The 57,671-nt window shown below is 72.6% G+C and carries 41 protein-coding genes and 1 pseudogene (2 of these 42 cut by a window edge); 23 read left to right on the forward strand and 19 right to left on the reverse strand.

Features of this window, described 5'->3' with window-relative positions; all coding sequences use genetic code 11:
- Positions 1 to 361, reverse strand: the 5' portion of a protein-coding gene (locus tag ACFYZ4_RS35485; protein ID WP_390785886.1) for an SDR family NAD(P)-dependent oxidoreductase. Its footprint begins 530 nt before the window's first position; the window shows 361 of its 891 coding nt (coding positions 1–361); it begins with the start codon at positions 359 to 361; its stop codon lies off the left edge, out of view.
- A 58-nt stretch (positions 362 to 419) separates the two neighbouring features.
- Here ACFYZ4_RS35485 and ACFYZ4_RS35490 point away from each other — a divergent pair, with 58 nt between their 5' ends.
- Both ACFYZ4_RS35490 and ACFYZ4_RS35495 read left to right on the forward strand, forming a co-directional pair.
- Positions 420 to 1,100 (forward strand): TetR family transcriptional regulator, encoded by a 681-nt coding sequence (locus tag ACFYZ4_RS35490; protein WP_390785887.1) that lies wholly within the window; start codon positions 420 to 422, stop codon positions 1,098 to 1,100.
- A gap of 85 nt (positions 1,101 to 1,185) precedes the next feature.
- Positions 1,186 to 1,308 (forward strand): annotated as a pseudogene (locus ACFYZ4_RS35495) (zinc-binding dehydrogenase); the annotation flags it as partial.
- Positions 1,309 to 1,381: 73 nt separating this feature from the next.
- Here the strand turns inward: ACFYZ4_RS35495 and ACFYZ4_RS35500 are convergent.
- Positions 1,382 to 1,909 carry a winged helix-turn-helix transcriptional regulator gene (locus ACFYZ4_RS35500; protein ID WP_390785888.1) on the reverse strand — a complete coding sequence of 176 codons (528 nt, stop codon included), beginning with the start codon at positions 1,907 to 1,909 and terminating at the stop codon, positions 1,382 to 1,384.
- Between the two features lie 95 nt (positions 1,910 to 2,004).
- Here ACFYZ4_RS35500 and ACFYZ4_RS35505 point away from each other — a divergent pair, with 95 nt between their 5' ends.
- The 5 genes from ACFYZ4_RS35505 (at position 2,005) to ACFYZ4_RS35525 (ending at position 7,177) form a co-directional block, all read left to right on the forward strand.
- Positions 2,005 to 2,790 (forward strand): SDR family oxidoreductase, encoded by a 786-nt coding sequence (locus tag ACFYZ4_RS35505; RefSeq protein ID WP_351289040.1) that lies wholly within the window; start codon positions 2,005 to 2,007, stop codon positions 2,788 to 2,790.
- 25 nt (positions 2,791 to 2,815) lie between these two features.
- Positions 2,816 to 3,175 carry a nuclear transport factor 2 family protein gene (locus ACFYZ4_RS35510; protein WP_390785889.1) on the forward strand — a complete coding sequence of 120 codons (360 nt, stop codon included), beginning with the start codon at positions 2,816 to 2,818 and terminating at the stop codon, positions 3,173 to 3,175.
- Positions 3,176 to 3,472: 297 nt separating this feature from the next.
- Positions 3,473 to 4,048: a (2Fe-2S)-binding protein gene (locus ACFYZ4_RS35515; protein ID WP_351289044.1), complete on the forward strand. Its 576-nt coding sequence runs from the start codon at positions 3,473 to 3,475 to the stop codon at positions 4,046 to 4,048.
- Between the two features lie 7 nt (positions 4,049 to 4,055).
- Complete coding sequence (locus tag ACFYZ4_RS35520) at positions 4,056 to 5,030, forward strand: FAD binding domain-containing protein (RefSeq protein WP_390785890.1); 975 nt, start codon at positions 4,056 to 4,058, stop codon at positions 5,028 to 5,030.
- Complete coding sequence (locus ACFYZ4_RS35525; RefSeq protein ID WP_351289048.1) at positions 5,030 to 7,177, forward strand: xanthine dehydrogenase family protein molybdopterin-binding subunit; 2,148 nt, start codon at positions 5,030 to 5,032, stop codon at positions 7,175 to 7,177. The genes ACFYZ4_RS35520 and ACFYZ4_RS35525 overlap by 1 nt, the downstream gene beginning before the upstream one ends.
- A gap of 115 nt (positions 7,178 to 7,292) precedes the next feature.
- On the opposite strand, the gene ACFYZ4_RS35530 is transcribed toward ACFYZ4_RS35525, so the two are convergent.
- From ACFYZ4_RS35530 to ACFYZ4_RS35570, 9 genes are all read right to left on the reverse strand, one after another.
- Positions 7,293 to 7,559 (reverse strand): hypothetical protein, encoded by a 267-nt coding sequence (locus ACFYZ4_RS35530; protein WP_390785891.1) that lies wholly within the window; start codon positions 7,557 to 7,559, stop codon positions 7,293 to 7,295.
- Positions 7,543 to 8,739 (reverse strand): cytochrome P450, encoded by a 1,197-nt coding sequence (locus tag ACFYZ4_RS35535; protein WP_390785892.1) that lies wholly within the window; start codon positions 8,737 to 8,739, stop codon positions 7,543 to 7,545. The genes ACFYZ4_RS35530 and ACFYZ4_RS35535 overlap by 17 nt, the downstream gene beginning before the upstream one ends.
- Positions 8,736 to 9,884 carry a glycosyltransferase gene (locus ACFYZ4_RS35540; protein WP_351289054.1) on the reverse strand — a complete coding sequence of 383 codons (1,149 nt, stop codon included), beginning with the start codon at positions 9,882 to 9,884 and terminating at the stop codon, positions 8,736 to 8,738. Before ACFYZ4_RS35540 ends, ACFYZ4_RS35535 begins: the two co-directional genes overlap by 4 nt.
- A complete protein-coding gene (locus ACFYZ4_RS35545; protein WP_384341673.1) occupies positions 9,881 to 10,231 on the reverse strand; it encodes a hypothetical protein in 351 nt (116 codons plus the stop codon). Before ACFYZ4_RS35545 ends, ACFYZ4_RS35540 begins: the two co-directional genes overlap by 4 nt.
- Positions 10,228 to 10,971: a class I SAM-dependent methyltransferase gene (locus tag ACFYZ4_RS35550; protein ID WP_390785893.1), complete on the reverse strand. Its 744-nt coding sequence runs from the start codon at positions 10,969 to 10,971 to the stop codon at positions 10,228 to 10,230. The genes ACFYZ4_RS35545 and ACFYZ4_RS35550 overlap by 4 nt, the downstream gene beginning before the upstream one ends.
- A 15-nt stretch (positions 10,972 to 10,986) precedes the next feature.
- Positions 10,987 to 12,483, reverse strand: coding sequence for an FAD-binding protein (locus tag ACFYZ4_RS35555; protein ID WP_390785894.1), 1,497 nt, complete (start codon positions 12,481 to 12,483; stop codon positions 10,987 to 10,989).
- Positions 12,480 to 13,166 carry an antibiotic biosynthesis monooxygenase gene (locus tag ACFYZ4_RS35560; RefSeq protein WP_384341677.1) on the reverse strand — a complete coding sequence of 229 codons (687 nt, stop codon included), beginning with the start codon at positions 13,164 to 13,166 and terminating at the stop codon, positions 12,480 to 12,482. Before ACFYZ4_RS35560 ends, ACFYZ4_RS35555 begins: the two co-directional genes overlap by 4 nt.
- An 8-nt stretch (positions 13,167 to 13,174) precedes the next feature.
- Positions 13,175 to 14,242 carry a methyltransferase gene (locus ACFYZ4_RS35565; protein ID WP_390785895.1) on the reverse strand — a complete coding sequence of 356 codons (1,068 nt, stop codon included), beginning with the start codon at positions 14,240 to 14,242 and terminating at the stop codon, positions 13,175 to 13,177.
- A 199-nt stretch (positions 14,243 to 14,441) separates the two neighbouring features.
- Positions 14,442 to 16,043 carry an MFS transporter gene (locus ACFYZ4_RS35570; RefSeq protein ID WP_390785896.1) on the reverse strand — a complete coding sequence of 534 codons (1,602 nt, stop codon included), beginning with the start codon at positions 16,041 to 16,043 and terminating at the stop codon, positions 14,442 to 14,444.
- A 220-nt stretch (positions 16,044 to 16,263) separates the two neighbouring features.
- On the opposite strand from ACFYZ4_RS35570, the gene ACFYZ4_RS35575 reads away from it, so the two are divergent.
- From ACFYZ4_RS35575 to ACFYZ4_RS35650, 16 genes are all read left to right on the forward strand, one after another.
- Complete coding sequence (locus ACFYZ4_RS35575) at positions 16,264 to 17,271, forward strand: helix-turn-helix transcriptional regulator (RefSeq protein ID WP_390785897.1); 1,008 nt, start codon at positions 16,264 to 16,266, stop codon at positions 17,269 to 17,271.
- A gap of 190 nt (positions 17,272 to 17,461) precedes the next feature.
- Positions 17,462 to 19,738: an ATP-binding cassette domain-containing protein gene (locus tag ACFYZ4_RS35580; RefSeq protein WP_390785940.1), complete on the forward strand. Its 2,277-nt coding sequence runs from the start codon at positions 17,462 to 17,464 to the stop codon at positions 19,736 to 19,738.
- A 73-nt stretch (positions 19,739 to 19,811) separates the two neighbouring features.
- Positions 19,812 to 20,462 (forward strand): NADPH-dependent FMN reductase, encoded by a 651-nt coding sequence (locus ACFYZ4_RS35585; protein WP_390785898.1) that lies wholly within the window; start codon positions 19,812 to 19,814, stop codon positions 20,460 to 20,462.
- 244 nt (positions 20,463 to 20,706) lie between these two features.
- Positions 20,707 to 22,257, forward strand: coding sequence for an FAD-dependent monooxygenase (locus ACFYZ4_RS35590; protein WP_390785899.1), 1,551 nt, complete (start codon positions 20,707 to 20,709; stop codon positions 22,255 to 22,257).
- A 17-nt stretch (positions 22,258 to 22,274) separates the two neighbouring features.
- Positions 22,275 to 22,601 (forward strand): TcmI family type II polyketide cyclase, encoded by a 327-nt coding sequence (locus ACFYZ4_RS35595; RefSeq protein ID WP_351289074.1) that lies wholly within the window; start codon positions 22,275 to 22,277, stop codon positions 22,599 to 22,601.
- Positions 22,598 to 23,857 (forward strand): beta-ketoacyl-[acyl-carrier-protein] synthase family protein, encoded by a 1,260-nt coding sequence (locus ACFYZ4_RS35600; RefSeq protein ID WP_390785900.1) that lies wholly within the window; start codon positions 22,598 to 22,600, stop codon positions 23,855 to 23,857. The genes ACFYZ4_RS35595 and ACFYZ4_RS35600 overlap by 4 nt, the downstream gene beginning before the upstream one ends.
- On the forward strand, positions 23,854 to 25,029 hold the full coding sequence (locus ACFYZ4_RS35605) for a ketosynthase chain-length factor (RefSeq protein ID WP_384341690.1): 1,176 nt from the start codon (positions 23,854 to 23,856) through the stop codon (positions 25,027 to 25,029). Before ACFYZ4_RS35600 ends, ACFYZ4_RS35605 begins: the two co-directional genes overlap by 4 nt.
- Before the next feature lie 17 nt (positions 25,030 to 25,046).
- Positions 25,047 to 25,319: an acyl carrier protein gene (locus ACFYZ4_RS35610; protein WP_390785901.1), complete on the forward strand. Its 273-nt coding sequence runs from the start codon at positions 25,047 to 25,049 to the stop codon at positions 25,317 to 25,319.
- Positions 25,316 to 26,095, forward strand: a complete 780-nt coding sequence (locus ACFYZ4_RS35615; RefSeq protein WP_351289082.1) for an SDR family NAD(P)-dependent oxidoreductase — start codon at positions 25,316 to 25,318, stop codon at positions 26,093 to 26,095. Before ACFYZ4_RS35610 ends, ACFYZ4_RS35615 begins: the two co-directional genes overlap by 4 nt.
- 12 nt (positions 26,096 to 26,107) lie before the next feature.
- Entirely contained in the window at positions 26,108 to 27,070 is a 963-nt protein-coding gene (locus ACFYZ4_RS35620) for an SRPBCC family protein (RefSeq protein ID WP_390785902.1), read from the forward strand.
- On the forward strand, positions 27,067 to 28,422 hold the full coding sequence (locus ACFYZ4_RS35625; RefSeq protein ID WP_390785903.1) for an FAD-dependent monooxygenase: 1,356 nt from the start codon (positions 27,067 to 27,069) through the stop codon (positions 28,420 to 28,422). The genes ACFYZ4_RS35620 and ACFYZ4_RS35625 overlap by 4 nt, the downstream gene beginning before the upstream one ends.
- Complete coding sequence (gene fabD / locus ACFYZ4_RS35630; protein WP_351289088.1) at positions 28,419 to 29,351, forward strand: ACP S-malonyltransferase; 933 nt, start codon at positions 28,419 to 28,421, stop codon at positions 29,349 to 29,351. Before ACFYZ4_RS35625 ends, fabD begins: the two co-directional genes overlap by 4 nt.
- Positions 29,352 to 29,445: 94 nt before the next feature.
- Positions 29,446 to 30,399: an acyltransferase domain-containing protein gene (locus tag ACFYZ4_RS35635; protein ID WP_390785904.1), complete on the forward strand. Its 954-nt coding sequence runs from the start codon at positions 29,446 to 29,448 to the stop codon at positions 30,397 to 30,399.
- 524 nt (positions 30,400 to 30,923) lie between these two features.
- The gene (locus tag ACFYZ4_RS35640) at positions 30,924 to 32,777 is read left to right on the forward strand and encodes an NB-ARC domain-containing protein (protein ID WP_351289092.1); all 1,854 of its coding nucleotides are present in this window, start codon (positions 30,924 to 30,926) and stop codon (positions 32,775 to 32,777) included.
- 83 nt (positions 32,778 to 32,860) lie between these two features.
- A complete protein-coding gene (locus ACFYZ4_RS35645; RefSeq protein WP_384341706.1) occupies positions 32,861 to 33,883 on the forward strand; it encodes an NAD-dependent epimerase/dehydratase family protein in 1,023 nt (340 codons plus the stop codon).
- Positions 33,884 to 33,885: 2 nt separating this feature from the next.
- On the forward strand, positions 33,886 to 34,587 hold the full coding sequence (locus ACFYZ4_RS35650) for a 4'-phosphopantetheinyl transferase (protein WP_390785905.1): 702 nt from the start codon (positions 33,886 to 33,888) through the stop codon (positions 34,585 to 34,587).
- A 31-nt stretch (positions 34,588 to 34,618) separates the two neighbouring features.
- Here ACFYZ4_RS35650 and ACFYZ4_RS35655 read toward each other — a convergent pair whose 3' ends face one another.
- From ACFYZ4_RS35655 to hppD, 8 genes are all read right to left on the reverse strand, one after another.
- Complete coding sequence (locus ACFYZ4_RS35655; RefSeq protein WP_390785906.1) at positions 34,619 to 35,899, reverse strand: MFS transporter; 1,281 nt, start codon at positions 35,897 to 35,899, stop codon at positions 34,619 to 34,621.
- Complete coding sequence (locus tag ACFYZ4_RS35660; RefSeq protein ID WP_390785907.1) at positions 35,896 to 43,089, reverse strand: amino acid adenylation domain-containing protein; 7,194 nt, start codon at positions 43,087 to 43,089, stop codon at positions 35,896 to 35,898. The genes ACFYZ4_RS35655 and ACFYZ4_RS35660 overlap by 4 nt, the downstream gene beginning before the upstream one ends.
- A gap of 46 nt (positions 43,090 to 43,135) precedes the next feature.
- The gene (locus ACFYZ4_RS35665; RefSeq protein WP_390785908.1) at positions 43,136 to 51,004 is read right to left on the reverse strand and encodes an amino acid adenylation domain-containing protein; all 7,869 of its coding nucleotides are present in this window, start codon (positions 51,002 to 51,004) and stop codon (positions 43,136 to 43,138) included.
- 69 nt (positions 51,005 to 51,073) lie between these two features.
- Positions 51,074 to 52,801, reverse strand: a complete 1,728-nt coding sequence (locus tag ACFYZ4_RS35670; RefSeq protein WP_390785909.1) for a condensation domain-containing protein — start codon at positions 52,799 to 52,801, stop codon at positions 51,074 to 51,076.
- A 63-nt stretch (positions 52,802 to 52,864) separates the two neighbouring features.
- Entirely contained in the window at positions 52,865 to 54,391 is a 1,527-nt protein-coding gene (locus ACFYZ4_RS35675; protein WP_390785910.1) for an AMP-binding protein, read from the reverse strand.
- A gap of 65 nt (positions 54,392 to 54,456) precedes the next feature.
- Entirely contained in the window at positions 54,457 to 55,761 is a 1,305-nt protein-coding gene (locus ACFYZ4_RS35680) for a PLP-dependent aminotransferase family protein (protein ID WP_390785911.1), read from the reverse strand.
- The gene (locus tag ACFYZ4_RS35685) at positions 55,758 to 56,843 is read right to left on the reverse strand and encodes an alpha-hydroxy acid oxidase (RefSeq protein WP_390785941.1); all 1,086 of its coding nucleotides are present in this window, start codon (positions 56,841 to 56,843) and stop codon (positions 55,758 to 55,760) included. The genes ACFYZ4_RS35680 and ACFYZ4_RS35685 overlap by 4 nt, the downstream gene beginning before the upstream one ends.
- Positions 56,844 to 56,860: 17 nt before the next feature.
- Positions 56,861 to 57,671, reverse strand: the 3' portion of a protein-coding gene (hppD, locus tag ACFYZ4_RS35690; protein WP_351289110.1) for a 4-hydroxyphenylpyruvate dioxygenase. Its footprint extends 272 nt past the window's final position; only the last 811 of its 1,083 coding nucleotides appear in the window; its start codon lies off the right edge, out of view; its stop codon occupies positions 56,861 to 56,863.

A 57,671-nucleotide genomic window follows, 5' to 3' on the forward strand; every position in this document is an offset into this window, starting at 1 on the left:
CGTTGTAGACGCCCCAGAAGTTCGTCTCGAACTGGGCGCGGAAGTCATCGTCGCCGGTGGTCTCGATCGGGGAGACGTTGGCGTATCCGGCGTTGTTGACCAGCACGTCGATCCGTCCGAAGTGCTTCCTGGCCTCGTCCAGTGCCGCCTTCGCGGCGGCGGGGTCGGTCACGTCGAGCGCGATCGGGGCGATCCGGTCGCCGAATTCGGCGGCCAGGTCGTCGAGCTGCTCGGGTCGGCGGGCGGTCGCCGCCACGGTGTCGCCTGCCTCCAGGGCGGCTCGGACCAGGGCGCGGCCGAAGCCGCGGGAGGAGCCGGTGACGAACCAGGTCTGCGTGTTCTCGTTCGCGTTCTCGGTCATGCATTTAGTGAAACATCGTTTTGTTAATAGTGCAACGTGGTTGCGTTAGGGTGGGTCCGTGGACACCACCGACTTCCAGCGCGCCCGGTCCCCGCAGGCCAAGCAGCAGCGGGAGGCCGCCATCCTGGATGCCGCGCGGGCCCTGGCCGCCGAGCACGGCATACGGCAGGTCACGCTGACCGACATCTCCAAGGCCGTGGGCATGCACAAGTCCGCGCTGCTGCGGTACTTCGAGACGCGGGAGGAGATCTTCCTGCGCCTGACCGCCGCCGGCTGGCAGGAGTGGGCACCGGTCCTGTGCTCCGAGATCGGCCGGGTCGCCGACGGTGACGCGGCGGGCGTGGCCGCAGCCTTCGCCCGCACCCTCGCGGCCCGCGGAATGTTCTGCGACCTGCTCGCGCAGGCGCCGATGAACCTCGAACGCAACGTCTCGGTCGCGGCGGTGCGCGAGTTCAAGCTGACGACCCTGGCTGCGGTCGCCTCGGCCGTCACCGCGGTCCGCGAGCGGCTGCCTGAGCTGACCGAGGCCGACGGCGTGGACCTGATCGCCGCTGCCACGTCGATGGCCGGCACGTTCTGGAACATCGCCACGCCGGGACCCGAGGTCGCGGCGCTGTACCGTAGCGATCCGCGGCTCGCGCACGCGATCGTGGACGTGGAGCCGCGGCTGGCGCGGATCCTGAGCGCGATGCTGGAAGGGATCACCGCGCGGCGCCGAGGCGAGGCACCGCAGCGCTAACCCCGCGGAGGATCGCGACGGGCCGCCTGCGCAGGGTCGGCGGGGTCTTCGAGGGCGCTCCGTCGCGGCCGGGCCGGGCGTCAAGGTGCTCGCCGAGCTTGCCGGCCTGATCGGCGACGGACACCTCGAGGTGTCGATCGCGAGCTTCTACCCCCTGGCGCAAGTCCGCGAGGCCTGCGCCGAGCTCGAACGCCGCCACACCCACGGCGAGATCGTCCTCAGGCCCTGGCAGCCGTGCGATGGCCCGGGGTGCGCGCGACAGGCCCTTCGCGGTGGCCTGCCTACGTACCCGCCGTTGGGGTCACTGGCAGGGGTCGCCTGTGGGCGTAGCGGCTGCGCATGGCGTCGCTGGCCGCAGGGCCCGCCGCGAAGACGTAGGCACGGCTGTCGTCGAGCCGGCGGCCGGTCCCGGCGTCGACGACTACGGGCTGGACCTCCATGCCGCTTTCCGCGTCGACGAGGATCATGCTGCGTTCGTGCGGATCCAGCCGGGAATTTCCCCACGCGGCCAGGGCGACGATCACCGGGCGCAGGGAGCGCCCGAGATCGGTCAGTACGTACTCGTGGCGGACCGGGTTGGTCTGGTAGGGCCGACGCTCCAGCAACCCGTCCGTCACGAGGGTCTTCAGGCGGGCCGTGAGCATGCTCGAGGAGATGCCCAGATTCTCCTGGAACTGATCGAAGCGGGTGTAGCCGTCGAAGGCGTCGTGGAGGATCAGCAGCGTCCACCATTCACCGACGTGTTCCACCGTCGTGGACAGCGGGCACTCCCGGTCCTCCAGTCTGATGCGGCTCGCCACGGTGGCCATCCCCTCGGTTACTGCTAAAGTCGAAGTTACTAGCTTCTATTTTAGCAGTAGCCGAGTGTCGCGCCGTCCGCGCGCACCGGGGATCGGAAGGCGCCATGACCAGCCCCGTCAACGAATCACTCGAAGGCCGCCGTGCCCTGGTCACCGGCGGCACCAAGGGCACCGGAGCCGCCATCGCCCGACGGCTCGCCGAGGCCGGCGCCGACGTGCTCGTCACCGGCCGCAGCCGCCCTGCGGAGGTCGAGGAAAAGGCCTTCATTGCCGCCGACCTCTCGACCGCTGATGGCACCGACCGGGCGATCGCCGAAGTGGAGGCGCGTCTGGGAGGTGTCGACGTCATGGTCCACACCCTCGGCGGCTCCGAGGCCCCGGCCGGTGGATTCGCGGCGCTCGGCGAGGAGGCCTGGGCCAAGGAGCTCAACGTGAACCTGCTGGCCGCGGTCCGCCTGGACCGAGGCCTTCTGCCCGGCATGATCACGAGCGGCAGGGGCGTGATCGTGCACGTCACCTCGATCCAGCGCCGCATGCCCCTGTGGAACGGCACCCTGGCCTACGCGGCGGCCAAAGCAGCGCTGACCACCTACAGCAAGGGCCTGGCCAACGAGGTCGCCCCGCACGGTGTCCGCGTCAACACGGTCTCACCGGGCTTCATCCAGACCACCGCCGCAGACAACCTGGTAGCCAGGATCGCCCAGGAGGCCGGCGTCACCCGGGAAGCCGCCCTGGACCGGCTCATGGACTCGCTCGGCGGCATTCCCCTCGGCCGCCCCAACCGGCCGGAGGAAGTCGCTGAACTCGTAGCCTTCCTCGTCTCCGACCGGGCCTCGGCCATCGTCGGCGCCGAACACGTCATCGACGGCGGCACCACCCCCACCGTCTGAGCCCCCACCGGTCAGGAGGACCGTCATGCCGAGCCATCAGCCCCACACCATCGCCCCGAGCGACTTGCCCAAGACGATCACCCGCTACCTGCGGGCCCACCGCGACCACGACACCGCGACCGCAGTCACCGCCTTCACCGGCGACGCCACCGTGACCGATGACGGCAAGACGTACCAGGGCGCCGCTGCCATAGAACGGTGGCTGGACCACGCCGCCACCGAATTCACCTACACCATCGAGCTCACCGATGCGCAGCGGATCGATCCGGCCCACTACGTCGCCACACATCACCTCGAAGGCAACTTCCCCGGAGGCGGTGTCGACCTGCGCTATCGGTTCAGTCTCCGCGACGACCTGATCGAGCGCCTGGTCATCGAGCCCTGATCCGCCTGGGCGTGCTCCTTTCCGGCCCCTCCGGCCCTGGGCTCCGGCCCTGGGCGGTCGCGGCAGCATCCCGCCCGAACTCATCACGCCGGACGCGTGATTCGCGTGATCGTCTGGGAGGGCACTCAGACCTCCGCTGCTACAGTCAGTAGCGATCTCTTCTCTCTGAGTGCCCACATGGTGATCGAGTACGTTCTCCCGTGCCCTGGTCGAGGTGCGCGGTCGTCGGCGCGGCCCCGTGGGTCCCGTAGGCGGAAGGCGCGATTCATGTCAGGTGGGTGCGGGGGAGCGGCCGTCATGGGCCGACGGCGTTTCCTGGTGGTGTCGACGGCAGCCGTGGGGCTGCCCCTGTCGGCTTCCGGGTCCGCCTCCGGCAGTTCCCCGGGCCTGGCCCCGGCGGGCACCGGCACGACGTCGACGGTCGGGCTGACCGTGAACGGGGAGCGGCGGTCCGCGGAGGTGGACAACAGAACCTCGCTCCTCGACCTCCTGCGGGAACACCTGGGGCTGCCCGGTACGAAGAAGGGCTGTGACCAGGGAGCCTGCGGGGCGTGCACGGTCCTGGTGGACGACCGCAGGGTGAACTCCTGCCTCACCTTCGCCGTCATGCACGACGGCGCGCGCGTCACCACGATCGAGGGACTCGCGCACGGCGACCGCCTGCACCCCCTCCAGCAGGCGTTCATCGACCACGACGGGCTGCAGTGCGGGTACTGCACGCCCGGCCAGATCGTCTCGGGAGTGGCCTGCATCGCGGAAGGACACACCCGCTCCCGGGAGGAGATCCGCGAGTGGATGAGCGGCAACCTCTGCCGCTGCGGCGCCTACACGAACATCGTCACGGCGATCGAGCAGACGGCGAAGGGCGTGTGAGTCAGGCGTGTACCCCTTCGTCTTCAGCAAGCCGGGCACCGAGAGCGCCGCGCTGGCCGCCGGGGCCGACGGCGGCCGCTACATCGCGGGCGGCACCACCCTGGTCGACCTGATGCGTGAGACCGTCGAACGCCCGTCCCACCTGGTCGACATCAACGGCCTCCCGTACCGGGACATCACGGTGACCCCCGAAGGCCTACGGGTGGGCGCCCTGGTCCGGATGAGCGAACTCGCCGCGCACCCGCACGTACGCGCCGAGTACCCCGTCATCGCGCGGTCGCTGGAACTGGGCGCCTCCGCGCAGCTGCGCAACATGGCCTCCATCGGCGGGAACCTCATGCAGCGCCCCCGGTGCCCCTACTTCCGCGACGTGCACTCGGCATGCAACAGGAGGTCCCCCGGCACGGGGTGCGACGCCGTCGAAGGCGACAACCGGATGCAGGCCGTCCTGGGGACCAGCGCGCACTGCGTGGCCACGCACCCGTCGGACCTCGCCGTGGCGCTGGTCGCCTTGGACGCCGTCGTCCATCTGCGGAGCACGGAGGGCACCCGGACGGTCCCGGTCGCGGAGTTCTTCCTGCGGCCCGGGAGTACCCCGCACCGGGAACAGGATCTGCGGCCGGGCGAACTCATCACCTCCGTACGCGTCCCCGCCGGCCCCCATACCCGGCAGTCGGGGTACCTCAAGGTCAGGGACCGTCAGTCGTACGAATTCGCCATCGTGTCGGCGGCGGTGGCGCTCGACATCAGGGGCGGCGTGATCCGGGGCGCTCGCGTGGCCGTCGGCGGCGTCGCCACCGTCCCGTGGCGGCTGCCGCAGGTGGAGCGGGTGCTGGTGGGCGCCCGTCCCGGCCGCACGACGTGGACCGAGGCGGCCTCCCGCGCCGCCGACGGCGCGCGGGCACTGTCCGGCAACGCGTTCAAGATCCAGCTCCTGGAACGCACCGTACGCCGCCAGTTGACGACGATCGGAGAGCGGTGATGGCCGGCGAGGTCGTGGGGCAGGCGCTCTCACGCGTCGACGCCCGGCTCAAGGTCACGGGCGCCGCCACCTACGCGGCCGAGCACCGTCCGGAAGGCCTGCTACACGGAGTCATCGTCAACGCCACTGCAGCGCGCGGTACGGTCTCCGCCATCGCCGTGGACGCGGCCCGCGCCCATCCCGGAGTCCTGCACGTCCTCACCGACTTCAGTTCCCTGAGACTCGCCCACTCTTCGACCGAGCTGGCGTTCCACGGCCAGCCGATCGCCGTCGTGGTGGCCACGACGGCGGAGGCCGCGGCGCACGGCGCGTCCCTCGTCGAAGCGGCGTACGACAGGCAGCCGGCCCTCACCGACTTCGACGACCCCCGCGCGGTGTCGGTCACCGCGCCGTCGAACCCGGACTACAGCCGCGGCGACCCGGACGGCGCCTTCGGATCGGCGGCTGCCACGGTGGACCTCGAGTTCACCATCGGCCGGGAGAACCACAACCCGATCGAGCTCCCCTCGACCGTCGCCCGGTGGGAAGGCGACAAGCTCACGCTCTGGGACAAGTCCCAGTGGGTCCAGGGCGCGGCCCGCACGGTGGCCGGCGCGCTCGGCGTCCCCGAACAGGACGTCCGGGTGCACTGCGAGTACGTCGGCGGCGGCTTCGGCAGCGCGATCCGCGCCTACGACCACGTCGTCCTGGCCGCGTTCGCCGCGCGGCGGGCCGGACGGCCCGTCAAGGTCGTGCTGTCGAGGCGCCAGTCCTACTACGGCACCGGCTACCGGCCCGCCAGCCGGCAGCGCCTCGCACTCGGGGCGGGCACGACCGGACGCATCGAAAGCCTCATCTACGAGGTCCGTACGGAGACCTCGCGCTACGAGCAGTACGAGGAGGGGCTCACCGACCTGCCGAAGTTCCTCTACGGCGTCCCGCACACGAGGACCGGGTACCGGCTCACCGCCATCGACACCCAGTCCCCGGCGTCCATGCGCGGCCCGGGCGTCGTCAGCAGCGCCTTCGCCCTCGAAACCGCCGTGGACCAACTGGCGCACGACCTGGGCGTCGATCCCGTCGAGCTGCGGCTCCGCAACGAACCCACCCGGGACGAGGTGACGCGCCTGCCCTTCTCCACCCGTCGGCTGCGCGAGTGCTACGACCTCGGCGCCCGCCGCTTCGGATGGGCGCGGCGCGGTTCCGCACCAGGCGGCCGCACGGAAGGCGACCTGCTGATCGGGATGGGCATGGCCACCGCCTCGTACCACAACAACCGCCGCCAGGTCGGCTCGCGGGCTCGGGTCGACGCGGACGGTACGGCGACGGTGGCGACGGCGACCAGCGACATGGGGCCGGGCACGACGACCTCCGTCATGCAGGTCGGCGCGGACGCGCTCGGCCTGCCCGCGCGACAGGTGACCTTCCGGCTGGGGGACTCGGCCTACCCCCTCGCTCCGCCGCACGCCGGCGCCACCACCATGGCGAGCGTGGGCTCCGCCGCCCACACCTCGTGCACAGCACTGCGGAACAAGTTCATCGGCATGGCGGTGGCGGACCCCGCCTCGCCCCTGTACCGGGCCGATCCCGCCAAGGTGGCGGTCCGTGACGGCCGGCTCAGCTCCGGTGGGCATGGCGCCACCGACAGCTACCGCGAGATCCTGGACCGCGCCGGCCTGCCCGGCCTGGAGGCCACCGCCACCTGGGGGCCCGGCGACACCGACACGAGGATCTCCAGTTACGGCTACGGCGCCGTCTTCGCCGAGGTGTCGGTCGATCCGCTCCTCGGGCTCGTCCGGATCCGCCGGATGTTCGCGGCCTACGACGTGGGACGCGTGATCAGCCCCAAACTGGCCCACAGCCAGGCCATCGGGGGCATGGTGGGCGGAATCGGGATGGCCCTCCTGGAGTGCACGGTCACCGACCACCGCGACGGCCGCATCGTCAACGCGAGCCTGGCCGACTACCTCGTCCCGGTCAACGCCGACGTTCCCGAACTGGACGCCGCGTTCATCGACACCGAGGACCCCCTGGCGGACCCCATCGGGGTCAAGGGGCTGGGGGAAATCACCATCGTGGGAGTCCCGGCCGCCATCGGGAACGCGGTGTTCAACGCCACCGGCAAACGCCTGACCGACCTGCCCATCAGACTGGAGGCACTGCTCTGAACGGCGGCCGCCGGCCTGCCGGCGTGTGCAGGGAGGTGCACAACCAGACACGGTCTGTGCGCCACTCGTACCGGAGCGGTCCGCCCCGTCAGGGGGGGACCGCTCCTCAAGGGCCTCAGCGTGCGTTCTCCGGTGCGTTCTCCAGGGGCTCACCGGGTGCCGCGGAGGGCGTCACGTCCAGATCGAGGGCGCCCATCGGGCAGGACCTGATCAGCCGCTCCATGTGACCGACGTCCTCGCTTCCCTCGCGGACGACGAGCTGCTGGCCGGGGGAGGCGAAGAGCGTGTCCGAGAGGCCCTCGCACTGTTGGTGCAGTTCGCACCGCCGGGCGTCGATCCTGACCACCGCCAGCACTCTGCCGGGTTCAGGACGTTCGTCCATGGAGCGTCACGTCCATCTTGTCGATGCCGCGGATGGTGTTGTGCAGCCTCCACGCAGGTTCTCCGACCTCGATCCTGTCGACGTGGCGGATCAGCGCCTCCAGGAGGCTCTGCCCCTCCAAGCGCGACAAGGCCTGGCCGACGCACGCGTGGATGCCGTGCCCGAAACCGATCTGCTGGGCCACGCCCGGCCGGGCGATGTCGAAGGTCTCCGGGTCCTTCCAGAACCTCTCGTCGCGGTTGGCCGAGCCGAACAGCAGGAGCACCCGCGACCCGCGGGGCAGGGCCGCCCCGCCCAGCTCGGTGTCCTCCGCCACGTAACGGGTGAACCCGCGGAGCGGCGACTCGAACCTGATGATCTCGTTGAAGGCCGACGAGACCAGCGAGGGGTCCTCCTTCAGCCGCTGCCACTGGTCCTGGTGCGTGCCGAGTAGCCACATCATGCTGGACAGCGCGCTGACGGACGTGTCCATGGACGGGGCCAGGAAGTCACCGAGCAGGCCGGGCAGCAGCTTGTCCTCGATCTTGCCCTCACGGGCCTCGGAGACCAGTTCGGCCCCCCAGCTCCCGGGGCGCAGATTGCCCGGCTGCGACATCCGGTGGAGGAACCGGCCCATCTCGCCGAGCAGGGGGAGCCCGGCCTGTGTGCGCTCGTTCATCGGCCCGAAGGCGTTGAATCCGGCACTGGCCCACTCCAGGAGCCGTTCCTTGCCCTCGTCCTCCGGCCATCCCAGCAGATCCGGGACCACGGCCAGGGGGAACGCCACGGCGAAGTCCCGGACGGCGTCGAACGACTGCCGTTCCACGAGTTCGCGGACCAGCCGGTCCGCCCAGGAGGTGACGTACCCCGTGATCTCGGCCATCGCCCGGGGCTTGAGGTGCCGCGCCACCAGTCCGCGTACGTAGGCGTGGTAGGGCGGGTCGCTGGTGAAGCTGCTGCCCTTCTGCGCCTTGTTGAGGGTGTCGGTGAGGCCCACGCCTTCGCCGGAGACGAAGGTGCCGTGCTGGTGCAGGGCCGTGTACACCTCGTCGTACCGGGCGGCGCAGTGCACCTGGTGCGAGGTGAGGTACACCACGGGTGCGGCGTCGCGGAGCGCGCTGTACAGCGGGTACGGGTCGGTGATCGAGGCGTCGGTGTACGGATCGAGATCGGTCTGGGGAATGGGGGTCGTCGGACTCACCGGTTCACCTTTTCCCGCGCGACGAGGTCTTCGATCAGCGGCACCATTCCCACGGCGGTGGGCGCCGTGGCGGCCCGCTCGGCCAGTTCCCGGGCCTTGAAGCTGTACGAGGAGTCGCCCAGCATCTCCTTGACGACCTGCGCGATCGCCTCCGGGCTGCCTTCCTCGCGGTACAGCGTCCGGGCGCAGCCGTAGTCCGTGAGCCGCTTCAGGGTCGGGGTGAAGGCCTCGAACGGGTTGAGGATCAATTGCGGGGTCGCGGTGTTGATGGCGTTGACCGCCGTCAGGCCGCCGGCCGGGTGGATGATCACCTCGCAGGTGGGGAGTATGGCTTCCAGCGGGATCCAGCCGGCCCGGACCCGCGGGTGCTTCTCCTGGAGCTGCTTCCCCTCCGCCTCGCCGATGGCGACGACGACTTCGACGCCGAGCTCCAGCAGCCGCTCCACGATGGCCGAGATCCGGTCCATCGCGCCCGGGAAGGCGTACCGGAAGCTCCCCATGGTCAGGCACACCCGGCCGCTGTCCGGGGTCTGCAGCATCCACGGGTCGATCTGCCGCTGCTTGTTGTGCGGCGTCCAGCGCATGAAGGTGCCGGTGGTCTCGGTCAGGCCCGGCGGGCAGATGTCGATGCGCAGCGACGGGTCGGGCAGCGTGTCGGCGCCGATCCCGGCGAGCTGGTCCGCCAGCTCCTCGTGGAGGTAGTCCTCGTAACCGTGGATGTCGAACAGGTCCCAGGACTGGCGGACGAAGGGGATGCCGGCCGCGCGGGCGGCGATCTCCGCCCCGTGCCCCTGGCTGCCCGCGATCAGGACGTCGGCGCCCCACAGCCGGCAGATGTCCACCAGGTCGTCGCACACGTAGCTGCCCTGGCGGCCGAACCAGTGGCCCAGGTACGGCATCTCCTGTTCGGGCCGGTGGGGGTACTCGATCGCAGGCCTGCCGTGGGCGGCGGCCTTGATGCTCTCGGTCGAATGCCCGCGGGCCACGGGGATGGACGGCAGGCCGATTCCGGTGACCGCGCCGGACATCTCCTCGAAGGAGGCCACCATGATCTCGTGCCCGGACGCCCGGAGCGCCGAGGCGAGGGGACCGATCGCGAATGCGCTGGCCGGGCTCGTCCCCGCCGCGTAGAACAGGGCCTTCATGCGGCGACCGCCGGCGACCGGTCCTTGTCGCGCTCCGCGAAGTAGGCCTCCTCCAGGCCCACGGTCTCGAAGTCGATGACGGCGAGACCCGCGGTCAGCAGGTGGCTCGAACGCAGCTCCCGGACCAGGTCCAGGTAGTCCTCCATCTCGTCGAAGCCCAGGATGAAGAAGCTCTCCGCCTCACGCCCGTACTTGATGGCGCGCACGGGGGTGAGCTTCCCGCCCCTTTTCACGAAGGCCCCGACGCTGGGGAAGACGTGCTCGTGCTCGATGGCTATGCGCTCTTCGAGCGACAACTCATACCAGGGGGTCAGGTAGTTGACGACGAGGACGGCGGCGAACTTCATGCGCGGTGCTCCGATCGGGTTTCCTGCGGGCGCAGTACGGCGTGCATGTGCCAGATCCGGGAGACGACGTTTCCGGCTTCGTCGATCAGCTGGTCGGCGAGGTTGTCGGTGGGGGCGTCGACCTCGAAGGTGCGCGGGTCGACCATCTTGGCCACGGCTTCGGCGGGCAGCGAGCTGTGGTAGCGCGTCGCCTCGATCACCTTGATGTCCCAGTCCGCGGCGAACGCCTCCCGCAGCTCCGGCTCCGAGACGCGGCGCGGGCCCGGGTAGTCGGGGGTGAGCTCCTTGGAGAAGGTGAACAGGTGGAGTTCGGCGCCGTCGTTGCACACGGCCCTGAGGAGTTCCGTGTACCGCGGTGTCTCCTCGGCCGGCAGTGTGTGGAAGAAGGCGCTGTCCAGGACGACGTCGTACCGGGGGCCGTCCGCCGCGAGGGAGAACGCGTCGGCCACCCGGAAATCGACGGTCGTGCCGTTCCTGCGGGCCTTCTCGCGGCCGCACTCGACGGCGACCTCCGACACGTCGACGGCGGAGACCCGAAGGCCCTGGGACGCCAGGTACAACGCGTTGTCCCCGAGGCCGCACCCCAGGTCGAGCACGTGCCCGTGGAAGCCGCCGTCGTCACAGATCCGGCGTACGGCCGGCTGCGGGCCGCCGATGTTCCACGGCATGAGGGGGCCCGACTTCTCCCCGTCTTGGTAGAGCTTTTCGAAGGGGATCTTCTCCGTGCTGCCGGTGGGCATCGTTCGCGGTTCCTCTCAGAGTTCTACGGACATGGCGTGGTGGAAGACGTTCAGGGGGTCCCACGTGCGTTTCGCCGACCGCAGACGCGCGTAGTTGTCCTTGTAGTACAGGTGGTGCCAGGGCTGCTCCGACCGGTTGCGCTCGGCGTCCAGCAGGTCGGTGTCCGGGTAGTTGATGTAGCAGCCGTCGGTGCGGTCCCCGGTGACGGGCACGCCTCCCGTGCCGGCGAAGAACTCCTCGTACAGACCGCGCAGCCAGCCGAGGTGGAGCTCGTCCATCGAGGCGTCCTGCCAGCCGGTGAACCACGACGACTTGGCGACGGAGTCCCGCTGGGGAGCGGCGGTGGCCGACGGCGCGCGGCGGTTGATCTCGCCCCCGTAGCTGTTGAACATGACGTACGACGCCTGGCCGGGATGGTCGGAGTTCAGGTGCCGGTGGAGCACCGCGAACTGGTCGTCGGTGGGTGTCGCGCGGTGATAGGCGGACTTGGAGGCCGACCGTGCCCCCATGACGTCACCGCAGTCGGCCTGGCTCATGTAACGGGTGCCGGTCAGCCAGCTCATCACGCCCCCGCGGGGGATGCCCACCGCGCGGGTGCCCTCCGTCAGCGACGCGACGAAGTCGTCCAGGATCCTCCCCTCGGGGTCCACGTCGGCGTCCTGCTGCACCATGAGCTGGAGGAACCCGGAGTTGCGGTGGTTGACGAAGAAGCTGGCGAACAGCGAGTTCTCCGGTGTTCCCGGCGCGGAGTGGCGTTCATGCCATGCGAAGAAGCGCCGCATCACGGTGACGAAGGACTCCTCGTCCATCGCGGCCCAGGGGTAGACGATCTTCTGCACGTGCAGTCGGCTGCTCGCCCGAGCCAGTCCGATCGGCTCGGTGGCGAGGTGCTCCGGGCTGCGGAACTCGTAGGCGGTGACCACCCCGAAGTTGCCGCCCCCACCGCCGGTGTGCGCCCAGAAGAGGTCACCGAGGTCGCCGGTGTCGTCGGCGCGCGCCGTCACCAGGCGGACGTTGCGCGACTCGTCCACGACGGCGACCTCCACGGCGTGCAAGTGGTCGACCGCCAGGCCGAGCTGGCGCGACAACGGACCGTAGCCGCCGCCGGCGACCAGCCCTCCCATGCCCACCGCGGAGCAGGCGCCGAGCGGCAGGGACGCGTTCCAGCGGCGGAAGAGGGCCTTCTGCGCCTGGTCGACCGTCGCACCCGCGCCGATCCGCACCCCCGGCTCTTCGGCGGACGGGCCGACGGCGTTGAGGTTGTGGAGGTCCAGGACGAGGTCCCGTCGCGGCGAGCCGACGAAGTCCTGACCGCAGTGCCCGCCGGACCGGCAGGCTACGGCCCGCCCTTCGGCGACGGCCTTGTGCAAGGAGGCGACGACGTCGTCCGGCGTGAGCGGAAGGTGGAACTCCGCGGGCTCGACGGCGAACCGGTGGTTGTCCGAGTGCGAGAGCTCGAGGTATCGGGGGTCCTCGGGACCCACGGTGAAGGGTGACATCGGCAGGGTCACGACGCGTAGCCTTCGCACGACTGGGAGAAGACGGTCTCGTAGGTGTTGGCGTCCCTCGAGGTCAGCAGGGACTTGCCGCGTGCGCGCATCTGCTGGTCGTGCGCGGGGCGCTGTTCCTCCGGCATGGTGTGGAAGGCCTCGTAGGAAGCGGCGTCGTCCCACTGGGCGTAGTTGACGACCATGGTGCCGTCGAGCGCGCGCAGGATGCTGTGGGAGCGGTACCCGGGCACCTGCCGCATCCACGCGTCCGGCTTGTCGAGCAGGGACACGAGCTCGCTCTGGTCCTTGCTCTCGCACCCCATCAGGACGATCACGGTGAAGTCGTCCCGGTCCGGGGCTATTTCCGTCCGGGCGTCGCCGTCCTTCGTCTGGACGGACACCACCTCGGTCTTCAGCAGGTGCACCGACGTGGTCAGGTCGGTGAAGTAGGGAACGGTGTTGTGCTTGAAGTTCTCGCCGTCGTACCGCTCCTTGAGGTCGTCGATCGACCTCCACTGGATGTAGTTGGCCGCGCAGGGCTTCGCCACCCCCGCGTGCAGCGTGGACGACCGCCATCCCGGGTAGTTCGCCTTGGCGATGATGCCCCGCATGGCCTCCAGGAGAGTCGCCTGCTTGTCCGGGTCGGTGGTGTTGAACAGGTTGAACACGGTCAGGGAGCCGTTCTCGGGCTCGATGATCGGCATACGTCCTCCTAGGAGACTTTCTTTCCTTCGATGACGGACTGCAGTCCCGCGCGGCTGACCCCGACCAGCTCGATGCCGACCTCGGACATCAGGGTCCGGAACTCCTGCACGGTGCGCTGCTTGCCCTCGCAGAGGACGAGCATGTCCATGTCCATAAGGGCGATGGCCTGGTCCGCCTTCTCGTCCACGCCGGCCACGGCCTCCACGACGGCGAGGTGCGCTCCCTCGTGCATGGCCGACGCGATGTTCCTGAGGATGAGGCGCGAGCGCGCGTCGTCCCAGTCGTGGAACACGTTGGAGGCCATGTACAGGTCGCTCCCCGCGGGGACGCTGTCGAAGAAGGAGCCGGCCTTCACCGTCACGCGGTCGGCGACGCCCGCGTCCGACAGCTCCGGCCAGGCCCGCGACACCACGTCCGGCTGGTCGAAGAGGACGCCGGACGTTGCGGGGTGTTTTTGCAGTACGGCGGAGAGGAGCGCGCCTCGCCCTCCACCGACATCGGTGATGCTGCCGAACCGGGAGAAGTCGAATGCCTCGACCACGGGTCGGATGATCCTCTTGGAGAGCTCGGTCATCGCGGAATTGAAGACCGAGGCGGTGTCGGGATTCGATTCCATGAATTCCCATACGCCGGAACCGTGCATCGCGGCGAAGGGGGACCGGCCCGTGCGTACTGCTGTGGGCAGGTGCGCCCAGGTCGCTCGTTCCGCCGTGGATCCCGTCCAGCGCGCGAAGTTGCGCATGGAGGCGTCGTCGTCGGTGGCCAGGGCGTGGCCCAGAGCGGTCAGCTCCATGGTGTGCTGCTCGGTCTGCCGCAGCAGGCCCACAGAGGCGCTGGCGCGGAAGAAACGTTCCGCTACATCGTGTTTCAGGCCGAGCCGAACGGCGAGTTGCGCCGGCGTCAGGCCGCCGGGCCCCAGCGCGTCGGCCACGCCGAGTTCTGCGAATGTGCTGACGACACCAGAGCGCCAGCTTCCCATGAGGAGATCGAGAAGCTGGACGCTGACGGGGGGCGACGGCGGGCGCAGCGATTCCGTGCTTGTAATGGTCATGATTTCCCTTCGACTGGTTGCCATGCGTCGAAATGAGGCACCGTTGCAAGGGCAGTTCGCTCTCGAACACACTCTGTTGCCGGGGCCGGAACGGCGCTAGGTATTCCCATGGGATGGTCCTGGGATCAGCGCCGGAACAGTGCAGAGCGCTGCGGGACGGAGCGGATTCGCCCGACCCGCAGCACTCTGCGGCTGATGGAGCCATGGGGCCGAGCCGTGGCCTCTAGGAGGCGGGCGTCCGCCGGACGTCGGCGCCGGCTTCCGGCGCCCCGCCGGAAGCGTCCTGTTCGCCCCACTGCCGGGCGTCCGGCTTGCGCTGGGGGATGAGGAAGGTCGCGAGCATTCCGAGCACGAGCAGCGCGGCGCAGGTGTACCCGTTGATCTGGACCCCGTAGGACATGGCATCCCGTGCGGCGGCGGCGGCCTGGGCCGTCGCGGGGTTCTCGCTCAGCCCGGAGATCATCGCGCCCGCGCTGTCGGAGACCGCCGAGGACAGCTCGTCCGCGTTGGGCGTTCCCTGCCGGGCGAGCCGCTCGGACAGGTCGGAGTCCAGCGCCGTGAAGAACGTCGACGTCAGGATCGCGATGCCGAGCGCGGAGCCGAGCTGACGCGCGGCGCTCTGGATTCCGGAGCCCTGGCCGGCCTGCTGCGGCGGTACATCCGCCAGGACGACGTTGGTGACCTGCGCGGTGGCGAAGCCGACCCCCATGCCGTACAGGAACAGGGCGATGCCGATGACCCACCACGGGGAGTCGCTGCTCGCCAGCAGGCCGAACATCAGCAGACCGAGCGCTTCGAGCACCAGGCCGATGCGGACCAGGCCGACGGGGCCGGTCTTCTCGGCCATGCCGAAGCTGGCACCGCTCGCGAAGAAGCTGCCGACCGCGACGACGAAGACCATCAGGCCGGTCTGGAGTACGGAGTACCCCAGGGTGTACTGGAGCCACAGGGGCAGTACGGCGAGGATGCCGAACTCCGCCAGCGCGATGATCAGCGTCGCGATGTTGCCCGTGCTGAAGGACTTGATGCCGAACAGCGAGGTGTCCATCAGCGGTGCCGTGCCGTTCGCGCGCGTCAGCCGGACCTGCAGCCGGAGGAAGAGCGCGAGGCTGACCACGGAGACGGCCAGGGCGACCGGGACGACCGACAGGTTCACCACGTCACCGAAGGGGCCGAAGTCCTTGCGGGCCTCCCACCAACCGTAGTTGCGGCCCTCGATCAGACCGAAGGCGAGCAGTCCGAGGCCCAGCACCGACAGCACGCCGCCGGCCACGTCGACCTTGCCCGGCTGCCCGGGGGACGGCTGGAGGTACCGCATGATGCCCGCGAGGATCAGCACCACGACGAAGATGTTGATGCCGAACGCCCACCGCCAGGAGTACTCGGCGAGCCAGCCGCCCAGCAGCGGTCCGACCGCCGCGGCCGCACCGATCGTGGACCCCCAGACGGCGAAGGCCTTGCCGCGATCGCGTCCCCGGAAGGTCATGTTCAGCAGGGCCAGCGACGTCGGCATGACGATCGCGCCGCCGACGCCCTGGGCGAACCGGCTGATGATCAGGAGCTCCCCGGAGGGCGCCACCGCCGCGGCGATGCTCGCCAGCCCGAAGACCACGGTGCCGACGACGAACAGTCGGCGCGCTCCCACGATGTCCGACAGGCGCCCCATCAGCAGCAGCAGGGCTGCCAGGATGATCGCGTAGGACTCCTGGATCCACTGGGCGCCGAACGCGGAGATCTTCAGGTCGTCGATGATGGGGGGCATCACCACGTTGACGATGGTGAAGTCCACGACCACCAGCGACACACCGAGGGAAATCGCGACCAAACCCAGCCAAGCGTCCCGATTGGCCGATGAGGATCGACTTGGATTTTCAGCCACTGCGTTCTTCCGATCTTCTCGATGCGACGCACCCGGCGGAACGCCGGGGGCGAAATACTGGAGGGGGAGGGGGAGGGGGACGTGCGCCGCCCCCCGGAGCGAAGGCACCATCGCAGGAGAAGAGGACGCGTGCTGACCTCTACTGACCGCAATCGGAGGGCAATTCTTGATCGCCAACCGCACACTGGAGCTCCTCAGCCTGCTTCAGGCACAGAAGGAGTGGGCCGGCGACGGGCTGGCCGAGCGCCTGGGGGTGTCCCCGCGCACCGTCCGCCGCGACATCAACCGGCTCCGTGAACTGGGCTACCCCGTCACGGCGACGAAAGGCCCCTCCGGTTACTACCGGCTGTCCCGCGGGGCGCGTCTTCCTCCGCTGATAGTCGATGACGAGCAGGCCGTCGCCATCGCGCTGTCGCTCCAGACGGCGCCCGCCTCCGTGGCCGGCATGGGTGACGCCACCAAGCGCGCGCTGAACTCCATCAGGGAGCTCCTGCCGCCCCATCTCTCCCGCCGTCTCGCGACCTTCTCCATCGAACAGATCGAGAACGCCTGGGAGTTGGCCCCGCCCCAGGTCGACCCCGGACTGGTGGCACAGCTGAGCGCCGCCGCCCAGGAGCGGGAAGTCGTGCGGTTCACCTACCGGTCCATCGAGGTCGACGAGGTGGACGGCGGTGAGGTCCTCGCCGAACCCCACCGGCTCGTCGTCTGGTCGGGACGCTGGTACATGGTCGCCTACGACCAGCGCGGGTGCTCCTGGCGCGCCTACCGGCTCGACCGGATCGAACAGCCGGCCCCCACCGGGTGGCGCTTCCCCCACCGCGACGCCCCCGAGAGGGACATCACCCGCTTCGTCCAGAGCCAGCCCGACCGCGGGGACACCCCGGACACCTGGCCCTGCTGGGGCACCGTCCTGATGGAGTGCCCCGCGGCGCTGGTGGCCAAGTGGGCCCCGGGCGCGGCGAGTTTCGAAGCGGTCGACGAGCGGATCACCCGGATTCGGATGGGGGCCTGGTCGTGGTCGGCGCTCATCGGCTTCCTGGTCACCTTCAGCTGCCGGTTCACCGTGGAGAGCCCGCCCGAACTCGCCGAGGCGGCCCGCCGTGTGATGGGCCGCATCGACGTCGACATCCCCCGGGCCGACGCGTCCGGCCCGGGGGGTGAACCGGCCCTGTGACCGCGCTCACGTGAGGGAGTAGAGGTCAGAAGCTGACCTCTACTCCTCCTAGCCTGGCTCGTCCAGCCCGGCAATCACAGGAGACTCCTTGAACCCCGCCCGATCACTGACCGAGGCAGCGACAGTGGTCGCCGCGGAGCAGCCCGTCGACAGCGCACACCGCCACGAAGCGGCCGGGGCGACGAACAGGCTGTCCCACGACAGCGGCCACATCGAGGTGCGCGGGGCACGCACCAACAACCTCCGAGACGTCTCGATCGACGTGCGCAAGGGCGCGCTCACCGTCTTCACCGGCGTCTCGGGCTCAGGCAAGAGTTCCCTGGTACTCGGCACCATCGCGGCCGAGTCGCAGCGCCTGCTCAACGAGACCCAGCCGACGTTCGTCCAGGGGCTGCTGCCCCAGACGGTGCGTCCGGACGTCGACAGCCTGCGCAACCTTTCCGCCGTCGTGACCGTGGACCAGAAGCGGCTGGGCGCGGACCCGCGGTCCACCATCGGGACCGCCACCGACACGTACGGCCTCCTGCGCCAGCTCTTCTCGCGGCACGGCACCCCGTACATCGGGTCCCCCAGCCGGTTCTCGTTCAACGACCCCTCCGGCATGTGCCCGACCTGCTCGGGCACCGGAGTGGTCACGGAGGTCGACATCGATCAGCTGGTGGACCGGGACCTCTCCCTCAACGACGGCGCGCTGCTGTTCCCCACCTTCGCGGTCGGCACCGGATTCTGGTCGATCTTCGTCAACTCCGGTTTCTTCGACCCCGACCTCCCCCTGGGCAAGTACGACGACCAGGAGTGGGAGAGGCTGCTGCACCTGGAGCACGCCAAGACCGACAGCCGCTCGCTGAAGGTGACGTACGAGGGCCTCCTGCCCAAGCTGCGGCGCCTGTACCTGAACAAGGAGCGCGAATCGCTCCAGCCGCACGTGCGGGCCGCGGTCGAGCAGATCGCCGGCACCGCGCAGTGCACGGCGTGCGAGGGCAGCCGCCTGTCGGAGGAGGCCCGCTCGGTACGGGTCAACGGCGTGGGCATCGCCGAGTGCACCGACATGGAGATCGTCCGGCTCCTCGAAGTCGTGCGGCAGTGGGACGATCCCGCGATGGCGGGCGTCGTCCACGGCATCCGCGGCGCGCTCACCGCCATGGTCGAGCTCGGCCTGGGCTACCTCAACCTCCAGCGACGTGCGGGCACGCTGTCCGGCGGCGAGTCCCAGCGGGTCAAGATGGTGCGCCACCTCGGTTCGGCGCTGACGGACCTGACATACGTCTTCGACGAACCGACGACAGGCCTGCACGCCGACGACGTCGACCGGGTGCTGAAGGTGATGGCGAGCCTGCGCGACAAGGGCAACACCGTGCTTGTCGTGGAGCACGACCCGCAGGTCCTCGACGTCGCCGACGCCGTCGTCGACCTGGGACCCGGCGCCGGCAGCCGCGGCGGGACGATCGTCTACGCCGGTCCGCCGAGCGGGCTTGCCGCCTCGGACGGACCCACCGCCGCGTCGCTGCGTACCGTGCCGCAGCTGCGGACCGCCCGCGAACCCCGGGGCCGGCTGCGGGTGGAGAACGCGGACCTGCACAACCTGCGCGACGTCACGGTGGAGATCCCCCTCGGCGTCTTCGTCGCCGTGAGCGGTGTCGCGGGAGCGGGCAAGAGCTCGCTGGCCCGTGGAGTGCTGCCCTCCCGCCTGGACTCGTGCGTGATCATCGACCAGAGCCTCCCCCGGGGCAGCAGGCGCAGCACCCCGGCGAGCTGGACGGGCATCCTCGACCCCATCCGCAAGGCCTTCGCCCGTGCCACCGGGGTGAGTGCCGCCCAGTTCTCGTCGAACTCGGCGGGCGCCTGCCCGGCCTGCAACGGCCTCGGCGTCGTCGTGACGGAGCTCGGCCGCGGCGACACCGTGGAATCGCCCTGCGAGGAGTGCGAAGGCACCCGGTTCCGCAGCGAGGTGCTCGCCCACCGGCTGCGCGACCGCAGTATCGCCGACGTCCTCGCCATGTCCATCAGTGAGGCGTGCGCGTTCTTCACGGAACCGGCGGTCCGGGAGGTGCTGGCGAGCCTGGAAGGGGCCGGGCTCGGCTACTTGGGGCTCGGGCAGCCGCTGTCGACGCTCTCCGGGGGAGAGCGCCAGCGGCTCAAGCTCGCCGTCGAACTCGCCTCGCCCTCCGACTTCTACGTGGTCGACGAGCCGACGGCCGGGCTGCACCGCCAGGACGTGGGGCGTCTGCTCGGCCTTCTGGACCAACTCGTCATGAAGGGCAGCACGGTTGTCGTGGTGGAACACGACCTGGACGTCATCGCGCAGGCGGACTGGGTGATCGACATGGGGCCGGGCGCCGGTGCGGCCGGCGGCGACGTCGTGTTCGCGGGGCTGCCCGAGGACCTGATGGCGAGCCGGGCTTCGGTCACCGGACGCCACCTCGCGAGCCGGGTCCGGGGCGAAGGCGCCGGCCACCCAGGAGCGTGACGCCGCCGTACCTCCCAGGACACGAAGCCGCCGGGCGTTCCGCGGCTCGCAACAGACAGAAGGAGCACATCAGATGATCAGGATCGCCGTCTTACTCGGAAGCACCCGACCCGGCCGTCGCGGTGAGGCGGTGGCCCGGTGGGTCGCTGAGGTCGCCGCGCGGCACCCCGCGGCCGTGAGGGGCGAGGTGACCTTCGAACTGGTCGACCTGGCGGACTACGCGCTGCCGTTGCTGGACGAGCCCGTGCCCGCCATGTTCGGCCGGTACCGGAACGAGACCACCCGGCGGTGGGCCGACGCCATCGGCTCGTTCGACGGGTTCGTGTTCGTGACCCCCGAGTACAACCACTCCGTGCCCGCGGCGCTGAAGAACGCCGTCGACCACCTGTTCGCCGAGTGGAACGACAAGGCGGCCGGATTCGTCGGCTACGGCGTGCACGGCGGGACCCGCGCCGTCGAGCACCTGCGGCTGGCGCTGGCCGAGGTGAAGGTCGCGGGTGTGCGGAGCCAGGTCGTCCTGTCGGTGTTCGGCGACTTCGACTACACGGGATGCGACATGACGGACCCGACGTCGGCCGGCCGGTTCACGCCGGGGGAGCGGCAGGAACCGGCGGTGAACACGATGCTGGACGAGGTCGTCGCCTGGTCGGCCGCGCTCAAGCCGCTGCGCGCGGACGTCGCGGACGTCGCCGCGGAGCCCAGGGAAGACGTCGTTCCGGTGTGACGCACCAGGGCCGCTGCCTGCTCCTGCTCCTGACCCGTTGACGGCTGACCGCTGACGGCACCTGCGGCCTTCGGCTGCGCACGTGTCCCGGCCGGGACCGTGCGAGCGCAGCTCGAAGGCCGCACCCGCTCTCCTCCAAATCCCTTGCCTGTCACGGGAGTTCCCCTGCGATAGCACGAATATCCCCCCGTCCTCACCACAGGTGACCTACTCCGGCCGCGCAATTCAGAGCACCGTAAGCGGCATGACGTTGCACGCCGCAGAAGCCATTCGGTCGCACGTACCGGTTCTCGTCGTGGGAGCCGGTCCCACAGGTCTCATGCTCAGTGCCGAGCTGGCGCTCCACGGAGTCCGGCCGCTGCTGATCGACGCACTGCCGAGCCCGAGCGGACAGTCCCGGGCCCTGGGCTTCACGGTCCGGACGCTGGAGATCTTCAAGCAGCGCGGCATCCTGGGCCGCTTCAAGGGGCTCGCCCAGGTACCGGGAGTGCATTTCGCCGGCCTGAACATCGATGGAGACTTCCTGTCCAGCACGCTGAGACCGGCCAACCAGTACCCGCAGTCCAGGACCGAACAGGTCCTCGCCGACTGGTGCGAGGAGCGGGGGGTCACGGCCCTGAGGCCATGGAGGCTGGAGTCCATGGAGCCCACCGGCTCCGGATACCGCTGCGTGCTCAGCGGTCCGGCCGGGCGGCGCACCGTCGAGGCGGACTACGTGGCCGGTTGCGACGGGGCGGCCAGTGGCGTTCGCGAAGCGATCGGCATGACCGCCCGCCGCACGCCCCCTTCCGTCCAGATGCTCCTCGGCGACCTGCGCGGTTGCGGGCTGCCCAACGAACCCTTCGGGGTCAAGCACGAGAAAGGCATGGTCATGTCCGCGCCGCTGGGCGACGGGACGGAACGGGTCATCGTCTGCGACTTCTCGCAGCCGATGCGGCCGCAGGGCGCACCGGTCACCCACGCCGAGATCAAGAACGCGTACGAGAACGTCGTCGGCAAACCCCTGGCGGACGGCGAATGCCTGTGGGCGAGCTCCTTCTCCGATGCCTCGGCCCTCGTGGAGTCGTACCGGGACGGCCGTGTGCTGCTCGTCGGGGACAGCGCGCACACGCACCTCCCGGCGGGCGGCCAGGGCATGAACGTTTCGCTCCAGGACGCGGTGAACCTCGGCTGGAAGCTCGCGCTGGTGAGCCGGGGCCACGCACCGGATTCGCTCCTGGACAGCTACCACGCCGAGCGGCACCCGGTCGGCCGGGAACTGCTGCTCAACACGGCCGCCCAGGGGCAGCTGTTCCTGCGCGGACCGGAGGCGGACCCGTTGCGCGAGATCGTGCGGCGGCTGCTGGAGGTGCCGGAGGTGTCGGTCCGGCTGGCGGACGGAGTCAGCGGACTGGACATCCGGTACGACATGGGCGACCCGGAGGCGTCGTCACCGGTGGGTGAGCGGTTGGCACCGGATGCCTTCGCCGTGGTCGGCGCCGGCGGCGACACCGTGGTCGGGGCCGGTGGCGACACCGTGGTCGAGGCCGGCGGCGACGTCGTCGAAGAGCTGCGGCACGGTTCCGCCCTGCTGGTCCTCCTCGCCGACGACGGCGAGGCGTCCCCGCTCGCCGCGCAGTGGGGGGACCGGGTGCGCGTGGTGCACGCGCGGCCGAAGGAACCGCGACGGAAAGCCGGCTCCGCCGAGCCCCTGAACCTGTTCGTCCGGCCGGACGGCCACATCGCCTGGGCGGGCCCGCGGAGCGACGGGCTGAGCGCCTCGCTCAGCCGTTGGCTCGGCGAGCCCGCCGCGTAACCAGAGGAGGAAGACCCTTGTACAGCTCTCTGATCGTCGCCCGGATGGACCCCGGCCACGCGGACGCGGTGGCGGACGTCTTCGGCGCGTTCGACGCCACCGACATGCCCGCCCGGATGGGCACCCTGCGCCGCGAGCTCTTCCGGTACCGCGGTCTCTACTTCCACCTTCAGGACTTCGAGACCCCCGACGGGACCGCCGCGGTGGAGGCGGCGAAGACCGACCCGCGGTTCATCGGCATCAGCAACGACCTCAAGCCGTACATCGAGGCCTACTCGCCGACCTGGCGGTCGCCGAAGGACGCGATGGCCGAGCGCTTCTACCACTGGAGGGCCGAGCGTTGAGCCGCCGCGTGTTCATCACCGGGGTAGGGGTCGTCGCGCCCGGCGGCGTCGGCCGCGAGGCCTTCTGGGACCTCCTGACCGCGGGGCGTACCGCCACCCGGCGGCTCAGCCTCTGCGACCCGGAGCCGTTCAGATCCCAGGTGGCCGCCGAGGTCGACTTCCGGGCCGAGGCCGCGGGACTGACCGAGCAGCAGTCCGTGGAGCTGGACCGGGCGGCCCAGTTCGCCCTGGTCGCCGCCCGTGAGGCGGTGGAGGACGCGGGCTGGCGGGACACGTGCCCGCCCGACCGCGCCGGGGTCGTCGTGGGCTCCGCCGTCGGCGCCACCACCAAGCTGGAGGAGGTCTACCGCCGGCTCAGCGCGGACGGGTCCCTCTGGGACGTGATCCCGGACTCCCCCGCCCAGCTCTACTCGTACTTCGTGCCCAGCTCCTTCGCCGCGGGCATCGCCCGGGAGTTCGGCGTCACCGGGCAGAGCGGTGTCGTGTCGACCGGTTGTACTTCCGGGATCGATGCCGTGGGCAACGCATGGGAACTGATCCAGGACGGCATTCTGGACTCCGTCGTCTGCGGGGCCACCGACGCGCCCATCTCGCCCATCACCGTCGCCTGCTTCGACACGATCAAGGCGACCTCGACCTACAACGACACCCCGGAGACCGCCTCCCGGCCGTTCGACGCGACACGGGGCGGATTCGTCCTCGGCGAGGGCAGCGCGATGTTCGTCCTGGAGTCGGAGGAGTCCGCCCTGCGCCGCGGCGCGCGCGTCTACGGCGAGATCAAGGGGTACGCCAGCCGCTGCAACGCGTACCACATGACCGGCCTGAAGGCCGACGGGCGTGAGCTGGCGCAGGCCGTCACCGCCGCCCTGACCCAGGCCCGGATGGACCCGGGCGAGCTCGACTACGTCAACGCCCACGGCAGCGGGACCAAGCAGAACGACAGGCACGAGACCAATGCGCTCAAGGTCTCCCTGGGCGCCGCCGCCCGCCATGTGCCCATCAGCTCCATCAAGTCCATGGTGGGCCACTCGCTGGGGGCCATCGGCTCGCTGGAGATCGCCGCGTGCGCCCTGGCGCTGCGGCACGACGTGATCCCGCCGACGGCCAACCTCACCCGGCCGGACCCGGAGCTCGACCTGGACTACGTACCCGTACATGCGAGGCACCAGCGGACCGACGGAATCCTGACGACCGGCAGCGGTTTCGGAGGGTTCCAGAGCGCCATGGTCCTCGCGGATCCGGAGAAGCGCTCATGACCGCACACATCACCGGCATCGGTGTCGTCTCCCCGCTGGGCCTGTCCCGGGAAGAGCACTGGAAGGCCCTCCTCGACGGGTGCAGCGGCCTGGGTCCGACCCGGTCGTTCGACTCCACCCGCTACGACAACCCCATCAGCGGCGAGGTCCCCCACTTCAGCCAGGAGGAACTGCCCAGCAGGCTGCTGCCCGCCACCGACCGCATGACACAGATGTCGCTGGTCGCCGCGGCAGGGGCGTTCGACGACAGCGGCATCGACCGGGACCAGGTCGACCCCCTCGACATCGGAGTCATGACCGCCTCCACCGCGGGCGGATACGCGTTCGGGCAGAAGGAACTGCAGAACCTGTGGTCCAAGGGCCCCAAGTACGTGAGCACCCATCAGTCCTACGCCTGGTTCTACGCGGTCAACACCGGCCAGATCTCCATCCGCCACGGCTGCCAGGGGCACAGCGGAGTGATCGTCGCCGACGACGCCGGCGGCCTCGACGCGATCGCGACCGCCGCCCGCCGCCTGGCGCGCGGGAACCGCGTCATGCTGACCGGCTCGGTGGACAGCACCATGTGCCCCTGGGGGCGGGTCGCACACACGTCGACCGGGCAGCTGTCGAAGTCCGCCGACCCGCGCACCGCATACCTGCCGTTCGACGAACGGGCAGGCGGGTGGGTCAACGGCGAGGGCGGGGCCCACCTCGTCCTCCGGTCCGAGAGCGACGACCGGTACGCGTCGGTGCTCGGCCACGGGGCGACCGTGGACGACCCGCGGGCCGAGCCGGGGACGGGTCTGGTCCAGGCGATCCGCCTCGCACTCGACGCGGCGCGGCTGCGCGCCCGCGACATCGGTGTGGTCTTCGCCGACGCGGCCGGCACCCGGCAGGCGGACCGGGCCGAGGCCGCCGCCCTCGCGGAGGTCTTCGGGCGGAACTCCGTCCCCGTCACCGCGCCCAAGGCGGCCACGGGCCGCATGGGCTGCGGAACCGCCTCACTCGACGTCGCCATGGCGGTGCTCGCCCTGCGCGACCAGACGATCCCCCCGACCGTCAACGTCGAAGCGGACGCGTCCCTCGGGATCAACCTGTGCACCGCCGCCACCCCGCACCGCATCACCCACGCCCTGGTGCTCGCCAGGGGCATCGGTGGGTTCAACTCCGCCCTGATCGTCGGGGCATGACCGAAGGAGAGAACGACATGACCGCACGCGTCACCATGGACGACCTCAAGCGCGCCCTCCAGGAGGGCTCGGGAGTCGACGAGGGCGTCGACCTCGACCGGGACCTCCCGACCAAGGCGTTCGCCGACCTCGGCTACGACTCCCTGGCCGTCCTGGAGACCGGCCTGCGCCTCGGACGCGAGAACAACATCGAGATCGACGACTCGGTGTTCAACGAACTCGACACGCCCCAGCAGCTGCTGGACGCGATCAACCAGGCCCTCGAGACCCGGGCGGGGGCGGCATCATGACGGCCCTGCGTCACGCCCTCGTCACCGGCGGGTCGAGCGGCATCGGCAAGGCCGTCGCGCACCGCCTCGGGAAGGCCGGGCACACCGTGTCGATCTGCGGCAGGGACCCCGAGAAGCTCCGGTCCGCCGCCAAGGAACTGGCCGAACTCGGTGTGACCGTCCATACGTTGAGCGCCGACGTCAGCGACCCCCGGCAGGTGCGCGAGCTGGTCGGCCGGGCCGTGGAGGCGAGCGGGCCCATCGGGATCCTGGTCAACAACGCCGGCAGGAACGGCGGCGGCAAGACGGCGGAGCTGACCGACGAGCTGTGGCGGGAGGTGCTCGGCACCAACCTCGACAGCGTCTTCTACGTCACCCGCGAGGTGCTGGCCCGGGGCGGCATCCACGAGGTCGAGCACGGCCGCATCGTCAACATCGCCTCCACCGCGGGCAAACAGGGCGTCCTGCTGGCCGCCCCCTACTCCGCCTCCAAACACGGCGTGGTCGGCTTCACCAAGGCCGTGGGCAAGGAGCTCGCGCCCCAGGGCATCGCGATGAACGCGGTCTGCCCGGGATACGTGGAGACGCCGATGGCCACCCGGGTGCGGCGCGCGTACGCCGACGCCTGGGAGACCACGGAGGCGGAGGTCCTGTCCGCCTTCGAGGCGAAGATCCCGCTCGGCCGGTACAGCACGCCCGACGAGGTCGCCTCCCTCGTCGAGTACCTCACCACCGAAGGCGCCGCCTCGATCACGGCCCAGGCACTCAACGTGTGCGGCGGCCTCGGAAATTTCTAGGAGATGATCCGCATGACCGACCGGCCTCGCGTCGACGTGCACACCACCACGATCAGCAACAGCGCCGACGAGGTGTACCGCCGCCTGGAGAGCGTCGGGCAGTGGTCCCAGATGTTCGAACCGACCATCCACAGCACGGAACTGGCCCGGGAGGGGAACAAGCAGACGATCCAGCTGTGGGCCGTCGCCAACGGGGAACCCAAGTCCTGGGTGTCCGAGCGTCACCTCGACCCCGTCGCACGCACCATCCGCTTCGCGCAGACGATCACCGCGCCGCCCGTCGCGGAGATGTCGGGCGAGTGGACGGTCCTGCCCCTGACCGAGGACAGCTGCTCCGTCCGGCTCACGCACACCTACCGCGCGGAGGCCGACTCCGAGGAGGCGCTCGCCTGGATAGCCAAGGCCGTGGACACCAACAGCACCAAGGAACTCGCGGCGCTGAAGGCCGCCCTCGAACGGGATGCGGACAGCGAGCTGAGCGCCTTCACCTTCGCGGACTCGGTGGAGACGACGGCCGACCCCGTCCTGCTGTTCTCCTTCCTGGACCGGGGCGAACTGTGGTCCGGACGGCTGGACCACGTCGTCGAGGCAGAGATGAAGGAGTTCTCCGACGGACTGCAGCTGCTCCGGATGCGGACGAGGACCCCGGACGGCGACAGCCACGTCACGGAGTCCTACCGGGTGTCCCAGAGCCCGGCCAGGCTGCTGTACAAGCAGGTGACGCTGCCGGCGCTGCTGGAGCTGCACACCGGCGAGTGGACCATCTCCCCGTCCGGCGAGAGCTGGAAGGTCACCTCGAAGCACACGGTGGCGATCAACCCCGAAGCGGTGCAGAAGGTCCTCGGCCCGGACGCGACCGTCGTGGACGCCAAGGAACTCGCCCGGCGGAACCTGGGGAACAACAGCCTGCGGACCCTCGAAGCAGCGGTCCGCTGGGCCGATGCCGCCGCCCCGCAGCGGCGAGCGGGAACGTGACCGCGCCCGAGGCCTCCGACGTCGTCGTCGTCGGCGCCGGGCCCAGCGGCCTGCTCCTGGCGGGGATCCTCGCCGGGGCGGGCGCGCGCGTCACCGTACTGGAATCACGCGGCGCGCCGGACCCGCAGATCCGCGCCTCGACCCTGCACGCCCGCGCCATGGAGATCTTCGACTCCCACGGAGTGGAGTTCGCACCTGAGCTGCCCCACAGCACCCACGGCCACTATGGCGGCCTGCCCGTGGACCTCTCGCACGTCGAGTCCGACCGGGCCGGCGTTTGGCGGTGCCCGCAGCCCGAACTCGTACGGACACTGAGCGGCTGGGCCGGGCGCCACGGCGCGCGGCTGCTGTACGGGGAACACGTGGAGTCCGTCGACGGGCAGGGCCGACATCGTCTGGTACGCACCCGGACCGGCCGGACCTTCGGCGCGGCGCTGCTGGTCGCGACGGACGGACAGCAGAGCACGGTCCGTGCGCTGCTCGGCATCGCCTGCGAGGGTGCCCCGGCCACGCGCGTCCTGGTGCAGGCCGACCTCCGCCGGTGCCGCGTGCCGGGACGGCGCTTCGAGCGGCGGGGGCGTTACACCGTCACCGCCGCCCCGCTCGGCGACGAGGTCACGCGGCTGATGATCCACGATCCGCGGTGGCCCGTGGGCCGGCCGCGCACGGCGGAGGACCTCCGCGCGGCCTGGCACGCCGCCACCGGCGAGGCGCTGCCGGCCGAGCCTTCGTGGCTGCGGACGTTCAGCGACGACACGAGCGTCGCGCACCGACTGGTCGAAGGCAGTGTCGTGCTGTGCGGTGACGCGGCGCATCCCATCATCCCCATCGGAGGGCAGGCGTTGAACACGTCCCTGATGGACGCCGAGGCACTCGGCTGGCGGATCCTGGCGCATCTGGAGGACGGGGACCCGCAGGGGCTCCTGGAGTACGGGGAGGAACGCGCCGCCTGGCTGGACGTGCTCACGCGCAGACTGCGCGCGCAGGCGCGCCTGCTGTTCGACACCGACGAGGCAGCCACCGCGCACAAGGCGCGTGTGGCCGAGCGCCTGCACGGCGACGAGGCCTACCGGCAGAAGATCGCCGACTCCCTGTCGGGTGTCGACGTGTGCTATCCGACGGCCACCGGCGGGATCCGCCGCCGTCTCGGCCCGGCCCAGCTTCGCGAGGCCGGGGCCGCCCGCCGCACGACCCGCGTCCGACGGGGGTCCGTGACCGACGGCGGCACCCGGGTGGAGGCCTGGATCAGGCCCGATCACCACTGGTACCCGACGGCCCCCGACGAGGCCCGGCAGGATTGGAATGACGCGGTGCGCCCTCTTGACGACCCCGAAGCCGAGGTGGCGCGGTGAAGGCGTTCCTGTTTCCCGGCCAGGGGACCCAGAAGGTCGGTATGGGCTCCTACCTGCGCGAGGAGTACCCGAGCCTGGTCGAGCCGCTGTGGCAGGAGGCGGACGAGATCCTGGGGTACTCCCTGACCCGCCTCTGCGAGGAAGGGCCTGTCGAGGAGCTGCGGCACATGCCGGTCACGCAGCCGGCCGTCTTCCTGTGCAGCTACACGGCCCTGGTCGCCGCGCGGGCCAAGGGGGCGGAGCCGGACGTCGTCGCGGGCCACAGCCTGGGCGAGTACTCGGCTCTCGCGGCGGCCGGTGTGCTGACCTGGAGGGAAGTGCTCCAGCTCGTCCATCGCCGTGGTGAGCTCATGGCGCAGGTGCAGGAGCAGGTGGACGGGAAGATGGCGGCCCTCCTCGGACTGTCGATCGAGCAGGTCGAGCGGGCCTGCGCGCGGGTGCGGTCCGACACCGGGGAGGTCGTCGAGGTGGCCAACCACAACGAGCCCCTCCAGGCCGTGGTCTCCGGCCAGACCGCCGCCATCGACCTGCTGGTCGAGCGGGTCACGACGATGACGGACGCCCGCGCGACCGTGCTGAGGATCGGCGGCCCGGCCCACTCCAGTCTGATGGGGAGCGTGACGGCGGACTTCGTGGAGTACCTGCAGCGCTTCGACTTCCGGCCGCCCCGGGTGCCCCTGATCTCCGGTTCGACCGCCGCACTGTACGCGTCCGGCGAGGAGATCAAGCGCCAGCTCGGCGGTCAGCTGGTGCACCGGGTGCGCTGGGTCGACGTGATGGCCGAGCTCAAGCGGCTGTCGGTGTCGCGGACCTGGGAGCTGGGGCCGGGCAGGGTCCTCTCGGGGTTCGCCGGGAGATCGCTGCCCGGCGTGCCGACCTATCGTGCCAACGACCTGCCGTCCTTCCTGGCCGGCGTGACGGGCTGGTGAACCGGTGAATCACATGGTGCGACGAGCGCCGGCCGCTGCCCGGGGGGAGCGGGCGTCCGACGGGGCGGGCAACTCGCCCGGACCCGTCGTCCTGATGCTGCCCGGGCAGGGTTCGCAGTTCGGCGCGATGGGGGCCCCGCTCTACGATGCCGACCCCCGTTTCCGGCGGGCACTCGACGACTTCTTCGACGCGTTCGGCGCCGGGGCGCAGCGGCTCAGGCAGGTGTGGCGGCACGGCTCTCCCCGGGAACTCGAGCAGGGGGCCTTCGCCCAGCCGCTGCTCTTCGGGATCGGCTACGCCGCCGGAAGGGTCTGGCTGGAGGACCTGAAGGGCGCCGACACGACCCTGATCGGGCACAGCGTGGGTGAACTGGCGGCGGCCACGCTCGCGGGCGTCTTCGACCTCGAACTGGCCGGTGCGCTCCTGAAGGAGCGGGCCCGGCTGCTCGAAGAGGCTCCCCGCGGCGGCTTGATCGCCTGCCGCGCCACGGAGGCACAGGTACAGGCGCACCTCGACGCCCTGGGCGGACGGGCCGTCGTCGCGGCGGAGAACGCGGACAACCAGTGCGTCGTGAGCTGTGCGGAGGAGGACCTCCCGGACACGGTGCGAGCCCTTGGCGCCCGGGGGGTGCCGTGCATGCGCGCCGCGGCGGCCGAGCCGTTCCACTCCCCGCTCCTGGCCCCGGCCGCCCTTGAGTTCGAGGATTTCCTGGCGCGGCGCGAGCGGGAGCTGTCGCCGGCGAGGTTACCGATGGTCTCGGCCTACTCGGCACGAAAGGTCAGCGACCGGAATGCGGAGCCCGCTCGGTTCTGGACGCATCAGATGGCCGAAAAGGTGTTCTTCTGGAAGGCGATCGTCGGCAACTGTGGTTCCAGTCCGCACACGTTTGTGGAGATCGGCCCTGGAACGGCCCTTTCCATGGCGGCCCGCCGGTTGCCATCGGTTCGCGACGGAGGTGCCGAAGTGGTCACCACGATGCCGCGTCATCGACGTGAGGTCGAACAGTGGAATTCCGTCCGGCGTGAGGTGGTCGAGCTGCTCAGTTGAGCCATCAACGATTCTCAATGGGGGTGAGGGTGAAGGCTCCTGAGGTTGTGTTGTGTGCAGAACGTGTCAAAGGTTTGCATGAACGAAAAAATAAGTACATGGATCGGTAAGGTGCTGTTATCGTTGCTGAGGGGTGAACAGTTACTGATTCCGCAGATGTTCTCACGCCCTCTTCTCCCGGGTGTCCCTCTCGAATCCCGCTCCCCCTTCCTTCTCCGGCTTTCCCGCTGCGCGTCAGGAGGTTGATGGTCAAGATCACACGGACGGCTCTTCGATAAATATTGACCTTGGCCGGGTCGAATAGTTAGCACGGGGGAAATGCAATGGGTTTAGTACGTTTCGATGTGCTGGGGTCACTCCGGGTGCGGTGCGACGACGCGCTTGTGCGACTGACCGGACAGAAATATCGGACCGTGGTTTCGTGTCTCGCTCTCCATCCCGAGAATTCGGTGAGCATGGAGGAACTCCTCCACGCCGCATGGAAGGGAAAACGTCCGTCCAGCGCGCACCACCAGGTGCGGAAGATGATTTCCGCGCTCAGGCTCAGCCTCGACCAGGGATGGGACCTGGTGGCGACGTCCCACGAGGGCTACATGCTGAAGCTGACGCCCGAGCACTCCGACGTCTCCGAGTTCTGCCGGCTCTACGACCAGGCGATGTCGAGTGCCTTCGCGAGCGACGAGGACCTGTCGGTGGCGTATTCGGCGCTGGCGCTCTGGCGGGGGAGGCCCTGCGAGGGGTCGGAGCCCCGCGGGCAGGAGCACTGGATCTCCGAACTGGTCGAACAGCACCGGGTGCTCGTGAACAAGACGGTGCAGGCCTTCCAGGAGCGGGGACGCTCCGACGAGTTGACCTCGATCCTGCGCGTGGCGTCGAAGATCCACAGGCAGCCGGTCCACCCGCACTCCGATACCGCCTTACCCGCCCCGGCCGGCCGGCCGTCGGGCGGGACGCACGCCCACGAGAGTCCGGTACCGCCGCCCCGCCCGGCACGGCCCGGCGTCGCGGTCGGGCCGAACTGCCTGCCGCGGGATCTCCAGGACTTCGGCGGACGCGAACGCGAGATCGACGAACTGCACACCCTGCTCTCGGGGGAGGGGCCCCACTGCCCGTCCGTGGCGACACTTCACGGAATGGGCGGAGTCGGGAAGACGGCCGTCGCCGTCCGGCTGGCGCACCTGCTGGCCCGCCACTATCCGGACGGCCAGCACTTCGTCTCCCTGGACGGCTTCTCGTCGTCCTGCGCGTCCAGCGTGTCCAGCGCGCTCGGGGTGCTTCTGCGACAGAAGGGCCTCCCGGACGACGAGATCTCCTCGTCGGAGGAAGGGCGGCTGGCCCAGTGGCGGACCATCACGGCCGGTCAGCGGCTGCTCGTCGTGCTGGACGACGCCCGCGACATCGAGCAGGTGGAACCGCTCATACCGCCCTCGCCCGACAGTGCCTGCATCATCACCTCCCGCATCATCCTCAACGGCATCGACGGCGCTCATCACACCTCGCTCGAAGTGCCGGACGAGGACGAGTGCCTGGAAATGCTCAGCTGCATGCTCGACCAGCGCTTCGAGAGCCTCGACACCCAGGATGCGCGGGCGCTGATCCAGCAGTGCGCCAACCTGCCGCTGGCCCTGCGCCTGGCGGCGGCGCGCATCTCGACCCGCGACTTCCTCGACCTCCGGGAGCTCAGCGACCGGCTCGCCGCCACCTCCGTCTTCAACGAGCTGGAGGTGCCCGGGCGCAGCCTGATCGGCCGGCTCATCACCTCGTTCACCTCCCTGGAGGACTTCGACCACGACCGCTACCTGCGGCTGTCGCTCCTGCCCTGCCCCGATCTGGACGAGACCTCGGTCGCGGCCGCGCTCGGCCTGTCGATCGACCTGGTACGGCTCGCCTGCCGGCGCTTCGCGGACCGGGCGCTGTTGCAGCGGACACGGGCCGGCGCCTACCGGGTGCATCCGCTGCTGCTGCAGGCGGCGCACCTGGAAGCACAGAAGAAGATCTCGTTCGACGAGCAGCGCCGCGTCATCCGCGCCGCCATCCTCCACTACAAGGCCTCGAACGGCCTCGTGGGCTCCAGCCGTGTCAGCCCCTCGCCGAGTCCCGACGGGCACGTGGTGCTGAGGACCCTCACCCGGTCCGCCGAGCTCGCGGCGCGGCTCGACCTCCAGCAGGAGTTCATCGAACTGTGCGTGGCCTGGGAGGGGATGGTCACCCGGGTGCTGGACACGCGCCAGCAGGAAGTGGTGTGGAACCTCGTGCGCGACGCGACGCAGCAGTCCTCGGAAGCCGCATCGCAGCACCACCCCGAACCGCCACCCGTACGAGGGCACGTCGTGAACGTCGCCCGGTGCAGGGGGACGGAGCTCGTTCGCCGCTCCTAGGGGGTGTCGGCAACTCCACGCCGTGCGCGTGATCGGCACAAGACGCCTCCACTCGTGATCCCCAGAGGAAAGGAAGTCGGACGATGGGCCGTGTCCTTCCGTATCCGCCCGAGAGCGAGGTACTTCTGCTGCCGAGACAGTACGGCCCGGCAGCGGGCGAGCAGGCCGTCACGACGAGCGAAGTCGTGGTGGGCGGGGGAGGCCTGCTGGGGAGGCACGTCCGCGCCGCGCTGGGCGGCCGCCTGAGCGAACGGGTGCGCGTCCCCTGGGACGATCACGCCCTCGCCTGTGCCCGACTGTATGAACTGGGAAGGGAGCTGGCCGCTCGAACCGGCCGCTGGAACCTCTACTGGTGCGCCGGCCTGGCCGTGTTCCACACCCCTGCCGAGCAGGTCGAGCGGGAACGCGTCCAGGTCGGCCGGCTGCTCACGGGAATCCACGACGGACTCGAACGGTCCGGCCGCCCTTCCCCTTCCGACGGCGCCCTGTTCTTCGCGTCGTCAGCGGGCGGTGCGTACGCGGGCTCGGCACACGCGCCCTTCACCGAGTTCTCCACCCCCGCTCCCCAGAACGCCTACGGCGAGGCCAAACTCGCCGTGGAGAAGGAGGCCGAGACCCTGTCGCGCCGATGGCGGCTGCCCGTGGTGGCCGGCCGGATCACCAACCTCTACGGTCCCGGACAGAACCTCGACAAGAACCAGGGCCTGGTCAGCGCCCTCGTCAGAGCACAGCTGACCGGAGAACCCCTGCGTCTGCGGGCCGCGCCGGGGACGACGCGCGACTACATCTACGCGCGGGACTGCGCACGGATGGCCGTCGCGACGATGGACGCCGTGCGTTCCCGCACCCTGGGCAGGGACCCGTACGTCTGCAAGATCTTCGCCAGTGGGCGGTCCTTCCGGATCGACGGGCTCCTGGAGGTGGCCGAGCGCCTCTTCGACCAGCCGGTGCCCGTCCTCCACGAGTACCCGGCGGGCGGCGCGAGCACGGACTTCTCCGTCACGTCCCGGGTGTGGGCGGACCTCGTGTCGTCCCCCTTCCTCAACATGGAGGAAGGGATGCGGGCTGTCCGTGCGGACCTCAGATACCGGCTCGACCTCGACTAGCGGTGGTCATCGCCGAGATCCTGCCCGCCGGTGTGGCGGTCTCCGAGGCGTTCGCCGACGATCCCGCCGCCTTCCTGTTCCCTGAGGAGGCGGCGGCGATCGCGCGGGCCGCGCCCGGACGCCGCCGTGAGTTCGCCACGACCCGCCTGTGCGCCCGCCGGGCACTGGCCGAGCTGGGACGGCCGCCGGCCCCCCTGCTGCGGGGTGCGCGCGGAGCTCCCTCATGGCCCGCGGGGGTGGTGGGCAGCATGACGCACTGCGAGGGCTACCGGGCGGCCGCGGTGGCGCGCCGTGGCGACTTCGCCGCCCTCGGGATCGACGCCGAACCCCACCAGCCCCTTCCCGCGCATGTGCTGGAGGCCATCGCGGTGCCCGCCGAACAGGCCAGGCACCGCGTGCTGAGCGCGCGTGTCCCGCAGGTCTGCTGGGACCGGGTGCTGTTCTGCGCCAAGGAGGCGGTGTACAAAGCGTGGTTCCCGCGGACCGGCCTGCCGCTGGAGTTCGGCGAGGCCGACATCGCCTTGCGTACGGACGGCTCGTTCACCGTCCGCGTCCGACGCCGCCACCCCTCCCCGGAACACCTCACACCCCTTGCCTACGAGGGCCGCTGGGTCGCCACCTCCGCCCTGGTGGCTGCCGCCGTGGCCGAACCCGCCACCGCCCCCTCCACCGCCACGGTGCCCATACGCGCCGCGGACCGCTGAACACGAGAGCCGGCCGGATGAACGGCACCCGCTATGGGGTGACCTCGTCCGACTTCCTGGTCGACTCCGGGGCCGGCGGGAGGTTCTGGCCGGTGCGGAGGGGGCCCGTCAGGAGGAGCAGGGCGCACAGTGCGTTGCCGCCGTAGAGGAGCCACAGGGCGTCGCGTTCGCCGAGGAGGGTGCCGAGGGCGCCGCCGAGGAGGCTGCCGACGGGGATCGTCCCGTACATCACGAAGCGGATGGTGGAGCCGACCCGGCCCAGCATGTCCGGCGGGCAGTACGCCTGCCGGAAGCTCACGATGATGACGTTCCCGGCGACCACCCCGGTCATCAGGCAGAACTCCCCGACGAGGAAGGCCAGCAGCCCCACCCCGTCCGTGGTGAGCGGGATCAGCAGCCCGAACGGGCCCCCGCAGAAGGCGCACAGCAGGACCGCGCGGGCCGTGCCGAACCGGCGGGCCAGGCGCGGCGAGATCACCGCGCCCAGGACCCCGCCCAGCCCGGCCAGCGCGATCAGGACACCGATCAGCGCGCCCGGCGCGCCCACCGTCCGGCTCAGGAACAGGATCGACAGGGACTGCGCGCCGGCCAGGAACAGGTTCATCGCGGCGTCGCACAGCAGGATCGTCCGCAGGAACGGGTCGCGGGTGAGGAAGGCCACGCCCGCGCGGATCTCCTTGACCAAGGATCTTTTCGTAGCGGCTCGTTCCTCGCCGCCCGGCGGGCCTTCGGGGGTCCGGATCCGCAGGAGCAGCGCCGCCGAGACCAGGTAGCTCAGGCCGTCGGCGAGGAAGCCGGCGGCCGCGCTCCCGGCCTGGGCCAGGGCGCCGCCCACCCCCGGTGCGAGGACCTCCGCGACCGATTCGCTGGTCTGGAGACGGGCGTTGCCGTCGGCGAGCTCCTCGTGCGGCAGCACGGTCGGCAGGTACGCGCTGTAGGCGGCCCGGAAGAACACGTCGGCGGTGCCCGCCAGGACGGCCACCAGGATGAGTTGAGAGGTCGTCAGGAGTTCCAGCCAGACCGTCGCGGTCAGCGACAGCATCAGCAGTGCCGACACCGCGTTGCACACGATCATCACCGGCCGGCGGCGCATCCGGTCGGTCCACGCTCCCACGGGCAGCCCGAACAGCAGCCACGGCACCCAGGCCGCGGCGTTCAGTACCCCCATGGTGAAGGGCCCCGCGTCCAGTGTCTCCACCGCGATCAGCGGCAGCAGCACCCGGGTGGCCGCGCTCCCGAACTGGCTGACGGACTCGCCCGCCCACAGCAGCCGGAAGTCCCGGCGGCGCAGCGCGCCGCGACCGGCGCTCACCGGCCCACCGTGCCCTCGCCCAGCAGCGCGGCGATCTCGGCGGCGGCCTTGGGCGCCATCATTTCGCCGTGCGCGCAGGGCACTTCGTGGTGAGTGACCGGCCCGGTGGCGTACGGCTCCCACACCCGCGGCCCGGGCGCGTCCGGCTCGTGGGCGGCGGCGGCCAGCGTCACCCCGCCGCGGAACACCCGTGGACGGTGGGCGGCGGCCAGTCGGTCGTGGTGGACGTAGGCCTCGCCCAGGGCGGCGACGGTCTCCGCGTCGAAGACCGACAGCGGGCCCTCCTCGGCGGCCGCCGCCACCAGCTCGGCGAGGGTCAGCGGACCCCCTGTGGCCGCGCCGTACTCCTCCCGCGGCGGATAGCCGAGCGATTCCAGCAGGTCCCGCAGCGGGTCCGGGGCCGGAGCCGCCGTCTCGCCGGGGGCCGCCGGATACCCGTCCAGCAGGGTGAGCCCGGCCACCTCCTCGCCGTCCTGCTGGAGCGTCACGGCCACCTCGTGCGCGACCACCGCCCCGAAGGACCAGCCCAGCAGGTGGTACGGGCCGTGTGGCTGCACCGCGCGGATCCGCGCCGCGTACTCCGCGGCCATCTCCGCGACGCTGTCGGGCCGTGCCCCCGGCTCGCTCAGCGCCCGCGACTGCAGGGCGTGTACGGGCTGCTGCGGGTCCAGGTGCTCCAGCAGCCCCCAGTACACCCAGCCGGTGCCCGCGCCCGGGTGCACGCAGAACAGGGCGGGCGCGCCGGGCGCCCCCGTGCGCAACGTGACCAGCGGCGCCAGCGGGTCCGCGTCCCCGCGGGGGTCCGTGTGCCCGCGGGGGACCGCGCCGCCGGAGCGGGCGGCGAGCCCGGCGACCGTGGGCGCGGCGAACAGGTCCTGGACGCCGAGCTCCTCGCCCAGCGCCTCGCGCACCTGGGCCATCAGCCGGGCCGCCAGCAGGGAGTGGCCGCCCAGGTCGAAGAAGCCGTCGTCGGCGCCGACGGCGTCCGCGGGCAGCCCCAGCACCTCGGCGAACAGGCCCGCCAGGACCTCCTCCCGCCGACTGCGCGGCGCCCGGCGCGCACGGCCGTCCCCGGCCGCGGCGGGCTCCGGCGCGGGCAGCGCGGCCCGGTCGAGCTTGTCGTTCGGGGTCCGCGGGAAGGCGTCGAGCACGACGAACGCCGACGGCACCATGTGCGCCGGGAGCGTCCCCGCCAGATGGGCGCGCAAGTCCGCCGCGTCCACCGCGGAGCCCGTGCCGCCGTCGCCGCCGGGGGCCGGGACCACGTACCCGACCAGCCGCTTCGCACCGCCGGGACCGTCCTCGCGTACGGTCACCGCGGCGCGGTCCACCCCGGACGCCGTCGCGAGCGCGGCCTCGATCTCGCCGGGTTCGACGCGGAAGCCGCGGATCTTGACCTGGTCGTCGGCGCGGCCGAGGTAGTCGATGCGGCCCTCGCGGTCCCGGCGGACGAGGTCGCCCGTGCGGTACATGCGGGCGCCGTCCTCGAACGGGCAGGCCACGAACCGCTCCGCCGTCGTCCCCGGGCGACGCAGGTAGCCCCGCGCCAGCCCGGCACCCGCCAGGTACAGCTCGCCGGACACCCCCGGCGCCACCGGGTTCAGCGCCGCGTCGAGCACGTAGGCGCGGGTGTTGGCGACGGGACCGCCGATGAGCGGGCGTTCGCTGCGCGCGGTGTCCCACCACAGGGCGTCGACCGTGCACTCGGTGGGTCCGTACAGGTTGTAGGCGAGCATTCCCTCCGTGGCGCGCAGCCGGCTCCACAGGCCCTCGCCCGCGGCCTCCCCGCCGATCAGCAGCAGCCGCGGCGGGGCGTCGAGCAGGCCCTCCTCGATCAGCTGCTCGGCGTGCGTCGGGGTGGTGTCGACGACGTCGAGGGCGGCGTCGGCGACGTGCCGGGCGAAGGCGGCGGAGTCGCGGCGCACGGCGTCGCCGATCAGGTGGAGTTCGTGCCCGGCCACCATCCACATCAGGGCGTCCCAGGAGGCGTCGAAGGACAGCGAGGCCACCAGCGCTACTCGCAACTGCCTTCCGGCAGCGGTCCGTTCCGCCTCGGCCATGGTGTGGGCGCGGTGGAAGGCGTACAGGTTGCGCAGTGCGGCGTGGTCGACGACGACGCCCTTGGGGCGGCCCGTGGATCCCGAGGTGTACACGATGTACGCGGCGTCGCCCGGCCGGGGCCGCGGCAGCGGGCCGGCACCGGGCGCGGAGGCGGCGGCCGTGTCCTCGTCGGCCGCCTCGTCGGTGAGGACGAGCGGGACCCGTGCCGGCTGCGCGAGCGGCAGCAGCGGGGCGGTCGCGGAGTCCGTGACCAGCAGCGCCGGGGTGGCATCGGCCAGCATGTGCGCGATCCGCTCGGCCGGGTATCCGGTGTCCACCAGGACGAACGCCGCACCGGCCTTGAGGACGGCCAGGATCGCGGCCACCGCCGCAGGGGAGCGCGGCAGGGCGATGGCCACCACCCGCTCCGGACCCGCCCCGTCCCGGACGAGACGCCGGGCGAGCCGGTCGGACCAGGCGTCGAGGGCGGCGAAGCCGATCCGCTCGGCGCCGTGCACCAGCGCGGTCGCGTCCGGGGTGCGGGCGGCACGCGCCGCGAACAGCTCGGGCACGGTGGCGTCCGGCACCGGCAGCGCGGTGTCGTTCCACTCCTCCAGCACCCGCCGGCGGGCCGCGGCGGTCAGCGGGTCGGCGGCCCCGACCGGCAGTTCCGGCGCCGCCGCGAGCAGCCGGACCATCCGTACCAGGGCCGCGGCGAGGTCCTCCGCGGTGGCGTGGTCGAACAGCTCGGCCGCGTACTCCAGGAAGCCCGAGATCCCGGCGGGGCGGCCCTCGGCGTCCCGGTGCTCCTGGACGTCCAGCGTCAGGTCGAACTGGGCGACGTCGAAGCGGAACGGCTCGGGGCGGACGTCGAAGCCGGTCAGCGCGAGCGTCCCGTCCTCGCCGTCCTGCACCTGGAGCAGCACCTGGAAGAGGGGGTGGCGGGCGAGGGACCGCTCGGGGTTGACCGCCTCCACGACCCGCTCGAAGGGCACGTCCTGGTGTTCGTACGCCGCGAGGTCGGTCTCCCGGACCCGGCCCAGGAGTTCGGCGAAGGTCGGATCGCCCGACACGTCGGTGCGCAGGACGAGGGTGTTGACGAAGAAGCCGACGAGGTCGTCCAGGGCCTCGTCCGTACGGCCCGCGACGGGCGTCCCGATCGGTACGTCGGTCCCCGCGCCGAGCCGGGACAGGGTCACGGCCAGCGCCGCCTGCACCACCATGAAGAGGGTGCAGCCGTGCCTGCGGGCCAGCTCCAGCAGCCGGCCGTGCAGCTCGGCGTCCAGGCCGACGGGGACGGAGCCGCCCGCGAAGTCCGCCACCGCCGGGCGCGGCCGGTCGTAGGGCAGGCCCAGCTCGGCGGGCGCACCGGCCAGTGCGTCGGTCCAGAAGACGAGTTGGCGGGAGACCGGGCTGGCGGGGTCGTCCTCCGCGCCGAGCAGCTCCCGCTGCCACAGCGTGTAGTCGGCGTACTGCACCGGCAGTGGTTCGAAACCGGGCGCGGCGCCCGCGCACCGGGAGGCGTACGCCTCGGACAGGTCCCGGAACAGCGGCCCCCACGACCACCCGTCGAGCGCGATGTGGTGGACCACCAGGGCCAGTACCCACTCCTGGGGCCCGGCCGCGAGCAGCGCCGCCCGTACGGGGGGCCGCGCGGCCAGGTCGAACGGGCGGGCCAGCAGCGCGTCGAGGGCCCCGGCGGCGCCCTCCGGACCGCACTCCACCAGGTCCAGGGGCACGCCACCCCCCGCGGGCAGCACCCGCTGGTACGGCTCGCCCGCGGCCTCCGGGAACACCGTGCGCAGGGCCTCGTGCCGGTCGGTGACGTCGCCCAGGGCCGCGGCCAGCGCCGACGTGTCCAGCGGGCCGCGCAGCCGCAGCGCGAACGGGCAGTGGTAGCCCGCGGACTGGCCTGCCCGGCTCAGGAACCACAGCCGGCGCTGGGCGGCCGACAGCGGCGGGGCCTCGGGCCGCTCCGCCGCCGCGGTCAGGGCCGGACGGGGGGCCGCCCCGGCCGCGGAGCCCTGCGCCAGGCAGGCGGCCAGCCCGGCCACCGTGGGGTGCCGGAACAGCTGGCGGATGCCCAGGTTGCGGCCCAGGACGGCCCGGATCCGCGAGAGCAGCCGGGTCGCGAGCAGCGAATGGCCGCCCAGCTCGAAGAAGCTGTCCTCGGCGCCCACCGACGGCAGCCCCAGCACCTGTGCGAACTGCTCCGCCAGGAGCTCCTCGCGGGGCCCGCGCGGGGCGCGGGAGGAGAGCAGCGCGCCGAAGTCCGGCGCGGGCAGCGCCGCCCGGTCCAGCTTGCCGTTCCGGTTCATCGGGAAGGCCTCCAGGACCACGAAGGCCGAGGGCACCATGTGGTCCGGCAGCCGTGCGGCGAGCCACCCGCGCAGCGCGCCCGGCTCGGGCCTGCGGCCCGCGGCCGCCACCACGTACGCCACGAGGCGCTTCCCGGCGGGCCCGCCGTCCCGGGCGAGCACCGCGGCCTGCGCCACCTCCGGGCAGGCCCGCAGGCAGGCCTCGATCTCGCCGGGTTCGATGCGGAAGCCGCGGATCTTGACCTGGTCGTCGGCGCGGCCGAGGTACTCGATGCGGCCCTCGCGGTCCCAGCGGACGAGGTCGCCCGTGCGGTACATGCGGGCCCCGTCCTCGAACGGGCAGGCCACGAAGCGGCCCGCGGTCAGCGAGGGCCGGTTCAGATAGCCGCGGGCCAGGCTCGGTCCGGCCAGGTACAGCTCGCCCGGGACGCCCGGGGCGACGGGCCGCAGCCCGGCGTCCAGGACGTACGCCCGGGTGTTGGCGAGCGGGCGGCCCACGAGCGGCTCCTCGCTGAGGGCGGCGTCCCACCACAGGGTGTCGACGCTGCACTCGGTGGGCCCGTACAGGTTGTGGCAGAGCATCCCGTCGGCGGCCCGGACCCGCGTCCACAGGGCCGCGCCCGCCGCCTCGCCGCCGAGCAGCAGCACCTTGGGACGGTGCGCGGGATCGTCCAGCAGGCCCTCCTCGACGAGCTGTTCGGCGTAGGTCGGGGTGACGTCCAGGGCGTCGATGCCGGCACGGGCGATGTGCCGGACCAGCGCGGCCGCGTCACGGCGGGTGTCGTCGTCGACGAGGTGGAGCTCATGGCCGGCCACCATCCACAGCAGCCCCTCCCACGACGTGTCGAAGGACAGTGCGGCCGTCAGCGCCATGCGCATCCGGCGCCCGCCGTGCAGCTCCTCCGCGCGGGCGATGACCCCGGCCCGGTGGAAGGCGTACAGGTTGCGCAGCCCCGCGTGGTCGATGACGACGCCCTTGGGCTCGCCGGTCGACCCCGAGGTGTGGATCACGTACGCGGCGCTGCCGGGCAGGATCCGGCGGCCCGGGACGGGACCGGCGGCGCCCGCCGGGACCGGGCCCGGCGCGTCGACGAGGACGCGGACGGCGCCGGTGTCCGGGAGCCCCGGGGCGGTCGCGGCGTCGGTGACGACGGTGGTCGTGGTGCCCAGCAGCCGGGCGATCCGCTCGGCCGGGTAGTCCGTGTCGACGGGGACGAAGGCGGCGCCCGCCTTGAGCACCGCGAGCAGCGCCACGACGGAGTCGGCGGACCGGGGCAGGGCCAGGGCCACCAGGTGCTCCGGGCCGACCCCGTGCCCGGCGAGCCGGTGCGCCAGCGCGTCGGCGCGGGCGTCGAGTTCGGCGAAGGTCAGCGCGGTGTCCCGGAAGACCAGGGCGGTCGCGCCGGGGGTGCGGGCGGCCCGCTCCTCGAACAGCTCGGGCAGGGTCCCCGCGGGAACCGGCGCGGCCGTGTCGTTCCAGCCGGACAGGACCAGCGCGCGCTGCTCGGCGGAGAGCGGGTCGGTCTGCCCGACCGGGGCGGCGGGGTCGGCGGCGAGGCGCTCCAGCACCCGGGTGAGGGCGGCCGCGAGGTTCTCGGCGGTGGCCCGGTCGAACAGGTCCGTCGCGTACTCCAGGGCTCCGCCGATCCCGGCCGGGGCGCCGCCCGAGTCCCACCGCTCCTGGAAGTCGACGGTGAGGTCGAACTTGGCGACGTCCCAGGCGGTGGACTGCTCCGCGCACTCCAGGCCGGGCAGGGCGAAGGCGGGGCCCTCGCCGCTGTCCAGGGTCATCATCACCTGGAAGAGGGGGTGGCGGGCGAGGGACCGCTCGGGGTTGACCGCTTCGACGACCTGCTCGAAGGGCACGTCCTGGTGCTCGAAGGCGGCGAGGTCGCTCTCCCGCACCCGCTCCAGGAGCTCGGTGAAGGCCGGGTCTCCGGAGAGGTCGGTGCGCAGGACGAGCGTGTTGACGAAGAAGCCGACGAGGTCGTCCAGCGCCTCGTCCGTGCGGCCCGCGACGACGGTGCCGATCGGGATGTCGGTGCCGGCCCCGAGGCGGGACAGGAGCACCGACAGGCCGGCCTGGAGGACCATGAAGAGGGTGCAGCCGTGCTGCCGGGCCAGTTCCAGCAGCCGTCCGTGCAGCTCCGCGTCCAGCTCGACGGGTACGGAGCCGCCCGCGAAGCTCGCCACCTCAGGGCGCGGCCGGTCGGCGGGCAGGGCCAGTTCGGCCGGGGATCCGGCCAGTTCCCGCGTCCAGTAGGCCAGTTGCTCTGCGAGCAGGCTCTCCGGGTCGTCCTCCGCGCCCAGCAGCTCGCGCTGCCACAGCGTGTAGTCCCGGTACTGCACCGGCAGCGGCTCGAAGGCGGGCGCCCCGCCCGCGCACCGGGCGGCGTAGGCGGCGGCCAGGTCGGTCAGGAGCGGCCCCCAGGACCAGCCGTCGGTGGCGATGTGGTGGATCACCAGCGCCAGCACCCACTCCTCGTCGCCCAGGGCGAAGAGGCGCGCCCGCAGCGGGAGTTCGTCGGTGAGGTCGAAGACGTGCCCGGCCTCGGCGGCCAGCGCGCCGGCGAGCTCCGCCTCGCCGAGGCGGACGACGGGCAGCTCCGGCGCCCGGTCGGTGATCTGTTGTACGGGCTCGCCGTCCACCTCGGGGAAGACCGTCCGCAGCACCTCGTGCCGCCCGGTCAGATCGCCGAGGGCCGCGGCTAGCGCCCGCGGGTCCAGCGGACCGCGCAGCCGGGTGGTGAGCGGGCAGTTGTACGCGGCGCCGGTCTCGCCGAGCTGGTTGAGGAACCACAGCCGCCGCTGGGCGAACGAAACGGGAAACACAGGACCTCCGGGGGCGTGCGGGGTGGTGCGGGGGCGGGGTGATGACTCAGGCATCGGCGGAGCGGCGGAGCGTGGGACGGGCCTTCGGCGCGTCGGCGAGCAGGGCGGCGGTGCGGGCCGGGGTCGGGTGCTGGAAGAGCTGGCGGATCTTCAGCTCCCGGCCGAGTTCGGCCCGGATCCGGCTGATCAGCCGGGTGACCAGCAGGGAGTGGCCGCCCAGGGCGAAGAAGTTGTCGTCCGGGCCGACCTCGTCCCGGTCGAGAACCTCGGCGTACAGGGCGCGGACGCGGTCCTCGGAGCTGCCACCCGGGTCCGCGGCCGGCTCCGGCGCGGCAGGGGCGGCGTCGGCCGTGCGCGGGGCCGGTCCGTCGACCGAGCCGACCGGGCGCTCCGGGGCGGCCGCCAGACCGCGCAGCACCAGGGCCAGGTCCGCCGCCAGCCGTTCGGCGCTCGTACGGTCGAACAGCTCGGTGGCGTAGGTGAGTTCCCCGGTGAGGCCGAGCGGGGTGTCGTCGGCGGCGCGCTGCTCCCCGAGGTCCACGCCGAGGTCGAACTTGGACACCGCCCACTCGACGGGGTGCGGTTCCGCCGTGAGGCCCGTCAGGCGGGGCAGGGCGGGCGGCTCGTTCTGTACCTGGAGCAGCACCTGGAAGAGCGGGTGCCGAGCGAGGGACCGCTCCGGGTTCACCCCCAGCACGATCCGCTCGAAGGGCACGTCCTGGTGGGCGTAGGCGGCGAGGTCGCTCTCCCGGACCCGGGCGAGGAGGTCCGTGAAGGCCGGGTCGCCGGAGACGTCGGTGCGCAGGACCAGGGTGTTGACGAAGAAGCCGACGAGGTCGTCCAGCGCCTCGTCCGTGCGGCCCGCGACGACCGTCCCGATCGGGATGTCGGTGCCGGCCCCGAGGCGGGACAGGAGCACCGACAGGCCGGCCTGGAGGACCATGAAGAGGGTGCAGCCGTGCTGCCGGGCCAGTTCCAGCAGCCGTCCGTGCAGCTCCGCGTCCAGCTCCAGGGGGACGGAGCCGCCCGCGAAGCTCGCCACCTCCGGGCGGGGCCGGTCGTAGGGCAGGGCCAGCTCGGCCGGGGCGCCGGCCAGCTCCTTGGCCCAGAAGTCGAGCTGACGGGTGATCAGCGCGTCCGGGGCGCCCTCCGCGCCGAGCACGGACCGCTGCCAGACGGTGTGGTCCCGGTACTGCACGGGCAGCGGCTCGAAGGCGGGCTCCGCGCCCGCCAGGCGGGCGGCGTAGGCGGTGGCCAGGTCGGCCAGGAGCGGCCCCCACGACCAGCCGTCGGTGGCGATGTGGTGCACCACCAGCACCAGCACCCGCTCTTCCGGCCCCAGCTCCAGCAGCCGGGCCCGCAGCGGAAGTTCGGCCGAGATGTCGAAGCAGTGGCCCGTCACCTCCCGTACCGCGTCCGCTACGGCCTCGGCCTCCGCGACGGCGAGGACCTCCAGCGGCACGTCGGCCGCCGCACCCTCCAGCAGCCGGATCACCGGCTCGCCCCCGCACTCGTCGAAGACGGTCCGCAGCACCTCGTGCCGGGCCGCCACGTCGCCGAGCGCCGCACGCAGCGCCGGCGCGTCCAGCGGACCCCTCAACCGGTAGGCGAAGGGCACGTTGTGGTGGCCGGACGTGCCCTCCGCCTGGTGCGCGAACCACAGCCGGTGCTGCGCCGAGGACAGCGGCGCGCCCTGCCCGGGCTCCGCACGGCGCAGCGGCGGCCGCGCCCGGTCGGCGCTCCCGGCCAGCTCCGCGAGCGCGGCCACGGTCTGCGCCCGGAAGACGTCGCGCAGCGGCAGCTCGACCCCGAGGGCCGTACGGATCCGGCTGACCAGCCGGGTCGCCAGCAGCGAGTGGCCGCCCAGGTCGAAGAAGCCCGCGTCGGCGGCGACCGCGTCGAGGCCGAGCACCTCGGCGAAGAGCCCCGCCAGGATCTCCTCCCGGGGGGTACGGGGGGCACGCCCGCCGGAAGCGGGCAGCTCGGGCTCGGGCAGGGCCCGGTAGTCCACCTTGCCGTTGGGGGTCAGCGGCAGCGCGTCCAGGACCAGGACGTACGAAGGCAGCATGTAATCCGGCAGCAGCCGCTCCAGCCGGCGCCGCACCGAGGGCCCGGAGACCTCCCCGACCACGTACCCGGCCAGCCGCTTCTCGCCGTCCGCGGCGGCCCGTACGGCGACCACGGCCTGGCGGACGCCCGGGCAGGCGGCCAGCGCGGCCTCGACCTCGCCGGGCTCCACGCGGAAGCCGCGGACCTTCACCTGCTCGTCGGCCCGGCCGAGGAATTCCAGCAGCCCGTCGGCCCGCCACCGGGCGAGGTCGCCGGTGCGGTACATGCGCGTCCCGGGCGCGCCGAACGGGTCGGCGACGAACCGCTCCGCGGTGGCCGCGGGACGCCGGTGGTAGCCGCGCGCCACTCCGGCACCGGCGAGGTACAGCTCGCCCGGGGTGCCCGGCGGCACCAGCCGCATCCGCTCGTCCAGCACGTACGCACGGGTGCCGTCCAGGGGGCGGCCGATCGGCACCGGGCCGTCGGCGTCCGCGGCGCCGGTGATCAGGTGGGTGGTCGCGCACAGGGTCGCCTCGGTGGGCCCGTACAGGTGGCGGACCACGGTGTCCGGGCAGGCGGCCAGCACGGCGCGGACCGCGGCGGGGCTGACGACGTCGCCTCCGGTCAGCACCTCGCGGACGTCGGCCAGCAGGCCGGGGTCCTCCTCGGCGACCACGCGGAACAGACCGGCCGTCAGGTGCACGGAGGTGATGCCCGCCCCGCGGATCAGGGCGCCCAGCCCGGCGACCGTCGGCTCGCCCTCGGGGGCGACGACGACCTGCCAGCCCGACAGCAGCGCCACCCACAGCTCGTAGTCGGCTATGTCGAAGGCGTGCGGCGCGTGGAACAGGACGCGCTCGGCGCCCCGGGTGTGCCAGCCCCGGTCGGCCACGAGGTCCAGGACGTCCCCGTGGGTGACGGCGACGCCCTTGGGCTCGCCGGTCGAGCCCGAGGTGTGCATCAGGTAGGCGAGCTGCCCGGGCGGGCACGGCGCCGCCGCGAACTCCCCGCCGTCCGCGAGAGCGCCGGCGGCCTGCGCCGCGCCGGCCAGGACCGTCCGCACGCCCTCCGGGGCGAGCCCGGCGTGCGCGTCGTCGACCAGCAGCACGGAGCAGCCCGCGGCGTCCAGGATCCGCCGGGTGCGCGCGGCGGGCTGGCCGGAGTGCAGCGGCAGGTACGCACCGCCCGCCTTGAGGACGGCCAGCATCGCCACGACCACCTCGGGGGAGCGCCCCATCAGCACCCCCACCGGGGTCTCGGCGGTGACACCGAGGCCGGCCAGCCGGCGCGCCAACCGGTCGGCGCGCCGGTCCAACTCCCCGTAGGTGATGGCGTCGGGGCCGGACACCAGGGCCACGGTGGCCGGGTGCAGCGCGGCCCGCCGGGCGAATTCCAGGTGCACCGCCGTACCCGCCCGAGGCGGGGCCGGCGGCTGCCAGTCGGCCAGCAGCCGCTGCCGCTCCCGCGGCAGCAGCACCTCCAGGGCCGAGACCCGGCCGCGCGGCGCCCGTACCGCCGCCGCCAGGACCCCGCGCAGCCGCTCCACGAGGGCGCGCACGGTGGCCTCGTCGAAGAGCTCCGTACGGTACTTGGCCACCGCGCTCAGCCCCTCGCCCGCTCCGGCCGCCTCCGTGAACTGCAGCGCCAGCTCGAATTCGGCCTGCGGTACGTCGACCTCCTCGGCCACCGCCGTCAGCCCGGGCAGCTCCAGGCCCGCGGCCGCCGCCCGGCGCATCGTCAGCGCCACCTGGAACAGCGGGTGGTGGGAGAGGGAGCGCCGCGGGTTGACCGCCTCGACGACCTGCTCGAAGGGCACGTCCTGATGGGCGAAGGCCGCCAGATCGCCCTCCCGCACCCGCTCCAGCAGCTCGGCGAAGGTCGGGTCCCCGGACAGGTCGGTGCGCAGGACCAGGGTGTTGACGAAGAAGCCCACCAGATCGTCCAGGGCTTCGTCGGTACGGCCCGCGACGACCGTGCCGAGGGGCACGTCGGTCCCCGCGCCGAGCCGGGACAGCACCACCGCCAGCGCGGCCTGGAGCACCATGAAGACGGTGCAGCCGTTGGCCCGGGCCAGCGCCTCCAGCTGCGCGGTCAGGGCCGCGTCCAGGCCGAAGGCGACGGCCCCGCCCGCCGGATCGGCCACCCCCGGCCTGGGCCGGTCGGTGGGCAGCACCGGCTCCTCCGGCAGCCCGGCCAGCGCGGTGCGCCAGTACGACAGCTGCTCCTCGGCAGCGCCGTCCAGCAGGGCGCGCTGCCAGAGCGTGTAGTCGGCGTACTGCACGGCCAGCGGCGGGCGCGGCTGGGCGCCGCCGCCCGTGCGGGCCGCGTAGGCGTACGAGAGGTCGCCCAGCAGCGGCCCCCAGGACTCGCCGTCGGTGGCGATGTGGTGCAGGGCCAGCACCAGCGTGTGCCGCCCGGGCCCGGCCGTCAGCAGCGCGGCCCGCAGGGGCGTGTCGGTGGCCAGGTCGAAGGGGCGCGCGGCGATCTCGTCGATGTCCGCGCCGGCCGCGTCGAGGAGCTCCAGGACGGGCGCCGCCGGGGGCAGGACGAACTGACGGGGCTCGCCGTCGGCCTCCGGGTGGACGGTGCGCAGGATCTCGTGCCGCTCGGCCAGGTCGGCCAGCGCTCCGCGCAGCGCCGCCATGTCGAGTGGCCCGTCGAGCCGGAGCGCGACCGCGCTGTGGTAGGCCGGGTTCGGCCCGTCGAGCCGGTCCAGGAACCACAGCCGGCGCTGCGCCGGGGAGAGCGGCAGCTGCGCCGGGCGCGCCTGCGGCCGCAGCGCGGGACGGGCCCGGTCCGCGCCGTCGATCAGCCCGGCGAGCGCGGCCGGAGTGCGGGCGGTGAACACCTCACGGATGCCCAGCTCCGCGCCGAACGCCCCGCGCACCTGCGCCACCAGCCGCATCGCCAGCAGGGAATGGCCGCCCAGCTCGAAGAAGTCGTCGTCGGCGCCCACCTCGGGCAGGCCCAGCACCGACGCGAACAGGCCCGTCAGGATCCGCTCCGGCTCGGTGCGGCCGCCGCGGCCGCCGGCGCGCAGGGCGGGGGCGGGCAGGGCCCGCCGGTCGAGCTTGCCGTTCGGCGTCACCGGCAGCTCGTCCAGCACGACCACGGCCGGGACCATGTGCTCGGGCAGCGCGGCGGCCAGCTCGCCGCGGACCCCGGCGGGGGTCGGCGCGGCGCCCGGGCGGGGCACCACGTACGCCACGAGCCGGGGATCGCCCGGGCGGTCCTCGCGGACGACGACCGCCGCGTGGGAGACGCCCGCGCAGCCCGCGGCGGCGCTTTGGACCTCGCCCGGCTCGATGCGGAAGCCGCGGATCTTGACCTGGTCGTCGGTGCGGCCCAGGTACTCCAGGACGCCGTCGGCCCGCCAGCGCACCAGGTCGCCCGTGCGGTACATGCGGGCCCCCGGCTCGAAGGGGCAGGCCACGAACCGCTCGGCGGTCAGCCCGGGCCGGCCGAGATAGCCGCGGGCCAGCTGCACGCCGGCCAGGTACAGCTCGCCCGCGGTACCGGGCGCCACCGGGGCGAGCCGGCCGTCCAGCACGTACGTACGGGTGTTGGCGGCGGGCCGGCCGATCGGGACGGTGGCGTCCCCGGCCCGGCAGGGCCAGAGCGTGACGTCGACCGCGGCCTCGGTCGGGCCGTACAGGTTGTGCAGCTCCGCGCCGGGCAGGACCCGGAAGAAGGCGTCCTGGGTGTGCGGGGGCAGCGCCTCGCCACTGGCGATCACCCGGCGCAGGGAGCGGGCGTCCGCCGCGGCGGGCTCGCGCAGGAACACGTCGAGCATGGACGGCACGAAGTGCGCGGTGGTGACGGACTCCCGGGCGATCAGGCCGGCCAGGTAGGCGGGGTCCTGGTGGCCGCCGGGCTTCGCGACGACGAGGGTCGCCCCGGTCAGCAGCGGCCAGAAGAACTCCCACACCGAGACGTCGAAACCGCTCGGCGTCTTCTGCAGCACCCGGTCCCCGGCTCCCAGACCGTACTCCCGCTGCATCCACTCCAGGCGGTTGACGATGGCCCGGTGCGGGACCAGCGCGCCCTTGGGGCGGCCGGTGGAACCGGAGGTGAAGATCGCGTACGCCGGGTGGTCGGGAAGGACCACCGGCCGCGGTGCGGGATCCGCCGCGGGGAGCGGGGCGTCCAGCCGCAGCGTCGGCGTCCCCGGCGCCTCCCAGCCGGTGCTCAGCACCAGCGCCGGGGCGGCATCGGCCATGATCCCGAGGTTGCGCTCCCCGGGCTGGCCGGGGTCGACGGGCAGGTAGGCGGCCCCCGCCTTCAGCACCCCGCACAGGGCGACCATCAGGTCGAGGGAGCGCGGTACGGCGACCGCGACCAGGCTCTCCGGTCCGATGCCGCAGGCCGCGAGCACGTCCGCGAGGCGGCCCGCCCGCTCGTCCAGCGCCCGGTAGGTCAGGGACTCCCCCTCGAAGACGACGGCGGTGGCGTCCGGGGTCCGGGCCGCCTGCTCCGCGAGCAGCGCGGTCAGCGTCGACTCCGGGAGGGCGGCGGCGGTGTCGTTCCACTCGGCCAGGACCCGGTGGCGCTCGGCCGCGGTCAGCGCGTCCAGGACCTCCACCGGCGCGTCCGGGTCGGCCGTCCATCGCTCCAGCAGCCGCACCAGCCGCTCGCCCAGCTCCCGCACCCGCTCGGTGCCGACGAGCCCGGGGTGGTGGCTCAGCCGCAGCCCGAGCGCCGCACCCGGCTCGACCACCAGGGTCAGCGGGAAGTGCGTGGTGTCCCGGAACCGGATCCGCGCCTCGAGGCCGAAGCCGGGCAGGTCGAGCGCGTAGTCGCTCATCGGGAAGTTCTCGAAGACCAGGTTCGTGTCGAAGAGGGCGGACGGGGAACCGGCCAGCTTCTGGATCTCCGTCAGCCCCAGGTGATCGTGGTCCACCAGCTCCGCCCGCTCGCGCTGGAGCTCCGCGCAGATCCGGCGCAGCGGGGCAGCCGCGTCGATCCGGGCCCGCACGGGCACGGTGTTGATCAGCATGCCGATCATCCGCTCCGAACCCGGCAGTTCGGCGGGGCGGCCGCTGACCGTGAGACCGAAGACCACGTCGTCCTGCCCGGTGGCGCGGGCCATCAGCACCGCCCAGGCGCCCTGGACCACACTGGTCAGCAGCAGCCCGCACTCCCGGGCCCGAGCGGTCAGCGCCGCCGTCCGCTCCTCGTCCAGCCGCACCACCACGTCCTCGGGGGTGGCGCCGGGGGAGACCCGGCCGGCGCCGTCCGCGATCCGGCCGGGGGCACCGAGACCGGCCAGGGCGGTGCGCCAGGCCCCCTCGGCGGCGGGCCGGTCGCAGCGCGCGAGGTGCGCCAGGTACTCCCGGTAGGGCCGCGCCGGCTCCGGCTCGCCACCCGCGTACAGGGTGAACAGCTCGCGGAAGAGCAGCCCGAACGACCAGCCGTCCAGCAGGATGTGATGAGCCGTCACCAGAAGTCGGTGCCGGTCGTCCGCCAGCCGCAGCAGCGTGAACCGCAGCAGCGGCGGGCGGCGGCTGTCGACGCCCTGGTCCCAGTCCTCCTCCGTCAGCTCCGCGGTCCGCTCCTCGGCCTCCCCGGCGGGCAGGGCGCCGAGGTCGTGCTCCTGCCAGGCCGGCTCCATGTCCCGGCGGACCACCTGGACGGGATCGCCGTTCTTGCGGTGGGTGAGGACCACCCGCAGGTTGGCGTGGCGGCGCAGCAGCTCCCCGGCGGCCCGGCGCAGCCGTCCCGCGTCGAGCGTCCCGTCCAGGTCGACGGTGAACTGGGCGATGTAGAGGTGCTTGGAGTCCTCGTCGTACCCGGAGTGGAAGAGCATGCCCTCCTGCAGCGGGGAGAGGGGCAGGACGTCCTCGATGGCCGGCCGGCTGGTGTTCATGGCTGATGTGTCGCTTTCTGGGAGGCCGTCGGAGAGGGGCGGCGGGGCGGGGGTGTGGTCCGGTCGGGGTCAGAGGAGGCCGAGGGAGGCCGCGAGGTCGTCCAGTTCGTCCTGGCCGATCGCGTCGAGCGTCAGGCCGGAGGCGGGCGGGACGGTGGACGGGACCGCGGGGCCGGAGCGGTCGGCGAGGACGACGAGCGCGCCGAGCATCCGGAACCAGCCCTCGGCCAGCGCCCGGACCTCCGCCTCGTCGTGGACGCCGTCGGCCCAGGCCCAGTCGGCGTGCAGGACGGGTCCGTCCGCCGACTCCAGGACGAAGGCGTTCACCTCGACGGCGTGCGCCATCGGCATGCCCGGGCCGGGGGCGTCGAGCCGGGCCCCGTGGGCGGGCAGCAGCTGCCAGTCGCCGCCGCCCGGACCGCCCAGCCGGCCCAGGTAGTTGAAACCGAGGCCCGCGGGCTCCGCCGCGGCGAGCTCCTTGCCGACGACCGGGTCGAGGTGGCGCAGGAGGCCGTACCCGATGCCCTTGCGCGGGATCGCCCGCAGCTGCTCCCGTACCCGCCGCAGTGCCTCGGCGGCGGTGGGACCGCCGTCCTCGGCGTCCGCCGCGCCCAGGCCGTCCAGGGCGAAGCGGGTGGGGAAGAGGGTGGTGAACCAGCCGACGGTACGGGAGAGGTCGGCCTCGGCGCCGATGTCCTCCCGGCCGTGGCCCTCCAGCTCCACCAGGACCTCCGGACCGCAGGGCCGCCACCGGGCCAGGGCCAGGCCGAGCCCGGTCAGCAGCACCTCGTTGGCGTCGGCGCGCAGCCGGTCGGCCACCGACGTCAGCAGCGGCCCGGCCGTCGCCGCGGGCAGGCTCAGGGCGAGGTGCCCGGCGCGGTCCTCGTGATCGCGGGCCGGGTCCAGCGGGCGGCGGCCCGCGATGCCCGCACCCGGCCGCACCACACCGCTCCAGTACGGGGCTTCGGCCGCGGCCCGCTCCCCGGCCGCCTCCGCGGTGAGCAGCTCGGACCAGCGGCGGAACGAGGTGGCCACCGGGTCGAGGGCGCCGGCGGGGGCCCGTCCGGCGACGACCGCCTCCCAGGCCCGGGTGAGGTCGCCGGTCAGCACCCGCCAGGAGATCCCGTCCACGACCACGTGGTTGACGACCAGGGCCAGCGCCCCGGGCAGCCCGGCCCCGGCGTCGAACCAGACGGCCTGCACGATCACCCCGCCGCCCACCGAGAGCCGGTCGCGGGCCGCGTGCACCTCCCGCCCGACCTCCTCGGCGGTGGCCTCGCGGCCCTCCGTCGCCACCCGGCGCAGGCACTCCGCGGCGCGCACCGACCCGGCCGGGCGGGTCCGCCAGCCGGAGTCGTCCCGGACCACGCGCAGCATGTCGTGCCGGTCCAGGACCGCCTGGAGCACCTCGGCCGCGCTCTGCCCGGTCAGCCCGGCCGGGGTCCGCACCACCAGGTACTGGTAATAGCGGTCGGCGGGCCCGCCGCGCTCGTCGAGCCAGTGCATCACCGGCGTCGGCCGGACCGGCCCGACCCCGTCGTCGGCACCCGACAGGGCGGACCGGGCCAGTGGCCGGGCGGCGGCGGCCAGAGCCGCGACGTCCGGCAGGGTCAGCACGTCCCGGACGGTGATGCGCAGCCCGGCGCGGCGGGCCGCGCCGACCACCTGGACGGCGATGATGCTGTCACCGCCGAGCCGGACGAAGCCGTCCTGCGGGCCGACCTCCGGGATTCCGAACAGGTCCGCCAGGACACCGCACAGGATCCGCTCCGCCTCGGTCACGTCGATTCCACTCATGGTCTTCCTCGTTCTCGTTCGCCGCGGGCCTCCACGGGCCTGCGCGTGCTGGTCAGACGGCGGTCAGACGGCGCTGCCGGCCGGGGCGAACAGCGCCCGCAGGGCGGCCCGGTCGACCTTTCCGTTGGCGGTTACCGGCAGCTCCTCCACGGGCCGGAAGTGCCGGGGCACCATGTACGCGGGCAGCTGCGCCGCGCACGCCGCGGCCAGCTCCTCGGGCCCGGGGCCGTCCGCCCCCGTCCGGGTCCACACGGCTGCGAGCCGGCGCGAGCCCGCGACCTCCACCGTCACCACCACGGCCCGGCGGACCCCCGGGACCGCGCCCAGGACCGCCTCGACCTCGCCGGGCTCGACCCGGTACCCGCTCACCTTGAGCTGGTCGTCGGCCCGGGCCACGAAGTGGAAGTCCGCCCCGTCGAACCGGACGACGTCCCCCGTGGCGTACGTACGGCGCGGGGTCCCGTCGCGGTGGGGCAGGGTCCGGAAGCGGGCCGCGGTCAGCTCCGGGTCGCCCAGATAGCCGAGGCCGACACTGCCCCCGCCGACGACCAGCTCCGCCTCCTCGCCCGCCGCGAACGGCCGCAGCACGCCGTCCGCCTCGCGCAGCAGCTCCGCCCCGGCGACGGCACCGCCGATCGGCGGGTGCTCGGGCCAGGACGCGGCCTCCCGCGGGTCCAGCCGGTACTCCGTGACCACGTGGGTCTCGCTGGGCCCGTACTCGTTGACCAGGGCGACCCCGGCGGCCGCACAGAACTCCCGCACCTCGGAGTTGACGACGAGGCGCTCGCCCGCGACCGCGATCTCCCGCAGGTCGGGCATCGCGTCCGGTTCGAACACGCCGGCCGTGGCCAGCGCGTGCAGCCCCACCACCGGCAGGAACAGCCGGGCGACGCGCTGTTCGCGGATCAGGTCCATCAGCGCGAAGGGGTCCTGGCGTTCCTCGTCGGAGACCACGACCAGCGCGGCCCCGGCCAGCCAGGTGGTGACGATCTCCTCGTAGCCCACGTCGAAGCCGATCGAGGCCGCCTGGAGGGTGTGCGGCGGGCGGTCGTGCGCCCAGTGCCGCACGTGCCAGTCGCCGAGCGCGGCCAGCACCGACGGGGGAACGGCCACCGACTTGGGCTCACCGGTCGATCCGGACGTGGGGATGACGTACCCGACGGTCCCCTCGCGCAGCTCCTCCAGCGGGGCGCCGCGCAGCTCGCCGAAGGCGACCTCGGCGGGGCCGAGCCCGGTCGGCGCGGTGTGGTCGGGACGGACCAGCAGGGCGCAGAGCCGGGCGATCCGCGCGGCCCGCGGCGCGGGCATGCCCGGGTCGACGCAGACCACGCCCAGGCCGGCCCGCCAGGCGCCGAGCACCGCGGCGCAGCGCTCCCAGGACCGTTCGCCGTGGACGGCGACCACGTCGTCCAGTCCCAGGCCGCGGGCGGCGAGCCCGCCCGCGATCTCGGCGGACAGCTGGTCGAGTTCGCCGTACGTGTGGGCGACGCCGTCGTCGACGACGGCCACCGCCGCGGCGTCGCGCCGGACGGCACGGATCAGGGGCCGGACGAGCGAATGCCGCGGTCCGCGCGCGTCGTCGGTGTGCATGGGCGTTCCTTCTGGGGGTGGTGCGAGGAGAGCAGGGAGGGGTGCGGGCGGGGCGATGGGCTCGGTCATGCGGTGCCGCCGTGCTCGTCGATCAGCACCGCCAGCCGGTCGAGCCCGTCCTCGATCCGGTCGGGGTCCAACGAGCTGCACGAGAGCCGCAGTTGGCGCCCCGCCCGCTCCTGGTCGCTGAAGTGGCGCATCGGCGTGAAGAGCACCCCGTGCCGGACGGCTGCCTCCTCGACCAGGGCGTCGGTCACCGCGAAGGGCACGTCGAGCACGACGAAGAAGCCGCCCACGGGGGTGATCCACCGGATCCCGGGCATCCCGGCGAACCGCCGGTGCAGCCCGTCGAGCAGACAGCGCAGGTTGCGCCGGTAGACGTCGATCTGGCGGCGGTTGGCCTCCAGCAGGCTGCCGCCGTGCTCCAGCAGCATGCCGCCGACCAGCGCCTGCGTCAGCGGCGGGGTGTTGACGGTCAGCATGCTCTTGGCCCGGGCCAGCTCGTCGGCCAGCAGCGCCGGGCCGCCCGCCCCCGTGACCCGCTGGTCGGCGACGGCGAAGCCCACCCGGGCGCCGGGGAAGCAGGTCTTGGACAGCGAGCCCAGGTAGACGACCCGCTGCCCGGTGTCGAGGGCCTTCAGCGTCGGCGGCCGGGGGCCGTCCGCCACCCGGAAGTACCCGTACGGGTTGTCCTCCAGCAGCAGTACGTCCTCCTGCTCCGCGACCTCCAGCAGCTCCCGGCGCGTCCCCGTGTCCAGGGAGTGGCCGCTCGGGTTGGAGAAGTCCGGCACCAGGTACAGCGCCCGGGGCCGCTCCCCGGCCGCGCGGACCTCGCGGATCCGCTCGCGCACCTGCTCCGGACGCACCCCGCGGGGGCCCTCGGGCACCGACCGCACCGGGAGGTCCAGCAGCCGGGCGGCGCCCGTCAGCCCGACGTACGTCGGGTCCAGGGCCAGCACCACGTCCCGCGGGCCGGCCTTCAGGGCGCGCAGCACGAGCCACAGCGCCTCCTGCGCGCCCACCGTGATCAGGACGGCCTCCGGGTCGCAGACGATGCCCTCGTCCCGTTCGAGGTGACGGGCGATCAGCTCGTGGACGACGCCCTTGGTGCGGCCGTACTGGAACAGCTCCCGCCGCACCCCGGCCTCGTCGTAGCCCTTGTCCGCGGTGAGGTGGTGGATGTACGTGTCGAGGTAGCGGTGCAGGTCGGACGGGTCGAAGAAGTCCTCCGTCGGCCGCCCGGGGGCGAAGGAGACCGCCTCGGGGAACCGTCCCGCGATCTCGTTGAGGAAGGTCATGGACAGCAGCGCGGGGTCCGCGAGGGACGCGTGCAGATCGGCCCGGTCCAGGGCCACGGCCGTGACGGTCACCGGCCCACCCCCAGCGTCGTCAGCCAGGGTGCGTCGGCGGGGGCGCCGCAGCCCGACAGCTCCAGGGCGGAGCGCAGTTCGGCCGCCAGCAGCCCCAGTACCCGGGACACGCCTTCCGCGCCGTCCGCGGCCAGGCCCCACAGGACGGGCCGGCCCAGCAGCACCCCGTTCGCGCCGAGCGCCAGGGCCTTCAGGACGTCGGTTCCACTGCGGATCCCGCTGTCCAGCAGCAGCCGGCAGGACGGCGGGACCGCCTCCCGGACCGCGGACAGCATGTCCGCGCTGGCGACCGCGCCGTCGAGCTGGCGGCCGCCGTGGTTGGAGACGACGACGGCGTCCGCACCGACCGCGGTCGCGGTCGCGGCGTCACCCGGATCGAGGATCCCCTTGACGATCAGAGGCAGGTTCGTCTGCTCCCGCAGCCGGGCCAGGTCGTCCCAGCCCAGGGCGCGGGCGAAGGACTCGGCGGTGTGCTCCGCCACCGCGCACGTCCCGTCCCGGCGCTCGGCGGCCCGGCGGGTCGTGGCCGGGTCGAGGTGCGCGGCCGCCACGCCCGCCGGCAGGGCGAAGCCGTTGCGCAGGTCGCGCAGGCGCCGGCCCATCGAGGGGACGTCGACGGTGACCATCACCGCGGCGCAGCCCGCGTCCTCGGCGCGCCGCACCAGCTCGGCGGTGAGCCCCGGGTCCCGCTGGCAGTACAGCTGGAACCAGGTGACCCCGCCCAGCGCCGTGACCTCCTCCACCGGCACGCTGCTCAGCGTGCTCAGGGTGAACGGCACCCCGGCGGCCGCCGCCGCGCGGGCCGTGGCCAGCTCGCCCTCGGGGTGGAGCAGCCGCTGGTAGGCCATCGGCGCGACCGCCACGGGCAGGGCCGCCCGGCCGCCCGGGAGTTCGGCCGAGGTGTCGACGGCCCCGGGGCCCGACAGGACGCGGGGGACGAGGCGGATCCGGTCCAGGGCGGCCCGGTTGGCGGCCAGGGTCAGCTCCTCGCCGCTGCCGCCCGCGATGAAGTCCCAGACCTCCGGGGGCAGGGCCCGGCGGGCCGGACCGGCGAAGTCCTCCAGACGGACCGGGACCGGCATGGTGTCGCGACCGGCGCTCACCGCAGGACCTCTCCGGCGCCCAGCCGCTCGGCCTCGACGGCCTCGTACAGGGCCTTGATGTTGCCGTTGCCGAAGGTGCGGGCGCCGAACCGCTCGATCACCTCGTGGAAGAGGGTGCGGCGCGGGTGGGTGGAGCGGGTGAAGATCTGGAAGAGCTGCCCGTCGTGGTCCTCGTCGACCAGGACGCTGATGCGCTGGAGCTCCTGCGTGGAGTGCCGGGCCAGGTCGAGCCGGTCCGCGAGCATCGTGTAGTAGGTGTCGGGGACGCTCAGGAACTCCACGCCGCGCTCGCGCAGCGCCCCGACCGCCCGGACGACGTTCCGGGAGGCGAAGGCGATGTGCTGGACGCCCGCGCCGCCGTGCTCGGCGAGGAACCGGTCGATCTGCCCCGGCGCGCGGGAGACGTCGGGCTCGATCAGGGTCAGGGTGACCTCGCCGGAGGCGCTCTGCACCACCTTGGAGTCCATGGCCTGCGCGCCGACCCGGATGAGCTCCTGGAAGATCATCCGGAAGCCGAGGACACGGGTGTAGAACTCCACGGTCCGCGCGAGTTGTCCGGCGGGCAGGCAGACCGCGAAGTGGTCCAGCTCCTCCAGGAGTTCGCCGTCCGCGTCCGGTGCGGCGGCGTCCGGCAGCGGGGTGAAGCCCGGGGGCAGCCCGGCCGGGTCCGGCTCGACGAGGGTGTGCACCACGTCGCCGAACCCGGCGACCACGGCCCGGGTGCGGCCGTCGGCGTGCCGGCGCGGCACGGCCAGGGGGACCGCGCCGCGGGAGACCGCCTCGTCGAAGACGGCGGCCACGTCGGGC

Origin of the sequence: Streptomyces sp. NPDC001513 (assembly GCF_042894695.1) — a bacterium.
GTDB lineage: Bacteria > Actinomycetota > Actinomycetes > Streptomycetales > Streptomycetaceae > Streptomyces.

Bases quoted from the DNA above. Each gene is read 5' to 3' on its own strand.
- ACFYZ4_RS35560 (WP_384341677.1), bottom strand. From the start codon at position 13,166: ATGCCGATCATCGAGCCCGAGAACGGCTCCCTGACCGTGTTCAACCTG.
- ACFYZ4_RS35670 (WP_390785909.1), bottom strand. From the start codon at position 52,801: ATGAGTGGAATCGACGTGACCGAGGCGGAGCGGATCCTGTGCGGTGTC.
- ACFYZ4_RS35675 (WP_390785910.1), bottom strand. From the start codon at position 54,391: ATGCACACCGACGACGCGCGCGGACCGCGGCATTCGCTCGTCCGGCCC.
- ACFYZ4_RS35510 (WP_390785889.1), top strand. From the start codon at position 2,816: ATGCCGAGCCATCAGCCCCACACCATCGCCCCGAGCGACTTGCCCAAG.
- ACFYZ4_RS35550 (WP_390785893.1), bottom strand. From the start codon at position 10,971: ATGCCCACCGGCAGCACGGAGAAGATCCCCTTCGAAAAGCTCTACCAA.
- ACFYZ4_RS35615 (WP_351289082.1), top strand. From the start codon at position 25,316: ATGACGGCCCTGCGTCACGCCCTCGTCACCGGCGGGTCGAGCGGCATC.
- ACFYZ4_RS35665 (WP_390785908.1), bottom strand. From the start codon at position 51,004: ATGAACACCAGCCGGCCGGCCATCGAGGACGTCCTGCCCCTCTCCCCG.
- ACFYZ4_RS35530 (WP_390785891.1), bottom strand. From the start codon at position 7,559: ATGGACGAACGTCCTGAACCCGGCAGAGTGCTGGCGGTGGTCAGGATC.
- ACFYZ4_RS35635 (WP_390785904.1), top strand. From the start codon at position 29,446: ATGCTGCCCGGGCAGGGTTCGCAGTTCGGCGCGATGGGGGCCCCGCTC.
- ACFYZ4_RS35500 (WP_390785888.1), bottom strand. From the start codon at position 1,909: ATGGCCACCGTGGCGAGCCGCATCAGACTGGAGGACCGGGAGTGCCCG.
- ACFYZ4_RS35605 (WP_384341690.1), top strand. From the start codon at position 23,854: ATGACCGCACACATCACCGGCATCGGTGTCGTCTCCCCGCTGGGCCTG.
- ACFYZ4_RS35585 (WP_390785898.1), top strand. From the start codon at position 19,812: ATGATCAGGATCGCCGTCTTACTCGGAAGCACCCGACCCGGCCGTCGC.
- ACFYZ4_RS35565 (WP_390785895.1), bottom strand. From the start codon at position 14,242: ATGGCAACCAGTCGAAGGGAAATCATGACCATTACAAGCACGGAATCG.
- ACFYZ4_RS35610 (WP_390785901.1), top strand. From the start codon at position 25,047: ATGACCGCACGCGTCACCATGGACGACCTCAAGCGCGCCCTCCAGGAG.
- ACFYZ4_RS35685 (WP_390785941.1), bottom strand. From the start codon at position 56,843: ATGCCGGTCCCGGTCCGTCTGGAGGACTTCGCCGGTCCGGCCCGCCGG.
- ACFYZ4_RS35515 (WP_351289044.1), top strand. From the start codon at position 3,473: ATGGGCCGACGGCGTTTCCTGGTGGTGTCGACGGCAGCCGTGGGGCTG.
- ACFYZ4_RS35545 (WP_384341673.1), bottom strand. From the start codon at position 10,231: ATGAAGTTCGCCGCCGTCCTCGTCGTCAACTACCTGACCCCCTGGTAT.
- ACFYZ4_RS35645 (WP_384341706.1), top strand. From the start codon at position 32,861: ATGGGCCGTGTCCTTCCGTATCCGCCCGAGAGCGAGGTACTTCTGCTG.
- ACFYZ4_RS35620 (WP_390785902.1), top strand. From the start codon at position 26,108: ATGACCGACCGGCCTCGCGTCGACGTGCACACCACCACGATCAGCAAC.
- ACFYZ4_RS35525 (WP_351289048.1), top strand. From the start codon at position 5,030: ATGGCCGGCGAGGTCGTGGGGCAGGCGCTCTCACGCGTCGACGCCCGG.
- ACFYZ4_RS35640 (WP_351289092.1), top strand. From the start codon at position 30,924: ATGATTTCCGCGCTCAGGCTCAGCCTCGACCAGGGATGGGACCTGGTG.
- ACFYZ4_RS35590 (WP_390785899.1), top strand. From the start codon at position 20,707: ATGACGTTGCACGCCGCAGAAGCCATTCGGTCGCACGTACCGGTTCTC.
- ACFYZ4_RS35505 (WP_351289040.1), top strand. From the start codon at position 2,005: ATGACCAGCCCCGTCAACGAATCACTCGAAGGCCGCCGTGCCCTGGTC.
- ACFYZ4_RS35540 (WP_351289054.1), bottom strand. From the start codon at position 9,884: ATGAAGGCCCTGTTCTACGCGGCGGGGACGAGCCCGGCCAGCGCATTC.